The sequence below is a fragment of the Pseudomonas sp. UBA6323 genome, assembly GCF_002439135.1.
GTDB lineage: Bacteria > Pseudomonadota > Gammaproteobacteria > Pseudomonadales > Pseudomonadaceae > Aquipseudomonas.
In genome coordinates this window covers 1-55,576 of sequence record NZ_DJSX01000019.1, presented here as the reverse complement: position 1 = coordinate 55,576, position 55,576 = coordinate 1, and the positions used below count along the sequence as shown (strand labels likewise).

Sequence of the window (55,576 nt, the reverse complement as noted above, 5' to 3'; positions counted from 1 at the left end):
CAGTTCCTGACGAAAGTGCTCTGCCAGGTCCCATGCCTGAGCCAGGGTGGTGCCGGGCAGTAATACACCGAATTCCTCGCCGCCAAGGCGCAGCAGTGCGTCGGCATCGCGACGGAACACCTTACGCATGCGCTCGGCGAACGCGCTCAGGCAGGCATCGCCGCCGGCATGGCCATGCTCATCGTTCACTTTCTTGAAGAAGTCGATGTCCATCAGAACCAGCGATAACTGTTCGCCCTGGCGCACGGCATTGGCCACCAGGCTGGGGAACAGGTTGTTGAACTGATAGCGATTGCCCAGCTGCGTCAGGCTATCGGTGCGGCTGAGTAGGTCGAGCTGGTTTTGCTGCTCGAGCAGCTTCAATTCCAAATCGAGCGTGGCTCGGTATTCGCGGTGATTGCGGCCGAGTACCAGCGCCAGATAACCTAGGTAAAAGGTCAGCGTGATCAGCATCGCATGCTGTTGCTGCCAGTTCAGCGCCATCACCAGCAGGCCTGGCAGGTAGAGCAGCCCCAGCGCCAGCAGCGCGCGGCCACGGCGCATGGCGAAGTTGAAGGTCATCGCCGTGCTGAAGGCCACCGTGGCCAGGGTGGCGACCATTTCCGAATCGTTATAGGCATCGTCGTACAGCGCCAGGGCGTGAGCCTGGCCCCAGCACAGCGCGGTCAAGAGGATCAGTCCCCAGTGACGATCCAGCCAGCGCTGCAATTGCTCGGGCTTGTGCAGGCCATCGGGCCGGTGCAGCAGACGTGCCGCCAGGAGTGCGCCGAACAGCGCGCAACCTAGCACTCCGCCAAGAATCAGTTCGCCCGGCGCAGCGCTGAAGACCCAGGTCAGAAGCCAGGCGAGCAGATAAAAGATACCCCCCAGGCGCGTGCGAATTCGGGTGTCATCCACTTCACGCCACAGGGCGAAGGTATTGGGCTGGAGCGGTACTTCGGCATTGGTCATTTTTGTGATCACAGAAGCTGCTCGCCGGAGCATAGCGCGTTTGACGAGGCAAATCATGTCGCAATGCCAGTATCCGCCGTGCGGTAAGACGCTGGCGAGAGTGCTAATCACGCTTGGTTACCTTTGTTCCGCTTGGCGGGCTGAACCGCTCTAACATCAGGCTGTCCCAAATGTGCCTGGGAGTCGACCAACTGCAACATCGGTCCGGCACACTGCGGCGTATCCACTACTTAATGCGAGAGCTTTCGATGCTGTCCGCCATTATGGGGAGGCTAGGAAGGCTACCTGTCGTGAGTCCATGGAAATGGGCGCTGTTATTGTTCTCGCTGCTGGCCATTCATCAGGTGCGCGATCTGCATTTGGATGATCGCCTGTATTTCTGGGCCAAGACCAGCTGGTACGAAGACACCTGGGAGCCGCGCAGTTTGTGGCTACCCGAATACCGCGTGAGCATCGATGCCAAAGCTGTTGGCGGCGTGACCGACAATTTTTCCGGCTTGAGCTACGACGACGATCGTCAGCAGATCTGGGCGGTGGTGAACAATCCGGAGCAGTTGTTGCTGCTCGATCGTGAGGGCGAGCTGCTGGGCCGCTACCCCCTGAGCGGTTTTTCCGACGTCGAGGGTGTGACCTATCTCGGCGACGGCCTGTTGTTGCTGGCCGAGGAGCGCAACCACGCGCTGGTCATGGTGCGGGTGCCGGAGAAGCCGGGGCCGCTGTTTCGCGAGGACTATCGTGCGCTGACGCTGGGCATCGGCCTGGGAGGCAATGAGGGCTTCGAGGGGCTGGGCTACGACCGTGCGGGTGACCGCCTGTTCGTGGTCAAGGAACACTCGCCGCGCAAGCTCTACGAGATTCGCGGACTCAAGCGCAGCATGGCTGGCGACTTCGACCTGGAGATCATAGATCGGCAGGAGTGGGTCGAGCAGATGCCGGTCACCGACCTGGCATCGGTGCACTTCGATGACCGCACCGGCCATCTGGTGGCGCTGAGCGACGAATCCAAGCTGTTGGTCGAACTGGATCGGGACGGCCGCCTGGTCAGCTTCCGCTCGTTGCTCGGCGGCTTCGCCGGCCTGCAGGACAGCGTGCCGCAGGGCGAAGGGGTGACCTTCGATGACCAGGGCACCCTGTACCTCGCCAGCGAGCCCAACCTGTTCTACCGCTTCGAGCGCAAGTGATTCAGCCGCGCCGGATCATCCAGATTCCGGCGACGATCAATGCCAGCCCCGCCACCTTGCCCAGGGTGACGGGGGATTCGCGAAAGCCGGCCCAGCCGAAATGGTCGAGGGTGATGGCCATGGCCAGTTGGCCGGCGATCACCAGCACCATGAACAGCAGCGCGCCAACACGCGGCCCGGCGAAGGCTGCGGTGGCGATGAAGAAAGCGCCGAGCAGGCCGCCGCTCCAGTGCCACCAGGTCAGCTCCTTGAGCGCGCCAAGGCCGGGCAGTTCGCGCTGGCTCAGGGTCATCAGCAGCAACGCCAGGCTGCCAACTGCGAAGGAAATCAGCGCAGCGGCGAAGACACTGGAAAGGTGACGGGCAAGTTGGCCATTGATACCGGCCTGCAGAGGCAACACTGCGCCAGCGAGAAAGGGCAGGGCCAGCAACCAGCCGCTGAGATGGTTCATGGGTAACTCCAGGGAGGACAATCGGGTTTTGCGGCGAGGGCGTTAAAGCAGGGCTTTTTCCAGCTGCACCAACGCCACGCGGCTGCCGTCCGGCGCGCGGCGTTCGACGATGCCGGCGGCGCGGTAGCCGAGGCGGGTGTAGAGCAGCAGGCCGCCGGCGTTGGCGTTGAAGCAGGACACCTTCATCAGCGGCGCCTTATAGCGTTCCCGCGCGAAAGTTTCCATCACTTCCACCAGGTACTGGGCCACGCCCTGGCTGCGGGCCCAGGGCGCCACCATCAGGTTACCCAGCGCGCAGAATTCGCCGAGCTGCCATTGGTAGAAATTGGCGAAGCCGGCGACTCTGCCGGCAAGTTCGGCCACGGTGCTTTCGCGCCGCTCGGCGACGGCGGCGGCAAGCTGGTCGACGCCCAGCGGCCAGGTGGCCCTGGGGTAGCAGAAGAACAGCTCATCGAGGTTCTGCGGGAAACCGGCCACGACGCCGAGGTCGGAGGACGTGGCCGGGCGGTGTTGCAGGTTCGCCTTCAAACCGGTTGGCCCTGTCAGCGCGGTGGATATTGCGAGAGCACCTGGGCCACGATTTCGCGGATCGCCCGTTCGCGTTCGGCGGGTGTCGGCGGCTGGCTGCGCATGATCTGCTCGCCGCTGCCGCGCCATACCAGCTTGCCGTCCCTGGCGTCGTACAGATCGATCTGCAGGGTGGCGACCTTGTAGTCCACGCGGCGCGTTTCGGTGAAGGCCGGGCCACCCCAGTAACCGCCCCAATAGCCACCCCAGCCACCGCCGTTCTGGGTGGTGATCTGGTCCTGGCGCTGGTCGACGATCAGCACGCTCTGCACCTTGAGGTCGCCCTTGCCATCGGTGGCCTGACGCAGGCCGCGCTGGTCGAGTTGTTCGGCCACGGCCTGGCTGATGCGCGCCTCGGTGATGTCACTCTTCAGGCGGGCGTCATCGGGTTGATAGGCGAGCTTGTCGTCCATCCAGCTCCAGGTGCGGTAGGCGGCGAAATCACGACTGGGGTCGAAGTCGCGCTCCAGGCTGACGCTGGCGCAACCACTCAGCAGCAAGGCGAGAAGCAGGTAGGGCAGGGTACGCATGTCGTTCTCCAGAACGCTCGATCAATAAGGGGGATAACCGTCCAGCGCCGCGCGGATGGCCACGCGCATGGCATCGGTCTGGGCCGCCTGATCCTTGCCGGCCACGGCTTCACCGCTACCGGACCAGACCACCTGACGGTCGCGTGGGTCGATCAGTTCGATGCGTACCACGGCCACTTTCTGCTCGTAGGTGCGCACGATGGGTACGCTGCCGTAGGCGCCGTAGCGGCGATCCCAGTCGCTGCCGGTGCCATAGTAGCCGCCGACGTTGTCCTGATACTGGCGCAGTCGGGTTTCCTGGCTGATGCGGGCGCTAACCAGCACATCGCCGGGGCCATTGAGCGCCGGGCGCAGGCCGTATTGATCGAGGCCAGCGCTGACGCTGTCGGCCAGTTCACTGCTGGGCACGCGGCCGTCCAGCCAGCTCCAGTTGCGGTAGCGTCCGTAATCGCGCGGCGCTGCCGGGTAGGCGCTGCGGTCGAAAGTCGTGGCCGCTTCGGGTGGTGCCGGTGGCATGGGTAGCGACTCGGCCTGGTAGGGGTTCTGGCCCTGGCAGGCGGCCAGCAGCGGCAGGATGAGTATGGCTATGGCAGTGCGCATGGTCGTCTCCGTGGTCGCGCGCGACATCCCCGATGGCTTCAGGCTACGCCGGGCTGTCGGCTTCGTCCAATGTGCTCAGGTCCGCCGACAGATCCAGTGCAGGTAGCGGCCCAGGCCGGCGAAAGTGGGGTGGCGCCGATGGGCCAGCTCCATTTCCAGCAGGTCGATCAGCTCGGCCTTGGCCTGGAATTCCTGCGGCATGTAGTCGTGGAAAACGCGCACGCCGCTACGGCTTTCGACCTGCCAGTACTCGCTGAGTTGCGTGTCCAGCTCGCGTGGGTCGAGCGGGCGCTGCGGGGTCAGGCTCTGACCTTCGCCAGCGAAGCGTTCCTTGCGCAGTTTGCGGAAGTGCCCCTTGAGCAGGTTGCGATAGATCAGCGCGTCCTTGTTGTAGAAGGCTAGCGACAGCCATCCATCCTTGGCTGTCAGCTGGTGCAGCACCGGCAGGATGGCCGCCGGCTCGGCCAGCCATTCCAGCACGGCATGGCACAGCACCAGATCGAAGGGTCCCTGCAGCTGGCCGAGCAGCTCCTGCCAGGGCGCCTGGATGAAGGCGGCGCTCTGTCCGGCTTCGGCGAAGCGTTGGCGTGCCCCGGTGAGCATGGGTTCGGCAGGTTCGGCCAGGGTGACCTGATGGCCGCGCTGGGCCAGCCACAGGCTCATGTGGCCAAGCCCTGCGCCGACATCCAGCACGCGCAACGGGCGGTCCGGCAGCGCTTCGGCCAGGTCGGCCTGCAGCACGGCGAGTCGGATGGCACCCTTGGCGCCGCCGTAGATCTTCTCGGCGAAGCGGGTGGCGAGTTCGTCGAAGTGGCGGTCGCTCATTTGAGAAAGCGCCGTTCGTTGTCGGCGAGCTTGTCGAGCACGGCCTGATTCATATCCAGACCCAGCTCGCTGCACAGTTGCAGCAGGTAGAGCACCACGTCGGCCACTTCCTGGCCGGCGTGGGCGAGCTGCTCTGGGGGCAACTGGCGGGACTGCTCCTCGCTCAGCCACTGGAAGATTTCCACCAGCTCGGCCATTTCCACGCTGGCGGCCATGACCAGGTTCTTCGGGCTCTGGTAACGGCGCCAGTCGTTGTGATCGCGAATGGCGTGCATGCGCGCGGTGAGTGCAGCGATGTTCATGGGGCGGCTCCTTTCGAGCCGCATAGCTTCGGCTCGAACGCTACGCGCTGCAAGGTGTGGTGCGCGAAAGGCGGGGCTTGCATGGTGTAGGAGCGGCTTCAGCCGCGATCAATCCAGCCAGCGGCGGGCAGCCCCCGGATTTCATCCAGGCTAGAACGGCGCGCGGGTTGTCTCCCCTCTCCCGCTTGCGGGAGAGGGTTACCCGGAAATACTGGCGCCGCTTGAATCACCTCTCTCCCCAGCATGGCCCGTAGCCCGGATGCAATCCGGGGGCGCGTGTCGAGAATATCCACCCCGGATTGCATCCGGGCTACGTCAGGCAATCAACGGCTGCCAGCTTCCGGCCATATGCGGCGTATCGTCTTCACCAATCAGGCGGAACTGGCCGCTTGCAGCCGGTTCGCTGGCCTGCAGGGCCAGGTGGGTGGGCAGCAGCACCGGTTTCTGGAAGCGCACCTGCACTTCGTAGCTGGCCTGCGGCAGGTGTGCCTGCAGTGCCCCCAGGCTGCGCGCCTTGTTCCACAGACCGTGGGCGATGGCGCGGGGGAAGCCGAACAGTCGCGCCGTCAGTGCATGCAGGTGGATCGGGTTGTAGTCACCAGCCACGCGGGCGTAACGCCGGCCGGTATCGGCGGGCGCGGCCCAGTCGGTCAGCGGCGCCAGCGGCAGGGGCTCCTGTTCGGCTCGGGGCTGCGGCTGTGCGTCGAGGCGCAGGGCGCGGCAGAGGATGCGGCTGTCGCCTTCCCTGAGCAGGCCGAGCTGGTCTTCCAGGCGGGTAATCACGCTGAACGTGGCGCCCTTGTCGTGCGGCTGCAGGTCGGTCGCCTGCACGCTGACCTGGAACGGGCCCAACCCACCCAGCGGGCGCAGCACGCGGATGCGGTTTTCCAGATGCACCAGACCCAGCAGCGGGAAGGGGAAGCGGCGGTCGGTGAGCAGCTGCATCTGCAGTGGGAAGGCGAGGATGTGCGGGTAGACCGGCGGCAGATAGGCGCTCTCGGCAAGGCCGCAGACCTGGCGATAGCGCGCCAGGTGCTTCGGGTCCACGATCACTGGGCAGCGCAGGCCAATATCGGGTAATTGACGGCCTGTCACCTTGCGCCGCAGCGCGGCACGCAGAAACAGGCCGGGCAGGGCCGGTGGGGTATCGAGATCGAGCCAGTCGATGGCCATTGGCGAACTCCTTGGCAAATGGATGACAGCAGCTTAACCCTCAGACCTGCGCTGTCATTGGCTGTTCTGCCTGGCGTCTGTGCAGGGCAGTCAATCGGTCTGCTGCGTGTTTGCGCGCGGTGGTCCGCAGCCCTAAGATGGCGCGGCTCACGAATAATGCTCACGAATAAGAACAACAGCAGAAATCATGCGTGATCTGACCGACGATGTGGCGCTGATGCGCCCGGTAATCGATGCCCTGCGCGCCAGCGGAAACGATGCTGACCGCGTGCTGGTGCATGTCGGCCTGCCTCCTGGCGGGCTGCCCGCTGGCCGTTTCCCTCATGCCGCCCAGGCCGTGTTCTGGAAGGCCGCCAGCGAAGAGTGCGGCGAGGAGCATGTCGGCCTGTACCTGGCCCAGCACCTGCCGGCCTTTCACGGCCTGCTGCTGGAATACCTGTTCCTCTCCAGCGAAACCTTCGGCGCCGGACTGCGCCATGCGCTGCGCTACGTGCGCCTGCTCTCCGATACCCTCAATGCGCGGCTGGACGTAGACGGCGAGATAGCCGTGCTGACCCTGGGCGTGGAGGCCGATACGCCGCGGCACTTCCCGGAGATGCTCGCCGGCGCGGTGATCCGCCTGTTCGCCGCGCTGACCGAAAACGATTTCCGCCCGCGTGAAGTGGGCTTCATACATGCCGCGGGCGCGCCCGCCGAGCGCTACCAGGCGATCTACGGCTGCCCGGTGCGCCTGGGCGCCGAGGACTGCGCGCTGCTGTTCGACGCCGCGGTGCTGGACAAGGCCCCGCGCCCTGCGGCGCCGGTGCTGCTGCGCATGCCTGAGTCGCTGGCCCGGCGACAACTGGCAGAGATGGAAAGGCTGGATCTGGTGCGCCAGGTGCGTGAGCTGATCGCCGAACTGCTGGTCGACGGCGGCGCGACGCTGGAGCAGGTGGCCGCTCGCCTGAACATGCCGGCGCGGCGCCTGCGCGAGAGGCTGGCCATGGCCGGCGTGCGCTTCAACGACCTGATCACCGACTACCGCTGCCGCCTGGCCAAGGAGCTGCTGCTCAAGACCGACGAGCGTATCGAGGTGATCGTCGAGCGCACCGGTTTTTCCGAGCCGAGCACCTTTTACCGCGCATTCAAGCGCTGGGTCGGCGAAACCCCGGTGGAGTTTCGCAAGCGCGGCAAGGTGTGATGCCATCCTGTGGGTGGGGCTTTAGCCGCGACCGTCGCCGCTGAAGCGCCTCCCACCACAGTAAATCGCCTGGGCGGCGATCCGCTTCAGCCCCTCGCCACGGTCTCAGGCGCCCAGCAGGCTCTGCCCACACACGCGCAGCACCTGCGCGCTCACCGCCCCCGAACCGGGCTGGGCGAACCAGGCCACGGCTTCGGCAACATCCTGCGGCAGGCCGCCCTGGCTCATGGAGTTCATCCGTCGCCCGGCTTCGCGGATACCCAGCGGAATGGCGGCGGTCATCTGGGTTTCGATAAAGCCGGGGGCCACGGCATTGATGCTGATGCCTTTCTTCGCCAGGGCCGGCGCCCAGGCCTGGGCCAGGCCTATCACGCCGGCCTTGCTCACTGCGTAATTGGTCTGGCCCATGTTGCCGGCAATGCCACTGATCGAGGCGATCAGTACCACGCGGCCGTTGTCATGCAGCTTGTCGGCGTCCAGCAGCGCCTGGGTCAGCACCTGCGGGGCCTTGAGATTGACGTCAATCACCGAGTTCCAGAAGGCATCGCTCATCTTCGCCAAGGTCTTGTCGCGAGTGATGCCGGCGTTGTGCACGACGATATCCAGGCCCTCGGGTAGCGCCTCGACCAGGCGCTGCGGCGCGTCTTCGGCGCAGATATCCAGGGTCACCGCCTGCCCACCCAGGCGCGCTGCCAGAGCCTGCAGTGCGTCGGCAGCCTGGGGTACGTCGAGCAGCACCACGTCGGCGCCATCACGGGCGAGCACTTCGGCGATGGAGGCGCCGATGCCGCGCGAGGCGCCGGTGACCAGCGCCTTCTTGCCGGCCAGCGGGCGAGTCCAGTCCCTGACCTGTTCGGTGCAGGCGCCCAGGCGCAGCACCTGGCCTGAGACATAGGCGCTCTTCGGCGAGAGGAAGAAGCGCAGCGCACCTTCCAGCTGCTGATCGCCACCCTTGCCGACATACAGCAGCTGCACGCTGCCGCCGCGGCGAATCTCCTTGCCCAGCGAGCGGGTGAAGCCCTCCAGCGAACGCTGCACGCTGGCGGCGACGGGATCCTTGAGCGACTCGGGGGCGCGGCCCAGCACCACCACGCGCGGGCTGTTGGCCAGGCCCTTGAAGGTTGGCTGGAAGAAGTCGCGCAGGTCGATCAGTTGCTCGAAGCGGGTCAGGTGGCTGGCGTCGAATACCAGCGCCTTGAGCTTCGGACCGTGCTCGGCGGTCCAGCGTGGCAATTGCAGTTGGCCCTCGCGAGCGCTGAACAACTGATCGGTGAGCTTGTTGGCGAAAGGCAGCACGGCCGTCAGCAGTTCGCCGTCACCGCCCAGCAGCAGCGCGCCGTCCACCGGTCTCACGCGGCCGGCCATCCAGCGTTCCAGGCGCACTGGCGCCGGCAGGCCAAGGGCACCAACCAGGCGGCGGCCGGTGGAAGAGTTGGCGAAGGAGAGATAACGATCGGACATGAAAGACTCCTGCGGGCGAATCGAAAGTCGTGTCACTGTACGCGGCGACAGGCAAAGCGCAATTGACTCTGTTGCCTCATGCACCGGCAAGGCGGCCAATGTTCGTGCCTGCCTGAGGTTTAGCCTGTTGGACCAAAAGATGTGGGCGCGAATTCATTCGCGAAAAATTCGCTCCTACAAGGTGTCACAGGTGTTTGCTCGGCCACATTGGCCTTCCGGTCAGGCGATTGCCCTGCCTGTGCGGCCGGCAGGCTAAAGTGTATGCCTGATTTCATTCAGCTCTTCGACCAGCAAGGAGTCCTTATGGCCCAGTTGCGCCGGGTCGCCATCGTAGGCGGCAACCGTATTCCGTTCGCCCGTTCCAACACCGTCTACGCCAGGGCGAGCAACCAGCAGATGCTGACCAGCGCCCTCGAAGGGCTGGTGGAGCGCTTCAACCTGCACGGCGAACGCCTCGGTGAGGTGGTAGCCGGTGCAGTGCTCAAGCATTCGCGAGATTTCAACCTGACTCGCGAATGCGTGCTGGGCTCGCGCCTGGCGCCGGAAACCCCGGCCTACGACCTGCAGCAGGCCTGCGGTACGGGCGTGGAAGCGGCGATCCTGGTGGCCAACAAGATTGCCCTCGGGCAGATCGACTGCGGCATCGCCGGCGGCGTCGACACCACCTCCGACGCGCCTATCGGGGTCAACGAGGGGCTGCGGCAGATTCTGCTGGAAGCCAACCGGGCCAAGAGCACCGGTGACAAGGTCAAGAGCCTGCTGAAGATTCGCCCGCGCCACCTGGCGCCGCACATCCCGCGCAACGGCGAGCCGCGCACCGGGCTGTCGATGGGCGAGCACTGCGAACTGATGGCGCAGCGCTGGGCCATCCCGCGCGACGAGCAGGATCAGCTGGCGCTGGCCAGCCACCAGAAGCTGGCCGCGGCCTATGCCGAAGGCTGGCAGGACGACCTGATGACGCCGTTTCTCGGCCTGACTCGCGACCAGAACCTGCGCCCGGACATCAGCGCCGAAAAGCTCGCCTCTCTCAAGCCCTGCTTCGAGCGCGGCCCGCGCGGTACCCTGACCCCGGCCAATTCCACGCCGCTGACCGATGGCGCCTCAGTAGTGCTGCTGGCGAGCGAGGAGTGGGCCCAGGCCCGCGGCCTGCCGGTGCTGGCCTACCTGCGCGATGGAGAGGCGGCGGCGGTGGATTTCGTCCAGGGCAAGGAAGGTCTGCTGATGGCGCCGGTCTACGCGGTGCCGCGTCTGCTGGCGCGCAACGGCCTGAGCCTGCAGGACTTCGACTACTACGAGATTCACGAAGCCTTCGCGGCCCAGGTGCTGTGCACGCTCAAGGCCTGGGAGGACGCCGACTACTGCAGGGATCGCCTGGGCCTGAACGCGCCGCTGGGTTCCATCGACCGCAGCAAGATGAACGTCAAGGGCAGTTCGCTGGCCGCCGGTCACCCGTTCGCGGCTACCGGCGGGCGCATCGTCGCCAACCTGGCCAAGCTGCTGTCGGTGGCCGGTGAGGGGCGCGGCCTGATTTCCATTTGCGCAGCCGGCGGTCAGGGTGTGACCGCGATCCTCGAACGGTAATCCAATACGGGTGAGCGCAAGTCATCGCGTTCACTCGATGTAGAACCTGCTCACGCCCTGCTGCGCGTCGGCCCTACTGCGTTAAAAACAGGCTCGGAAAGCCGCTTGCGGCTAACGCACTTCAGTGCGGCCCCGAAGGGGCGAGCGAAGTGAGTCATGCTCATTTACCGCTCGTAAAGTCGAGCGCGACTCCGAGCGCTCCTCGCCTGTTTTTGCCTTGTATGGCTCTAGCTCGCAAGGCCGTGACCAGGCTCTAAGCAACTCCGTGATTCGGGCGGCCCGCGTAGCGCGTGGCCGCCCTTTTTTTTGCGCGCAGGTTCGCGGTGGGGCGCCGCTCCTACAGGTAGGGGCCACCGCTTTTCGAAGGAGCCCCGCCCCGGGGCGAAGCTTTTTTGGTGAACGCTGCGGTGGCCTGTCGCGCGGCAAATCACCACAGCGCTTGCAGTGTCTTTAGCGGCTAGTCTTTTAGTGCGCATTGATCCAGGTCAATGCGCCATTTCGCGTTTTGCTCAGTGGCCTTTTGGGCTGCAGTTCACTTCAATAAGAACAATTTCAGCTCGTTTGACTCCAAGACTGGAGTCTATGGATCGGCTTTGCGTGCTGGGGCCGAAATAACCCTGAATGAGGATGTGACATGTTCGGCCTAGAGGCACTCGATCTCGCCCGAGTCCAGTTTGCCTTCACCATTTCCTTCCACATCGTCTTCCCGGCCATCACCATCGGCCTGGCCAGCTACCTGGCGGTGCTCGAAGGTCTGTGGTTGAAGACCAGCAATACGCTGTACCGCGATCTCTACCACTTCTGGTCGAAGATCTTCGCAGTCAACTTCGGCATGGGCGTGGTCTCCGGCTTGGTCATGGCCTATCAGTTCGGCACCAACTGGAGCGCCTTCTCCGACTTCGCCGGTGCGGTGACCGGGCCGCTGCTGACCTACGAGGTGCTGACCGCGTTCTTCCTCGAGGCGGGCTTCCTCGGCGTCATGCTGTTCGGCTGGAATCGCGTCGGGCCGGGCCTGCACTTCTTCTCCACGGTGATGGTGGCCATCGGCACGCTGATTTCCACCTTCTGGATCCTCGCTTCCAACAGCTGGATGCACACCCCGCAGGGCTTCGAGATCGTCGACGGCCGGGTGATTCCGGTGGACTGGTTTGCCGTGGTGTTCAACCCGTCGTTTCCGTATCGCCTGACCCACATGGCCACCGCGGCTTTCCTCGCCACCGCCTTCTTCGTCGGTGCCTCGGCGGCCTGGCACCTGCTGCGCGGCCGTGACAACCCGGCGATCCGCAAGATGCTCTCGATGGCGCTGTGGATGGCGTTGCTGGTGGCGCCGGTGCAAGCCGTCATCGGTGACCTGCACGGCCTCAACACGCTCAAGTACCAGCCTGCGAAGATCGCCGCCATCGAGGGCCACTGGGAGAACGTCGGCGACGAGCCGACCCCGCTGATCCTCTTCGGTTGGCCGGACATGGAGCGCGAGGAAACCCGCTTCAAGGTGGAGATTCCCGCGCTCGGCAGCCTGATCCTCACCCACAGCCTGGACAAGCAGGTGCCGGCGCTCAAGGACTTCCCGCCGGAGGACCGCGCCAACTCCACCATCGTCTTCTGGACCTTCCGCATCATGGTCGCCATGGGCCTGATGATGATCTTCACCGGCCTGTGGGGCACCTGGCTGCGTCGTGGTGATCGGCTGTACACCTGCCGGCCGTTCCTGCACCTGGCGGTGTGGATGGGCCCGAGCGGTGTGATTGCCATTCTCGCCGGCTGGTACACCACCGAGATCGGTCGTCAGCCGTGGGTCGTCCATGGCCTGATGCGCACCGCCGACGCCTCCTCCGGCCATAGCGCGACCCAATTGGGCTTTACCCTAGCGTTGTTCGTGGTGGTCTATTTCGCCCTGTTCGGTGCCGGCATCAGCTACGTGATGCGCCTGGTGCGCAAGGGACCGCAGCTCGACGAGGGGGATGAAGCCCCTCAAGAAGGCGGGCCTGGCAAGCCTCGTACTCCGGCGCGGCCGTTGTCGGCAGCCGATGAGGGTACGCAAGACGGTGAGTCCGACACGCTGCCGGAAAGGAGTTGAACATGGGTATCGATCTTTCGCTGATCTGGGCAGTGATCATCGCCTTCGGGGTGATGATGTACGTGGTGATGGACGGCTTCGATCTGGGCATCGGCATCCTCTTTCCCTTCGTCAGGAACGAGGGCGAGCGCGATGTGATGATGAACACCGTGGCACCGGTATGGGATGGCAACGAAACCTGGCTGGTGCTCGGTGGCGCCGGCCTGTTCGGCGCCTTCCCACTGGCCTACTCGGTGGTGCTGAGCGCCCTCTACCTGCCACTGATCCTGATGCTGCTGGGGCTGATCTTCCGCGGCGTGGCCTTCGAGTTCCGCTTCAAGGCCAAGGCCGAGAAACGCCATCTGTGGGACAAGGCCTTCATCGGCGGCTCGCTGACCGCCACCTTCTGCCAGGGCGTGGCGTTGGGGGCCTACATCGACGGCTTCGAGGTGGTCGACCGGACCTTTGCCGGTGGCGCCTTCGACTGGCTGACTCCGTTCTCGGTGTTCTGCGGCCTGGCGCTGATCGTGGCCTACGCGCTGCTTGGCTGCACCTGGCTGATCATGAAGACCGAAGGCCGCCTGCAGCAGCAGATGCACGACATGGCGCGACCGCTGGTGTTTGTGGTGCTGGCGGTGACCGGCATCGTCAGCCTGTGGACGCCGCTGGAGCATCCGGCGATCGCCGAGCGCTGGTTCAGCCTGCCCAACCTGTTCTGGTTCATGCCGGTGCCGGTGCTGGTGCTGCTGTGCACCTACGCGCTGCTGCGGGCGGTGGCCGACAACCGCAACTACTCGCCGTTCCTGCTCACCCTGGTGCTGATCTTCCTCGGCTACAGCGGCCTGGGCATCAGCCTGTGGCCGAACGTGATCCCGCCATCGATCAGCATCTGGGAGGCTGCCGCACCGCCGCAGAGCCAGGGCTTCATGCTGGTCGGCGCGTTGCTCATCATCCCCTTCATCCTGATGTACACCGCGTGGAGCTATTACGTGTTCCGCGGCAAGGTGACCCAGGACGACGGCTATCATTGAGAGCCTGCCCAAAGCCTGCTGCGCGTCGCCCCTGCGGCGTAAAGCAGGCTCGGCCAGCTCATTTACAGCTCGTCAAATCGAGCGCGACTCCGGCCGATCCTCGCCTGCTCTGATTAGCCGGAGGTCGTTACTTAGGTTCTGCCTCGCATGGCTCTAGCGCGAGGCGTTGAATCCGTTCGAAGGAGGCGATATGACCAAGGTCGAGCAAGAGAAGAAACCCTTGTTGCAGCGTCTGGGCTGGCTGGTGCTGATCTGGACGGCCAGCGTGCTGACTCTGGGCGCGGTGGCCTGGCTGCTGCGCCAGTTCATGAGCGCAGCGGGGCTCGGTACGCCGGGTTGAACACTGGCAAGGCTGGCGCCCCCATGAGTCGAGGTGCGATCGCCTGTCGGATATGTTTGAAAATCATTTTCCAACTGTAATATTTTCTCGGCCTTTCCCGGCACCGAGTAGCGTTCGTGTCCCTGCCTGTCGATCCCCAGCCGCCCGAAGAGCTGTTCCGGCGCCATTCCTCGGAGCTGTTGCGTTTCTTCACCCGGCAGACACGCTGCAGCGAACTCGCCGCCGACCTGCGCCAGGAAACCTGGCTGCGCATGCAAGGGCGCCGGACCGAGGAGATCGGCAACGTGCGCGCCTTTCTCTACCGTATCGCCCGCAACCTGCTCATCGACCACCACCGCCAGCAGCAGGCTCGCCCGCAACTGGCGCCGCTCGACGAGGCGCTGGAAAGCGAACTCCCCGAACCCGAACGCGCCACCGAGGACAGCCGTCGCCTGGCTCGTCTGCAGACGCTGATGCACGAGCTACCCGAGCATCTGCGCCAAGCGTTGTTGTGGAATCGCCTGGACGGCCTCACGCAGCGTGAGATCGGCGAGCGCCTTGGCGTCTCGGAAAGTATGGCCGGACGCTATATCCTCAAGGCCCTCGAATATTGCCAGGAACGCATGGATGACAACTGAGGCGGATTTGCGCAGCCAGGCCCGGGAGTGGCTGGTGCTGCTGAACTCCGGGCGGGCCAGCGCGGCTGATCGCGCGGCAGCCGAGCGCTGGCGCCATGCCAATGCCGAGCACGCCAGCGCCCTGGCAGAAGTGGAACGCCTGTGGACGCTGCTCGGCCAGGTCGAGCGTCCTGCAGCCGCGGTGCAGGCCATGCCGCGTCGTGTACGGCGCTGGCCGCTGCCCCTGGCCACTGCGGCCTGCCTGCTGCTGGCGTTGTGGCTGGCGCCGCCCGGCTGGCATGCCGACGTGCGTACCGAGGCCGGCGAGGTCCGTGAGGTGACGCTGGACGATGGCTCGCAGCTGCAGCTCAACGGCGCCACCGCCCTGGACTGGGACGCCAACGCCGACGGCCTGCGCCGCGTGCGCCTGTACCGCGGCCAGGTGGATTTCCAAGTGACCGCCGATGCGGCGCATCCCTTCGTGATTGAGGTCGGCGAGGCGCGCATTCGCGTCACCGGCACTCGTTTCGACGTCAACCTGCTGGGCGATCAGGTGCTGCTCGCCGTCACCGAGGGGCACGTGCAGGTCAGCGATGCCGGCGGCAGCGAGCGGGCCGTGCAGGCCGGCGAGCAGATCGCCTGGCAGGGCGGGCGCCTGCAGTCCCTGGAGCCGCTGGACCGCGCTCGGGCATTGGCTTGGCAGCGTGGCCGCCTGGTGTTCCGCGATCGCCCGCTGCCCGAAGTGTTCGAGGAGCTGCAGCGCCAGCAGTCGCAGCAGGTGCTGTTCCTCGACGCGCAGGCGCGTGGGCTGAAGGTGACCGGGGTGTTCGCCCTGGACGATCCGCAGGCGGTTCTGCACGCCATCGAGACCGCCCTGCCGGTCAAGCTGACCCGGCTGCCGGGGGTGCTGCTGGTGTCGTCGCGCAGCTGATGAGCTGGGCGTAGGATCGGACCGTTCGGGCTGCAGCAGAAAAACTCGCGGACAAGTCCGCTCCCACAGGAGAAGCGGCGCTGCTGAATTCGTGGGAGCGGACTTGTCCGCGAACTGAGCGCAAGCGAACGGCTATCACCAGGTAAATCCGTAGCCCGGATGCAATCCGGGGAATAATTCGCGCAACCGCCCCGGATTTCATCCGGGGACCTCTCTTCGCAAAAAATATCGAGCTCCAGGTTCAGGAATGCGAATCGCCTTCGTCTTCTGTTTCTGCAAATGCGACTTCTTCGCATGAATAGCCAGCAGAGCACAGGACACCCGCATGCGTTCGTTTCCCTTCCTCCCGACGTTGATCGCGCTTTCCCTTGGTCTTGCCGCCGCGCAGGTACAGGCCGTCGAACTCGATATTCCGGCCCAGCCCCTGGACTCGGCGCTCACCGACTTCGCCGAGCAGGCCGGCATCCGCCTGCTGTACGACGCCAGCCTGACCCGTGGCGTTGGCGGCAGCAGCGCGTTGAAGGGCGACTACTCCGTCAGTGACGGGTTGCAGCAGTTGCTGCAGGGCAGCGGCCTGACCTTCAGCATCGGCGCCGATGGCACCGTCACGCTGATCCCGCGCCCCGCGGATGACGACGTGTTGGAGCTGAGTGCCACCACCGTCAGTGGCCAGGCCGACGGCCGCCGTGACCTGCCGAGTGAGTACGCCGGCGGCCAGGTGGCGCGCGGCGCCAATATCGGTCTGCTGGGCAACCAGGACATGCAGGACGTGCCCTTCGCCTTTTCCAGCTACACCAGCGAACTGATCGAGACGCGCCAGGCGCAGACCCTGGCCGACGTGCTGGCCAGCGATCCGGGTGTGCGCCAGTCCTACGGTTTCGGCAACTTTTCCCAGGTCTTCGTCGTGCGCGGCTTCCAGCTGTTCAGCGACGATATCGCCTTCAATGGCCTGTATGGCATCCTGCCCCGGCAGATCATCTCCACCGAGTCGGTCGAGCGGGTCGAGGTGTTCAAGGGCGCCAATGCCTTTCTCAATGGCGTGTCGCCCAGTGGCAGCGGCGTCGGCGGGGCGATCAATGTGGTGTCCAAACGCGCCGAGGATACCCCGACGCGCAGTTTCAGCCTGGATTACGCCAACGACAGCCGGGTAGGCGGCCACCTGGATCTCGGCCAGCGCTTTGGCGAGGACAACCGCTTCGGTGTACGGGTTAACCTGGCGCAGCGTGAGGGCGAGACGGGCATCGATGACGAGCACTCGCGCTTCGGCCTGGCGAGCGTGGCGCTGGACTACCGTGGTGATCGCCTGCGCCTGGCGGCGGACCTCGGCTACCAGAAGCAGCGTGTGAACGAAGGCCGGTCCGTGGTGTACCTGACCACCACTGGCGCGACTTCTACCCTCAACGGCAAGGTGCCCTCGGCGCCGGACTCCAGTCACAACTACGCGCAGCCCTGGAGCTGGTCGCAGCTGGAAGATACCTACGGCATGTTCAGCGCCGAGTATGACCTGTCGCCGTCCTGGACGGCCTACCTCATCGGTGGCGGCAAGTACACGCGGGAGAATGGTGTATACGCCTCCAGCTACGTGTACGGTGCCGATGGCGCGGCGCGCATCGGCCGCCTGTATTCGCCGCTGGATCAGGAAACCCTGAGCGTAGCCACCGGCCTACGTGGCGAGCTGCTGACCGGGCCGGTCAGCCACAAGCTCAACCTGGCAGCCAACGGTATCTGGCAGGAAAAGCGCAATGCCTTCGAGTCCACTGCCGTTGGCAATCGTGGTTACGGCAACCTTTACGAGGGCCTGCCCGTACCGGTGCCGGCGGCCAGCCCGCCTTCCGGCGACCTGCACGATCCGGATACCACCGCCAAGGTGCAGAACAAGAGCCTGGCCGTGTCCGATACCCTGGGCTTCTACGATGATCGTGTGCTGCTGACCCTGGGCGTCCGGCGCCAGACCATCGGCGCCGATGCCTGGAGCGCGGCCAATGGCAGCCGCACCTCCAACTACCAGGAGAGCATCACCACACCGGCCTACGGCCTGGTGATCAAGCCCACCGAGTACCTGTCGCTCTATGCCAACCGCGTGGAATCTCTGCAGCAGGGCCCAACCGCGCCCAATGCCGCGAACAACCGCGGGACGATGTTCGCGCCGTATCGCTCCAAGCAGACCGAACTGGGGATGAAGCTGGACTGGGGGCGCTTCGGCGGCAACCTGAGCGTCTTTCGCATCGAGCAGCCGCAGGGCGTGATCGATGGCAACGGCAACTACGGCGTGGATGCCGAGCAGCGCAACCGCGGCGTCGAGCTGAGCCTGTTCGGTGAGCCGCTCAGCGGCCTGCGTCTGCTGGGTGGGGCAACCTGGACGGAGGCGGAGCTGCGCGGCACCGCAGGCGGTGCCAACGATGGCAACCAGGCCGTCGGGGTGCCGGAGTTTCAGTTCAACGTCGCGGCCGACTGGGACGTGCCGAGCGTGCCCGGTCTGAGCCTCAATGGCCTGTTACTGCGCACCGGTGGCCAGTTCGTCGACGCCGGCAACGACTACAGCATTCCCGCCTGGACCCGCCTCGACCTGGGCGCCCGCTACAAGACCCGACTGGACGAGCGCGCGGTGACATTCAACGCGGTACTGGAAAACGTCGCCGACGAGAACTACTGGGCGTCGGCCAACGGCGGTTACCTGACCCAGGGCGCGCCGCGCACCTTCAAGGTGTCGGCGACCGTCGATTTCTGAGGCGCCAGGCGCTGCCCCTCGAAAGCTGTGTTCTGGCGCCAGTGGCGGCCGGCGCTTGATTCGTCCGCCATTGATTGTTCTTACGCTTTGTGTGGAGGGGCAGCTAGTCGCATGCCTAACTTAGTGAGTAATGTGTGGCCGCAGTTGTGGGGGCGTATTACTCGAAGGAAGAATCCATCACATTGAACCGATAAAGCCGTTTGAGGTGAGTGATGGATTACGCTTCGCTATTCTGCATACTCCCTAGTGCAGTGGGGTGAGCTATCTACAGTGCATCATCCTCAGATGCAGCTATTTCAGCCTCGGCTTGAGATGAATTTTCAAAAGAATACTCTATGAATATGAAGCCACACTCAGTGTCTACAGCGGTGGCGCCGAGATAAATAGAGCTAAGTGAGTCTTTCAAGTTGGCGCCGGTGCTGTTGTCCCAAGTTACCCCGAGAAATCTCTCCCTAAGTTGCAGAGCTTGCATCCAGTCTTGAGGTTCATTCCAAATGCTGCCATCCATCAAGAAATCAGTACGTATCTTTCCTCCATATGCGGCAGATAATTTTTCCTCCATGGAGTTGAAGGCAGTCAGGAGGGTTAGTCCAAACCGATTGGTGGAAATCGTATGGCCAAGTGACTTGACCCATGACAAACCTGCATTCGGAGTTATTTGGACTATGTATCGTTCGAATGCCGAATGAGGTTTTGGAACGATATTGGTGATGTATTTGAAAGGGGCAATCTCTTCCATGTTACCCGGTATCTCATTTATGTGCATTCCTTGCCACAAGCCAAACGGGCCTCGTTTTTCCATTTTAAATCTCACTTATAGGGGGGCGTGGTTTTGTTAGTTGTGATGAATGAATTTATTGTATGTACTTGTAGCGTATCTTGGCGAAATAGTTTGATAGTAAATATGCAGGGGCAATATTAGTGCTGACGCTACGCTATCATGATGCAGGCTGTCTACGGCTTGCAAGCGCGCCCTATGTTGCTCCTTATGGCAGTTTTTCCCATACTTTTTTCCTAGCCATCATCCAGAGAGCTCCATGTTTGACCTCAGCGACACCCTGGAGCGGCGCTTTGCCGCGCTGAGAACCACCGCCGATTTCCACTCGCTGCGCCATGTGCAGGAGAGCCGGGAGTCCTACTGGGTGCGCCGGCGGGTCGCGCAGGCGCCGTCCTTCATCGATGACGCCGGCGCCATGCTCACCGTGCGCATCGCCGGCGTTGAGGCCTATTCGGCCACCAGTGACATCAGCCAGGCCGGCCTGCAGGCCGCGCTGGAGCGAGCCGAGTGGATGGCCCGAGCCCTGGCCGGACATAACCTGCTGGATCTCGCCAGCCTGGCGCAACCGGCCGAGCAGAGCGATGACGTGATGCCCGGTTACGACCAGCCGGTGGCTGGTGCCGCACACTGGTTCGAGTTGCTGATGGCCGAGTCGGCGCTGATTCCCCGCGATGCGCGTCTGGTCGACAGCCATGTCGGGCTGACCTTCACCTGTCACGAACAGATCTACCTCAACAGTGCTGGCGCCCGTCTGCGCCGAGCCCAGCGTTATGTCTTTCCACAAGTCGGCGTGACCGCCAGCGACGAACACGACAGCCAGAGCCGCAGCTTCGGCGGCAGCCACCTGGCGCGCCAGGGCGGCGCCGAGGTGCTCGATCAACTGGGTGTGCCGGGCAGTGCCGCGCGCATCGCCGATGAGGCGTTGCAGTTGCTGCTGGCACCGAACACGCCGAACGACTCGCGCGACCTGCTGCTGATGCCCGACCAGATGATCCTGCAGATTCACGAATCGATCGGCCACCCGCTGGAGCTCGATCGCATACTCGGTGACGAGCGCAACTTCGCCGGCACCAGCTTCATCCGTCAGGAAGACTTCGGTCACTACCGCTACGGTTCGCCGCTACTCAATGTCAGTTTCGATCCGGGCGTGCCGGGAGAGCTGTCCAGCTATCGTCATGACGACGATGGCACGCCGGCCGAGCGCCAGTTGCTGATCCGTGACGGCATTCTCCAGCGACCGCTGGGCGGCGCGCTGTCGCAGTGGCGCAGCGGCCTGCCGGGAGTCGCCAACAGCCGCGCGTGCAGCTGGAACCGGCCGCCCATCGACCGCATGGCCAATCTCAACCTGGAGCCGGGCGACAAGAGCCTGGCCGAGCTGGTCGGCGGGATCGAACGCGGCATCCTGATGAGCAACAACCGCTCCTGGTCGATCGATGACGCGCGCAACAAATTCCAGTTCGGCTGCGAGTGGGGCCAGTTGATCGACAACGGCGAGCTCAAGGGCGTTGTGAAGAACCCCAACTACCGCGGCATCAGTTCGCGCTTCTGGCGCAACCTGCGCGCGGTGGGCGATGCCAGTACCTTCGAAGTGCTCGGCACGCCCTACTGCGGCAAGGGCGAACCCAATCAGGTGATCTGCGTCGGGCATGCCTCGCCCGCCTGCGTGTTTGCCGATATCGATGTATTCGGAGGGGCTACCTGATGGACGCACGGCAACATTTCAGCGCCTTGCTGGCTCGACTGCAGGCGCAGGTCGGCGGCGAGGAGGGCTTCACCCTGGCCTATGCCGCCGAGGACTCCAGCTTCATTCGTTTCAATCACGGGCAGGTGCGCCAGGCGGGGCAGGTGCAGCAGGTGTACGTCACGCTGTCGCTGTATCAGGGGCAGCGTCACGCCGAGCACAAGCTGGCGCTCAGCGGTGTGCTCGACGAGGACGCGTCGCGCCTGCAGCAGGCCTTGCAGCAACTGCGCACCGTGCTGCCGACCCTGCATGATGACCCTTATCTGCGCTTGAACCGCGAAGCCTGGCGCAGTGAACTGGCGGCCGTGGGCGAACCGCTGGACAGTGCGGCCATGGCGCAGCAGGTGGTTGCCGCGGCGCGCGGCCTGGACCTGATCGGATTCCTCGCTGTCGGCCCTCAGTACCAGGGTTTCGCCAGCTCCTGGGGGGCGTTCGGCTGGTACGCGGCGAGCAGTTTCAACCTCGAATTCAGCCTGTTCCACGAAAATGGCCAGGCGGCCGCGGGTGACCATGGAAGAGCGCATCGAAGGCGGCCTGGCTCCAGCCTTCACCGCCGAAGGACCTCGTCAGCCGTTGCGCCTGATCAGCCGGGGGCGATCCGGCGAGCGCCTGGTCAGCTCGCGTAGCGCCGCCGAGTACGGGCTGATCGCCAATGGCGCCTGCCGTGGCGAGTACCCGTTGTCGTTGCGCATGCAAGGGGGTGAGCTGGACGAGCAGGAGGTGCTGCAACGGCTCGGCACCGGCCTGTACATCGGCAACCTGTGGTACGGCAACTTCTCCGACCTGCCGGCCGGACGCCTGACCGGCATGACCCGCTTCGCCACCTTCTGGGTCGAGGACGGGCAGATCCAGGCGCCGGTCGACACCATGCGCTTCGACGACTCGCTGTTCGATTTCCTTAGCCCGCAACTGGAGGCGCTGACCCGCGAACCGGAACTGCTGCTGCCCGGTGGCACCTATGGCGCTAGGCAGACGGGTTCCATGGCATTGCCGGGGGCGCTGCTTTCGCGCTTTACCCTGACGTTGTGAGTTTCAACCGAGCATGTGAGCGCGCAGCATGCGCTCCTCTCGCATGATGTGGATGATGAAAACTTTTTCCTCGCTGTGCCGATAGAAGATGCGGCAAGGGGGCACCACGACTTCGCGATAGACGGAGCCAGGAAGCTCCTCCGGTACACGGCCGGAGAGAGGAAACTGAGCTAGCCGCGACACGGTGTCCACGACCCTGCCTACCAGGGCCCTGGCGGCATCGGGGTTATCGAGGGCTATGTATTCGGCGAGATCGTTGAGCTGCTCCAGGGCGGGGCTTGTCCAGACTATTTCAGCCACTTGCCCAGCCGCTCCCTGGCCTGATCGTGATTGAGGGTATTGCCTTCCAAGATGGCCCGTTCGCCGCGTGCCAGGGCATCCAGCAGCGCGAGGCGTTTCTGCATGAATTCATAGTCCTGAACATCCACCAGATAGGCCGAGGGTTGCCCATGCTCGGTAATTAGCACGGCTTCCTTGGTCTGTTGCAGGTCCGCGAGGATCTTGGTGGCATGTCGCTTCAGGTTGGTTACCAACTCGACTTTCATGATGGCTGACCGGCGTTCGATTGAGAGTGCTACTTTAGTGATACTCTGTCATCGTTACAATTCGTCTATCACTTGCTTGCCTTGAGCACCACGAATTTGGGGTTGGCCGCTACCTGCTCAACGCCGCGGAACAGGCGCGCCAGCTTGGCGTGATAGCCGAGGTGGCGATTACCGACGATCCACAGCTCGCCACCGCTGACCAGTGCCGCGCGGGCCTGCTGGAACATGCGCCAGGCGAGAAAGTCGCCGACCACCTGCTGCTGGTGGAAGGGTGGGTTGCACAGCACCAGGTCCAGCGAGTCGGCCGGCTGCTCTGCCAGGCCGTCGCCGGCGCGTATCTCCACCGCGCGCTCGCCGAGCGCCGCGCGCCAGTTCTCCTGGGCTGACTGCACGGCCATGTACGACTCATCCACCAGGGTCAACTGCGCCTGCGGGCTGCTCAGGGCGTAGGCGATGCCGAGCACGCCGTTGCCGCAGCCAAGGTCGGCGACGCGGATGCGGCCGAGGTGCTTCGGCAGGTGTGGCAGGAAGGCGCGCGTGCCGATGTCCAGGCCTTCGCGGCAGAACACATTGGCGTGGTTGAGCAGTTCGATGGCCGGTTTGTCGAGACGGTAACGCGTGGGGTAGGGCGAGCTTGGAGCTGCCTTTACTTCTGGCGTGGCCGTCAGCAGGCGCGCCTTCTTCACCGCCAGCGAGGCCTGGACCGGGCCGACGTATTTTTCCAGCAGATCACCCGCCGCACGCGGTAGGTGCTTGACCATCGCCCCGGCCACCACGCGGGCGTTCGGCGCGAGTTGGCCATGCAGGCGAATCAGTTGCTCCTCCAGCAGCGCCAGGGTCTTGGGTACGCGGATCAGCACCCAGTCGAACGGTCCCTGCGGTGTTTCGCTGCTCGGCACACAGGACACTGCATCGCTGCCCAAACCATTGGCCGCGAGGTTCTTCTGCAGGGCGAGGAACCCCAGGTGGGAATCGCTGCTGCTGGTCACCCGGCAACGCCCGGCCAGCGAACAGGCGAGGGCGCCAAAGCTGTCGTTGAGCAGCAGCACCGAGTCCTCGGCTCGCAGGCCCTGCTCGTGCAGATGGTTGAGCAGATACTCGTCCGCGGCGTCGAAAGCTTGCAGAGGCTCGTTCGCCTGATGCGGTTGTCGCAGCAGCTCGAGGCTGGCGAAGGGAGTCGTGAAAATAGGCATGGAAACCGTCGGTGTTTGCCAGCCGCACAATGCGCGACACTGGCAGCAGATTCGAACAAGGGGGCGATTATGACCGTCAGCGAAGACAAGTTCACCCGTCAGACGCTACTCGAGGTACACAGCCTGACGCCGAGCCTGTTTACCTTACGCACTACCCGCGATGCCGGTTTTCGTTTTCGCGCCGGGCAGTTCGTCCGCCTGGGGGCGGAAAAGGCCGACGGCAGTCTGGTCTGGCGCGCCTATTCGCTGGTCTCCGCGCCGCATGACGAGTTTCTCGAGTTCTTCTCCATCGTGGTACCGGGTGGCGAGTTCACCAGTGAGCTGAGCCGCTTGCGTGTCGGTGACAGCCTGCTGGTGGAGAAAATGGCCACCGGCTACCTGACCCTGGACCGCTTTGTCGATGGCCGCGACCTGTGGCTGCTGGGCAGTGGTACGGGTATCGCGCCGTTCCTGTCGATCCTGCAGGATTTCGAGGTATGGCAGCGCTTCGAGCGCATCGTACTGGTGTACAGCGCCCGGACCTGCGCCGAGCTGGCTTACCAGCCGCTGATCAGGGGGCTCGCTGAGCTGGAGCATCTGGCCGAATTCGCCGACAAACTCACCTACCTGCCGGTGGTCACCCGCGAGCAGGCGCCGGATTGCCTGAGCGTGCGCGTTACCGAACTGCTCGACAGTGGCGAGCTGGAGCAGGCCGCCGGGCTTGAGCTGACGCCTGAGCATTCGCGGGTGATGATTTGCGGCAACCCGCAGATGATTGACGATATTCGTCAGCGTCTGAAGGCGCGGGGGCTGAATCTGAGCCTGACCCGGCGGCCGGGTCAGGTGGCAGTCGAAAACTACCGGTGATCAATCTTCGCGGATCGATTTGATCCGGTGCTCCCAGCGGCGCTTGGCGAAGCGGCGCATGTTGGGAATGTCGTCGGTTTCGTCGAGAATCGGCTTGCCGATGATGGTTTCCATGATGTCTTCCAGCGTCACCAGGCCGCGCCAGCTGCCGAACTCGTCGTATACCAGGCACATGTGCTGACGTTCCTGCATCAACAGGGTCATCAGGCTTTCCACGTTCATGCTTTCCGGCACGACTTTGAGCGGCTTCATGATGCGGGTGATGGGCTCGGCATCGTTCTCGGCAGCCAGGGCGTCGTAGCGAAACACCACGCCCAGCGGCGCTTCGTCTTCGCCAATGACCGGGTAGCGGGAGAACTGGCTTTCCCGGGCACGTGCCTTGAACGCGGCGATCGACTCATCCGGTGCGGCCGACTCGCAGACGATGCGCGGAGTCATGATGTCGCGCAGACGAATCTCGTGCAGGTCGAGGATATTGCCGATCACCCGCTGCTCGTCTTCGTCGAGCTTGCCTACCTCACGGCCGAGCAGGGTCAGCGCCTTGATTTCCTGGCGAATGTCATGCTCCGGCTCCTTGCCGCCGAACAGGCGCATGATCAGGTCCGACAGCACGATGAACGGCTTGAGCAGCAGGATCATCGTCCGCAGCAGGCTCGGCAGGAAGGGCGCCAGGGTGCGCCAATAACGGGCGCCGATGGTCTTCGGCAGAATCTCCGAAAGCACCAGAATCAGCAGGGTCATGACCGCCGAGGCGATACCCAGGTAACCGTCACCGAAGACGATTGCCACCTGCGCGCCGACACCGGTTGCACCCACGGTATGTGCCACGGTATTGAGGGTCAGGATGGCCACCAGCGGCTGGTCGATCTTGTCTTTGAGCTCTTTAAGCCTTTCGTACAGCTGAGGCTTTGCGACCTTCTGCTGAGCGATGTAACTGGGCGTGAGGGAGAGCAGGGCGGCTTCGAGGATGGAGCAGATGAACGAAACCAGAATGGAAAGGACAGCGAACGCTATCAGGAGTGTCATGTAGGGGGATAAGTGACCAAGGGCCGATCAATTTAGCGGAAATGCAGAGAGATATGCAGGAAAGCTGCAACATTTCATTTCGTGATGTTGTCGGCCCGTTGCGCCTGGCATCGCTCGTCACCGCTCGATAGCTGCACTCGGCTCAGCTTCGACTAGGCTAAGGGGACCATTTACGGGGAGGTACCTTCATGCCGCTTGAACATCACCCGCTCAATCGAGAGTTCCCGCAGCACCACGATGCGCTGCGCAAACTGATGCAGGACGATGCGCGCTTCGCCAGCCTGGCCGCGGAGTACGAGGCGCTGGACAAGCGTATCTACGAGATAGAGGACGGCCGCTCGGCTGCCGATGACCTGACGTTGCAGGGGCTCAAACTGCAGCGCGTGGGCCTCAAGGACGAGATAGCCGGCCTGCTGGACGGCGCTACCTGAGTCGGGTTTGATCGGGATCAAGGGAGAGGCATCGGAGACGGGCTAGCCTGCGTGCAACACCTTAATCAGGAGCTGCGCCATGCACGTCGATCACCACCCGCTTATCCATGATTTCTCCGAAGATCGCGAAGCACTGCAACGCCTGCGTCAGGAAGATGCGCTTTTCGCCCGCCAGGCCGAGGAATACGAGGCACTGGACAAGCGTATCTGCCGTATCGAAGACGGTATCGAGCTACTCGACGATGTTTCGCTGCAGGCGCTCAAGCTCAACCGCGTCGCCCTCAAGGACGAACTGGCGCGGCAACTCAAGCGCGCAGGTGGGCAGTGCTGCGGTTGCGGCAACGGCTGCAGCGGCTGACGGCAAACCTCCCGTAGGAGCGGCTTTAGCCGCGAATCTCGCTGCACAGCTGTTCGTGGCTGAAGCTACTCCTACCGCCATTGCGGGGTGACCCGCTTCAATGCACGGGCGGGTTGATCAGGTAGGTGAGCAGCCCGTCAGCCTCTTCTTCCATCCACACCGTGCTCGCCGGTCTCGGCCACTCGCCCAGAAGCTGCTGCCAGAAGGCGCACGCCAGCTCGTCCTGGCGGTAGTAACGCAGCAGCCACGGGCTGGCATCGCCCATTACCTGTTGTACCAGCGCACGGCCGATGCCGCGACGACGATACTTTTTCAGGATGAACAGGTCGGCGAACTCCGGTGCCTCGATACCCGGCAATTCGCTGCGCTCGATCAACAGAAAACCGGCGATGAATCCATCAGCGAGGATCAGTTGCGCGCTCCAGCCCGGCTCCTGCCAGTAGCGCTGCAAATGTGGCTGATGGATGTAGAAACGACCGTCCGTTTCCACGTCTTCCTGCTCCCAGTCGGAGCTTTCATAGGCATAGAACTGGTACAGATTGGCCAGCAGCGGCAGCTGTTCGGCAGTGGTTGGCAGCAGTTGAATCTGCATGGAAGCGTTCCGGGTAAAGTGGGCGCGGTCTGTAAATTTATCCAGTTGTTCGGTATCGTTCCAGCCTTCGTTCAGCGGCAGGATCGATCGCAATGGCCAAGGCAAAACGCATGTACGGCTGCACCGAGTGCGGCGCCACCTTTCCCAAGTGGGCGGGGCAGTGTGGTGAGTGCGGCGCCTGGAACACCCTGGTGGAAACCGTGGTCGAGGGCGCCACGCCCAGTGGGCGCACCGGTTGGGCCGGGGACAAGGCCAATATCAAGACCCTGGCCGAGGTCAGCGTCGAGGAAATTCCGCGTTTCTCTACCGCCTCCAGCGAGCTCGACCGGGTACTCGGTGGTGGCCTGGTCGATGGTTCGGTGGTGTTGATCGGCGGCGACCCCGGCATCGGCAAGTCGACCATCCTGTTGCAGACCCTGTGCAATGTCGCTCAGCGTTTCCCGGCGTTGTACGTTACCGGCGAGGAGTCGCAGCAGCAGGTGGCCATGCGCGCGCGGCGCCTGGACCTGCCACAGGACAAGCTGAAGGTGATGACCGAGACCTGCATCGAGTCGATCATCGCCACCGCGCGTCAGGAAAAGCCCAAGGTGATGGTGATCGACTCGATCCAGACCATCTTCACCGAGCAGCTGCAGTCGGCACCCGGCGGCGTGGCCCAGGTGCGCGAGAGTGCGGCGCTGCTGGTGCGCTTCGCCAAACAGAGCGGCACGGCGATCTTCCTGGTCGGCCACGTCACCAAGGAGGGCGCGCTGGCCGGCCCGCGCGTGCTGGAGCATATGGTCGATACCGTGCTGTATTTCGAGGGCGAGTCCGACGGTCGCCTGCGCCTGCTGCGGGCGGTGAAGAATCGTTTCGGCGCGGTCAACGAACTGGGCGTGTTCGGCATGACCGACAAGGGCCTCAAGGAAGTGTCCAACCCCTCGGCGATCTTTCTCACACGCGCGCAGGAGGCAGTGCCCGGCAGCGTCGTGATGGCCACCTGGGAAGGCTCGCGGCCGATGCTGGTGGAGGTGCAGGCGCTGGTCGACACCAGCCACCTGGGCAACCCGCGCCGCGTCACCCTGGGCCTGGATCAGAACCGCCTGGCCATGCTGCTGGCGGTGCTGCACCGCCACGGTGGCATCCCGACCTACGATCAGGACGTATTCCTCAACGTGGTCGGCGGGGTCAAGGTGCTGGAAACCGCCTCCGATCTGGCGCTGATGGCAGCCGTGATTTCCAGCCTGCGCAACCGGCCGCTGCAGCATGACCTGCTGGTGTTCGGCGAGATCGGCCTGTCCGGCGAGATCCGCCCGGTGCCGAGTGGTCAGGAGCGCCTCAAGGAGGCGGCCAAGCACGGCTTCAAGCGCGCCATCGTGCCCAAGGGGAATGCGCCGAAAGAAGCGCCGCCGGGCTTGCAGATCGTCGCCGTGACTCGCCTGGAGCAGGCGCTGGATGCGCTGTTCGAGTAATTAAAGTCGCGGCTAAAGCCCCTCCCACAGGTGCCAGGAGTCCGCTGTGGGAGGGGCTTTAGCCGCGATTCTGGACTGCGGCGTTCTGTCGCCAACGGGGCCTGGCGAAAACTGACGCAGATCAATAGGTAGCAGGCTATCGGCGAGCAGCATGAAGGCGTATCCACTTGAAGGAGACGCCATCATGTTTTTGTTCTTCGATTTCTTTTCCCGCGCTTTCAACTTCGACGCCAAGGCCGCGCAGTCGCACGAGGCGCATGGTGAGGCGCTGCGCATCCAGGCGCTGCGTCAACAGCGCCAGCAGCGTAAGGACGAGGCGGCGCGCAAGCGCCATTGAAGCGACTCAGTCGTCTTCGCCGAGCGCCGCCAGTTCGCGTTCCAGCAACTGCTCATCGCCCAGGTTGAGTTCGACCAGGCGGCGCAGATGGCTGATGGAGTCCAGATCGATATGACGGCAGACGAAACCCAAAGACTTCGGCTGGGTGCGTGTCAGCACCACCTCCATCTTCACCCTGGCTTCGCCACCCAGTTCGATCACGGCCTCGAAGGGCTGATTCGGATCCCCGCTCCAGTCGCGCGGTGTGGTGATCAGCAGGCCCTTGAGTGAAATATCGTGCAGAGCCGCCGACCATTGCCGCTCGCCCTGTGCGATTACGGTGGGGGCGTCGAAGGCGATGCGCTGAAAGCGCCGACGCTCGTTGGCTGATTCGCTCATGCCGATACTCCTGAAGGGTTTACATCACTATAGCCAAGGCTGCTGGCCACGTACTCTAACCCCTGTGCCGTGGCGCACAACTGATGCACATCAGTTTGACAGGTAGCCAAGTCTCGCCGAAGCTCCTTATGCGGTTTTTATTACTCGATATTGCGGAGCGATAGATATGAGCAAGCGACTGCTGGGCAAGGGTTTGGTATTTGGTCTGTTGAGCATGGCCAGTGTCGGCGCGTTTGCCGATGCAGCGGGCGGCAATGGCTGCGGCTGGGGCAACATGCTGTTCGAAGGGCAACGCGGCATGGCTCCGCACTTCCTCGCCACCACCACCAACGGTACTTCGGGTAACGCCACCTTCGGTATGACTTCCGGTACCAACGGTTGCGATACCAGCGCCGTGTTGGGTTACGGTGGTCGCTCCATGCTGGCGATGAACGGCATGCTCGATTCCATCGCCGAAGACATGGCCATGGGCCAGGGCGAAGCGCTGGATGCCTACGCCACTTTGCTGGGTGTCGAAGCCGAGGACCGCGCGCATTTCGCCAAGGTCACTCAAGACAACTTCGGGACCATCTTCAGCAAGGCCGATGCCACCAGCGAGCAGGTACTGGCCGCCACTCTCGACGTGATGAGCCGTGACGCGCAGCTGGCGCGTTATGTGAAACAGCCGGCCTGAGGCAAACCCCAGGCAAAAAGAAGCCCGCCAATCGGCGGGCTTCTTCGTTTCAGGTGTCGCCTCAGTTGGCGTACACCGGGAACTTGGCGCACAGCGCCTTGACCTGCTCGCGCACGCGGCCTTCGACTTCATCGTTGCCGATGTTGGCCAGCACTTCGCAGATCCAGCCCGCCAGTTGACGGCACTCGTCTTCCTTGAAGCCACGAGTGGTCACGGCCGGGGTGCCGATACGCAGGCCGGAGGTGACGAACGGCGAACGCGGGTCATTCGGTACGCTGTTCTTGTTCACGGTGATGAAGGCGCGGCCCAGGGCAGCGTCGGCATCCTTACCGGTGATGTCCTGCTTGATCAGCGAGAGCAGGAACAGGTGGTTCTCGGTACCGCCGGAAACCACGTCGTAGCCGTTGTCGATGAACACCTGGGCCATGGTCTGGGCATTCTTGATCACCTGGGCCTGGTAGGCCTTGAACTCAGGCTGCAGGGCTTCCTTGAAGCACACGGCCTTGGCGGCGATAACGTGCTCCAGCGGGCCACCCTGGCCGCCCGGGAAAACCGCGGAGTTGAACTTCTTCTCCAGCTCTTCGTTCTTGCGCGCCAGGATCAGGCCGCCGCGCGGGCCGCGCAGGGTCTTGTGGGTGGTGGTGGTGACCACGTCGGCGAACGGCACCGGGTTCGGGTACAGGCCGGCCGCGACCAGACCTGCCACGTGCGCCATGTCGACGAACAGGTAGGCACCGACCTTGTCGGCAATGGCGCGGAAACGCGGGAAGTCCAGCACCTGCGAATAGGCGCTGAAGCCGGCAATGATCATCTTCGGCTTGTGCTCGACGGCCAGGCGCTCGACTTCGTCATAGTCGATCAGGCCGGCGTCGGTGATGCCGTACTGCACGGCGTTGTAGATCTTGCCGGAGAAGCTGACGCTGGCGCCGTGGGTCAGGTGGCCGCCGTGGGCCAGGCTCATGCCCAGCACGGTGTCGCCGGCGTTGAGCAGGGCCATGTACACGGCGCTGTTGGCCTGGCTGCCGGAGTGCGGCTGGACGTTGGCGTAGTCGGCGCCGAACAGCTCCTTGGCGCGGTCGATGGCGAGCTGCTCGACCACGTCGACGTACTCGCAACCGCCGTAGTAACGCTTGCCCGGGTAGCCTTCTGCATACTTGTTGGTGAGCACGCTGCCCTGAGCTTCCATCACCGCCGGGCTGGTGTAGTTTTCCGAGGCGATCAGCTCGATGTGCTCTTCCTGGCGCTGGGCTTCCTGCTCCATAGCGGCAAAGAGTTCGGCGTCAAAACGAGCGAGGGTCAAATCACGGCTGAACATGGCGGTCCCCTGAAATCAGCTGGGCGGTGGAAAGAGGGGGCGGATTCTACCGCAAAGGTCGCATTCAGGCATATGAAGGTCGGTCATGAGCCTGACAAAAGGCCTTCATGCTGGAACCTGGCCGCAGCTGGCAGCGCGCCAGCCCAGTCTGCGCGGCCTGTTCAGCTGAACAGGAACAGCGCTGCGTCGCCGAACTCTGCGCTGAACTGGCGAGCGTGCATCGGCCTGCCGAGCAGGTAGCCCTGGACTTCGTCGCAGCCATGTTCGCGCAGGAACTCCAGTTGGGCATGACTTTCCACGCCTTCGGCGATCACCATCATGTTCAGGCTGTGCGCCATGGCGATGATGGCCCGGGCGATCTGCGCGTCCTGTTCGCCATCGGGCAGGCCATCGACGAAGCTGCGGTCGATCTTCAACACATCGATGGGGAATTGCTTTAGGTAGTTCAGCGACGAGTAGCCGGTGCCGAAATCGTCCACCGCGATGCACAGGCCGAGGCGCTTGAGCTCGTTGAGGGTCTGCATCGCGCTGGATACGTCGCGCATCAGGATACTTTCGGTCAGCTCCACCTCCAGGCACGCCGGGGCGACGCCGGTTCTTTCCAGAATGGTGGCGATGCGCGCGGTCAGGTCGCCCTCGCCGAACTGGCGGGCTGACAGGTTGACCGAAATCTTGGGGATGCGGATCTTCTCTTCGTGCCAGGCCTTGAGCTGCCTGCACGACTCTTCCAGAACCCACTCGCCGACCTGCACCACCAGGCCAAGCTCCTCCAGCACCGGGATGAAGTCATCCGGCGGCACCAGGCCGCGGCTCGGGTGATTCCAGCGCAGCAGCGCTTCGACGCCGGTGAGGCGGCGGCCATCGCCGGAGAACTGCGGCTGGTAGTGCAGCACGAACTGGCCCTGTTCCTGGGCGTGGCGCAGGTCGCTTTCCAGCTCCAGACGTTCCAGGGCGCTGGCATTCATGTCGGCCTGGTAGAACTGGAAGTTGTTCTTGCCGCGCTCCTTGGCGTGGTACATGGCGGTGTCGGCGTTCTTCATCAACTGGCTCAGTTCGTTGCCGTCCTGCGGGGCGAGGGCGATACCGATACTGGCGGTGACGAAGAACTCGCGACCTTCGAGGACGAAGGGGCGGGCCAGGCTGGAGAGAATCTGCTCGGCGACATGAATGGCGCGGTTGAGCGCGCCCTCGCGGGTCGCGCGCGGCTGCAGCAGCAGGGTGAACTCGTCGCCGCCCATGCGCGCCACGGTGTCGTCGCCGTCGACGCAGGCGGACAGGCGCACGGCCACGTCCTTGAGCATGCGGTCGCCGGCGGCATGGCCGAGCGAGTCGTTGATCGGCTTGAAGCGGTCAAGGTCGAGGAACATCAGCACCACCCATTCGCTGTGCCGCTCGGCGTGCTGCAGGGCGCTGTGCAGGCGATCCTGGAACAGGGTGCGGTTGGGCAGATGGGTCAGGGCGTCATAGTAGGCCAGGCGGTGGATACGCTGTTCGCTGGCCTTGCGCTCGCTGATATCGCTGAAAAAGCACACGTAGCTGACCAGGTCGCCTTCCTCGTCATGCACCGCGGTGATGCCGACCCAGGCCGGGAAGTTCTCGCCGCCCTTGCGCTTGAGCCACACCTCGCCCTCCCAACTGCCGCGCTGGTTGAGCTGGCCGAGGATGTACTGCATGTGGGTGGCCTGCTGGCGGTCGGCGGTCAGCATACCGGGCAACTGGTCGAGCACCTGGCCGGCCGAATACCCGCTGACGCGGCTGAACGCCTTGTTGACCTGAACGATATAGCCGGCCGGGTCGGTCACCAGAATCGCTGCGGTGGAGTGTTCGAAGACCGTGGCCGCCATGCGCAGGTCTTTTTCGGCACGGCGTTGCTGGCTGATGTCGCGGCCAACGCCGAGGATGCCTTCGAAGCGACCGTTCTCGTCCCACATCAGCACCAGGCGCAGCTCCACCGGAATCTTGTGGCCATCGGCGCGCAGGCAATCGAAGACGAACAACTGATCCGGCAGTTCGTCGCGCAGGCGATTGAGGCGGTCGCGCTCGCCGAGCGCATCGCGGATGCGATCGAGCAGCAGGTTGAGGCCGTCCAGTTGCTGCGGATTGGCCGCCAGGCCGTAGAAACTGTTGGCCATCATCCAGTTGACGGTATAACCCAGCACCGGCTCGACCGAGGGGCTGACATAGTTGAGGCTCAGCGCGCTGTCGGTGGAGAAGATCACATCGCTGATGCTTTCGGCCAGCAGGCGATAACGCTGCTCGCTGTCACGCAACGACTGGTTGCGCTCGATCTGTTCGGTGATGTCCTTGGCCACGCCGATCAGACGGCTGACGCGGCCGCGATCGTCGCGTGCCAGGGCCTGTTCGCGGATGCTGAACCAGTGCCACTGGCCATTGCGATGACGCCAGCGCAGCACCGACTCGAGCAGCACGCCGTCGCCGACCACTTTTTGCAAATTGCGGATGCGCCAGTAGTATTCGGCGTCGTCCGGGTGCAGTACCTGCACCCAGAAGTCCTCGCGCATGGCGCGCAGCTCGGCCTTGCTGTAACCCAGCTGCTGGCCCAGGCTGTGGTTGCTGAACAGCACCTGCCGGCTCTGCATGTCATGCACGTAGAGGAGGTCAGGCACCGAGCGCACCACCTCCGACCAGAAGCGCTCACGCTCGATCAGCGACAGCTCGATGCGCTTGCGGCTGGTGATGTCGCTGATGCTCAGGGTGACGGCCTGATAATCCTGGATCATTTCCGGCAGGCGCAGCACCAGCCAGACGTGACGTTGCAGGCCCTGTGCGGTAACCAACTGGGTTTCCAGCTCCACCAGGTTGGGGCCTTCGAGTACGGCCACGGCCAGGCGATAGCGCAGGTCGTCCGGATGAATGGGGCCGTGGTCGATCAGTTGCTGCCAGGCCTGCTCGGTGCTCTTCACCCCGAGCAGGTTGAGTGCAACCTGGTTGGCCTCGGTGATGCGCAACTGCTCGACCAGCAGTTCCTGATGCTCGGCATCGGCGCGCAGCCAACGTTGCAGACCTGCTGCGTCACGCAGTTTGTGTTGCAGCAACAGGCTGCGCACGCCGGAAAGATCGAGCACGCACAGGGCCACGCCGGTGCCTTCGAAAATGTCCTGATAACGCCGGCGGGTTTCCTGCAACACGCGCATGGCCTGCTGCTCGTTGGTCACGTCGCGCAGCACCCAGACGTAGCCGGCCTGGCGACCGATCTCGCTGATATCGCTGCGGGTCACGGCGAACAGTCGTGCGCGGCCCTCGCTTTCGACTCTGACCAGCTCCGGCCCCAGATCATTGGCCGGCTGCGGGCTGTTGAGCAGCAGCGGGTCGAGATCGGGCAGCAGGTCCAGCAAATGCATGTCCCAGGCCGCTTCGCTGCTGATGCCGAACAGCGTCTCGGCCTGTGGGTTGAGGTAGCGCAACTTGCCGTCGGCCTGGGTCACCAGAATGCGCTCTTCGACGGCGCCGAGGGCGCTGGCGGCCTGGCGCAGAGAGCGGCGCGACTCGGTGTTCAGGCGTTGCAGGCGGCGTTGCTCGCGTTGCAGGCCGTACAAGGCCGCCAGGGTCAGCAGGCTGCACAGGGCGAACAGCAGGAATTTGCCGGCCAGGGTCGGCATCAGCTCGTTGCCGGCGCGCTCGGCATCGAACAGGGCGCGCAATTGCCAGTCGCTGCCGGGCAGGGCCACCAGCTCCAGGCTCTGCGCCTGCTCCGCTGCGGTAACCGGGGCGATGATGCTGCCAACTTGTTGCAGGTCGTCGGCGCGGGCGATTACCCGCTGACTTTGCAGGTCTTCGAGCAACCACTGGTATTCGCTCTGATGCTGTTCGCGCAGCCAGTTACGCAGCGCACTGGCGCGCATGCGCAGAACATACTGGCTGCCGTCTGGCTGGCGCAGCAGCAAGTAGAGCGCGCCACCGCCCTGTGCGCTGAAGGCGAAGTGGTAAGGCGCCGAGCCGCTGCGCCGCTGCAGGTCGCGAAGGAAGCTGAGGTCGCGCGATCCGCTGGCGCTGTCGGCTAGCAGCTGCCCGTCGGTATCGAGCCGGGCCATGCTGTCCAGCGTTGGAAAGATACTGCGCAGTGTCGCCACCACTTCGCTACCGCCGCCTTGGTGCGCCGGGGCGTTTTGCAGCATTGCCTGGCCTGCCTGCGCTTTCAGGCGCATGTTCAGGCTCAGATGCTTGGCCAGTTGGCTGGCGTAACCCTGGCTCAGTTGCTTCTGGCTGGCGAGCAACTGGCGATATTCCTGCGTCAACTGCCAGGCCAGTAACCCCAGGATCGCCAACACCAGCACCAACAGCGCGCGTCTCAGCGCTACGCGCTTCGGTGCGCGCGACTCGCCCGGAGTTGATGAAGGCAGGGATGAGGGAGTCGACACGTTTGTGAACCTGCAGCCAGTGCTGAGCTATCTGAGCTTTGAGACATATGAGCCGGCGTATGCTCATGTCAGCCGGGTAGAATGCCTGTAAACGTGGCCAAGTGCCAGCTGCGCCGACGAGCGTAGGTTTGCCCTGTCACGTACATTGCGGTAGCTTTGCGCCGCGCGCGTGAACTGTCCGCGCGGTACTTGGCGTTCGCTCCGGCAGGGGCTAAGGTCTCTGCACATTGCGTACGCGTAGGTGGTGTGAAAACTGATGGCTAGCGCACGTTAACGACCTGGCCTCTCGGTAGGAGCGGCTTCAGCCGCGAATTTCGCGGATAAATCCGCTCCTGCAGGGTGTACAACAGCTAACGCGAACATAGCCCCTCGACGCATTCATCATGTTTTCACGCGACCTGCATGGCGCGCCGTTTCCAGCTCCCAATTCTCATCAGTCAGGTTCTCCATGGCTCAGTACGTCTACAGCATGCATCGGGTCAGCAAGGTCGTCCCGCCGAAGCGTGAAATTCTCAAGGACATCTCCCTGTCGTTCTTCCCAGGCGCCAAGATCGGCGTGCTGGGCCTCAACGGTGCCGGTAAGTCGACCCTGCTGCGCATCATGGCCGGTGTCGATACCGAGATCGACGGCGAAGCCCGTCCGATGCCGGGGATCAAGGTCGGCTATCTGCCGCAGGAGCCGCAGCTCGACCCGAGCAAGACCGTGCGTGACATCGTCGAAGAAGCCGTAGGCGAGATCAAGCAGGCCCAGGCGCGTCTCGACGAGGTGTACGCCGCCTATGCCGAGCCGGATGCCGATTTCGACGCGCTGGCCGCCGAGCAGGCCAAACTCGAAGCCATTCTGCAGGCCTCCGATGGCCACAACCTGGAGCGCCAGCTGGAAGTCGCGGCCGACGCCCTGCGCCTGCCGCCATGGGACGCCAAGATCGAGCACCTGTCCGGTGGCGAGAAGCGCCGCGTGGCGTTGTGCCGTCTGCTGCTGTCGGCCCCCGACATGTTGCTGCTGGATGAACCGACCAACCACCTGGATGCCGACTCGGTAGCCTGGCTCGAGCGCTTTCTGCACGACTTCCCCGGCACCGTGGTGGCCATCACCCACGACCGTTACTTCCTCGATAACGTTGCCGGCTGGATCCTCGAACTCGACCGCGGCCACGGTATCCCGTACGAGGGTAATTACTCCGGCTGGCTGGAGTCGAAGGCCAACCGTCTGGCTCAGGAAGCAAAGGCCGAGGCATCGCACGCCAAGGCGATGAAAGCTGAACTGGAATGGGTACGCCAGGGCGCCAAGGCGCGTCAGTCGAAATCCAAGGCGCGTCTGCAGCGCTTCGAGGAAATGCAGTCGCAGGAATTCCAGAAACGCAGCGAGACCAACGAGATCTACATCCCGGCCGGTCCGCGTCTGGGCGACAAGGTCATCGACTTCGTCAACGTGTCGAAGTCCTTTGGCGACCGCGTGCTGATCGACGATCTGTCGTTCAGCATCCCCAAAGGCGCCATCGTCGGCGTGATCGGTGGTAACGGTGCCGGTAAATCGACCCTGCTGCGCATGATCACTGGCAAGGAACAACCGGACTCCGGCAGCATCGAGATCGGCGAAACCGTACAGATCGCCAGCGTCGAGCAGAGCCGCGAGGCGCTCGAAGGCAACAAGACCGTGTGGGAGCAGGTCTCCGACGGCTTCGACATGATCAAGGTTGGCAACTACGAGGTGCCGTCGCGCGGTTACGTCGGGCGCTTCAACTTCAAGGGCGCCGACCAGCAGAAGTTCGTCAAGGACCTTTCCGGTGGTGAGCGTGGCCGCCTGCACATGGCCAAGACCCTGCTGCAGGGTGGCAACGTGCTGCTGCTCGACGAACCGTCCAACGACCTCGACGTGGAAACCCTGCGTGCTTTGGAAGAGGCGCTGCTGGACTTCCCCGGCGCCGCCATCGTGATTTCCCACGATCGCTGGTTCCTCGACCGTATCGCCACGCACATCCTCTCCTACGAGGACGACGGCAAGGTCAACTTCTTCGAGGGTAACTACACCGAATTCGAAGCCGACCGCAAGAAGCGCCTGGGCGAAGCCGCCGCGCAGCCGCACCGCGTGCGTTACAAGAAGCTGGCGCAGTAAGCCTCAGCCAGATGAAAAAACGGAGCCTTCGGGCTCCGTTTTTTATTTCAGCAGCGCCGCGGACATAAGCTGCGCATGGCCGCGAAAAGCTTCGCTCCGGGGCGGGCTACCGCGAGAGGTACCTCTGGAGGCTTGTTTGAACGGCATTGGCATTTTTTCATCGGTGTTGGCGGACGCCGTTCCGTAGTCGCATTCAAGGCAAAAAGCTTCGCGGACGAGTCCGCTCCCACAAGAAAAACTGTGCCAGCGCTGCGAGCGCTGTTCTCATGTGGGAGCGGATTTGTCCGCGATAACGTAGTGGTCATCCAGGGCAAAAAGCTTTGCGGACGAATCCCCTCCCACCAGAAAAACTGTGCCAGCGCTGCGAGCGCTGTTCACCTGTGGGAGCGGACTTGTCCGCGATAACGTTTTGGTTCGCGAGCAGCACCCGCAACTGCTGATCAAGTGAAAATGCCGCGACGCTGCAAAGCGATCACGGACGTTTTCTTAACTGACTGGCATTAGCCTTCGGGCTCCATTGCTCGCACTGTAGGAGCGGCGCCCCGCCGCGAACACATGCTGCGCTATCTGATGGGTTTGCCGCGCCGTTGTGTTGCCGTAGGGCGCCGCATACCGGCTACGCTGGAGTAGCGTTGCGCACAGCGCACCCTGCCTGCTCAAAGCCTGGCCAGCAGACTCTCCAGCGCCTTGGCCTGGTCCTCGGCCAGGTCGATGATGTGAAAGCCGGCCCAGCAATGCTGACCATCGGCGCCGGGGCGACTCCACAGGCAATCGGCGCCCAGGAGCACCTCCTGCACCACGGCGGCGTTCGAGGTGCAGACCAGGCGGCATTCCAGCACGGCATCGGCGGTATGCGGCGTATCGCTGAACAGCATGAAGCCATCGATGGACAGGTCGACGATGCGGCCAAGGCGCTGGCCGCTGTTCAGGTCGAAGACCTCCAGCTGCATTTCCGTGCCATGGCGGCTGTGTTGGCGACGCTCTTCCATGGAAATTCCTCAGCGGGGTTCGGCTGTGCGTCCAGTGAAACGCTGCAGCACACGGTAGATGGCATTCAATGCGCGATCCATGAGCGGAGTCGTGCGTTCGGGGGTAACGATGCGGGCCAGGCCCTGTTCCATTTCGCTGGCCAGCAGGGTCAGCGGCTTGATCGCCACGCGCTGGCCGCTGTTGTCGACGAACATGTAGTTGTGCGTGGTCGGGCTGAACCAGGAGAGCTTGAGTACGCGGCTCTTGCCGCCCTCGACGAACTCGAACCAGGTGCCGAACTCGACATTGGCCAGTTCCCTGACCAGGCTTTGTGCGCGAGCCGAGAGCGCGCTGGGTGAAGGCGCCTGGCTCGCCAGGTCGGCATCCTCACCGAGCATGGCGCCAAGCGGGCTTTGCGGCAGGTCAGGCTTGAGCTGCGCGGCCAGTTGCGGCTGTCTGGCCTGTACCGCCTGCTGGCAGGCCACCAGGTCCTGCAGCAGGCGGCGGATGCCATCTTCGTGGTAGCCGCCGAGCAGTTCCAGGCCCTTGCGCAGGTCGCTGAGCATGGACGCGCGTATCTCCTGCAGATGCTGCTTGTGCTCGTCACTGAGCGGGGTACCACTCCAGGCCAGTTGCTCGGCCACTTCGCAGGCGCGCTGCCACTCTGCGCTCTGCTCGCCATGGCGCAGCAGCACGAAAACCAGCACATCGGCCCAGGTCAGTTCGAGGAAGTTGCGGATGATCGCCGGCAATTCGCGTTGGCTCACGCAGCGCTGGATCACCTCCAGGGCCTGCTCGCGCGCGCCGAGCAGGCGGTCACGGCCCTTGGCTGCCTCGACTGCGCGGCGTTCGCGCAGCTCGACCTTTTGGCGCAGTGTGAGGACGTACTCGTTGAACTCCTCGATCAGGTTGTCGAACAACCCCAGGTCGCCGCTGAAACCATGAATCACCCGTTCGACCACCCAGTGCATCTTGGCCAGCAGGCCGCGTTCATCGCCTTCATTGCCATACAGCACGCCTGCCTGGGCCATGGTGTTGAGCAGGCGCCTGGCCGGGTGGTGGTGCTGGGTGAACAGGGCCTTGTCCAGCAGTGCGATCTTCAGATAGGGCGTGTGCAGGTGCGAGAGCGCCGTCTTGCAGGCGTCCGGCAGGTTCTCATCATCGAGGATGAAGTCGAACAGCATGCCGACCAGGTCGATCACGTCGGCTTCCCGGCCGGATACCTTGCTGTCGCCCGGCAGGCTGCTGTGCGCTTCCAGCTGCTGCTGCAGGTCAGCCTTGAGACCTTCTACCGCCTGGGGCTTGTGCAGGCGCTGAGCGAGTTCGTGGGCCGACTGCTGCTGCATGCGGTTGAGCGCGGCGAGCAGCTCGCTGGCGCTGTAGGTGCGGTTGGCCTCGCGCGGGGAGAAGCTGACGATGCTGCGTGTGCCACCCAGCAGCGGCTTGTCGGGGTGGCTGTGGCGGCGCTCGTCAAGCAGGCTGGACAGGCCGCTGAACAGCGCGCCCGGGTCACTCGGCGGCGGTGCGCTGAGGTCCAAATCGAGCAGTGCCGGTTCCATAGGCGTGGACACGGTGCCTGGCCTGTCCGCTGCCTGGGTCGTAACCTCTGGCTTGGCGGGAGGGCGGCTGACGCCCGGATTGATCAGCGCGCTGTACTTGAGATTGGGCAGCACACCGGCATCGATCAAGCGCTGGTTGAGCGCGCCGTAGAGTGAGTCGAGGCTGTGCATGACATGCTTATCGAAGAGCATGTAAAGGATGGTCTTGATCTGCAGCGGAAAAGGGCAGGGCGCCAAGGCGTCGCGAAAGGCCTGAGCGATGGCCTGCGGGCCGAAGGGGTTGCTGTCCTCGCCGAGCTTCTGGCCGTTGTTGAGCAGAGCCAGGCGCTGGTCCAGGGCGAACAGCGGCTCGGTACAGCGCGCCTTGACCCGGCTGACCATATTGGTGACCTGCAAGGTCTCCTCGTAATCCTCGTTCTGCACCAGCGCCAGCTGCTCCGGGTCGAACTCGGCGATGGTCGGGTTCTGCAGCTTGCCATCGAGGAAGTCGGAGAAATTGCTGGCGATCTTCTGATGGTAGCTACGCTCGATTTGCGGGCGCTGCCGGCGAATCTCGCGCATGCTGTCGAAGAACAGGGTCTGCACTTTGTTGTTCTCGGCTTTTTCCGCGCACTCGAACAGGGTGTCATCGACCTGGCCGAACACTCCGCCGAGGTGCTCCGCCAGACGGTTCATCACCAGCTTGCGGCAGGCCTGCACCAGATCGCCGAAGCGCGGCTGGATGCCGCGGCTAGCGAGGCTGACCACCTTGGGATGAACGGGGGGCTTGTCCTGCTTGCTCATGGACTGTCCTGGCTGGCGTCATCGGCTGGCGCGTCCTGCACGCTGCCGCAGTTCAATGAAACATATAGTAGTCCATGCTCGCGTCGCAAAGCATTGTCATAAAAGCAGTTTGCAGGGGTTGACAGGGAATTTTTGCTACGTAAAATGGCGCGCCTCTGAAGCGGTAAAGCAAAAGCTGAAACGCAGCAGAGATGGAAGACCGAAGTTCCGCGATAGCTCAGTCGGTAGAGCAAATGACTGTTAATCATTGGGTCCCTGGTTCGAGTCCAGGTCGCGGAGCCAACTTCCTTACGGGGTATAGCGCAGTCCGGTAGCGCGCTTGCTTTGGGAGCAAGATGTCGGGAGTTCGAATCCCCCTACCCCGACCATATTTGGGTCGTTAGCTCAGTTGGTAGAGCAGTTGGCTTTTAACCAATTGGTCGTAGGTTCGAATCCTACACGACCCACCACCACAACGAACAAGCCCGCCTAGTGCGGGCTTTTTCGTTTCTGCGTTGTGGAAACCGTTCAGGTGGTAGCCATGCTGCTTTTGTGGGAGCGGACTTGTCCGCGAATATGAACAGCAAAAGCTCGCGGACAAGTCCGCTCCCACGGGGGCGCATCCCGCATGTCTGCTGACCCTCGCCTATGGATGGCAGTTCGTAGGGTGGGCTGAAGCCCAGCCTACGAGACTTGCTTGTTTCCCCTCTCCCGCTTGCGGGAGAGGGGCCGGGGGAGAGGGTAATCGGGGCACCGAGTCGCCTGTATTGCCCTCTCCCGCCCTTCGGGCACCCTCTCCCATAAATGGGAGAGGGTCATCAGAAGGCCGCTCTGCGGCTGCTTTTAGTGCAGCTTGAGGCGCGGCTCGGTGCTTCGCCCGATGCGATCGCTGAGCATCAGCAGCAGCGTACGCAGGGTGCCGTACAGCGCCATCTGGTGCATGCGGTAGAGCGAAACGTAGAACACCCGCGCCAGCCAGCCTTCGAGCATCACGCTGCCGGTCAGGTTACCCATCAGGTTGCCGACCGCCGAGAAGCTCGACAGCGAGATCAGCGAGCCGTAGTCGCGATAGCGGTATTCCGGCAGCGCCTGGCCGCTGATCTTCAAGCGCAGCGACTTGGCCAGCAGCGATGCCTGCTGATGTGCCGCCTGGGCGCGCGGCGGTACGTTGCGGCCTTCGCTGCCCGGCTGCGGGCAGGCCGCGCAATCGCCGAAGGCGAATACGTCGTCATCCAGCGTCGTCTGCAGGGTCGGGCGCACCTGCAACTGGTTGATGCGGTTGCTTTCCAGGCCGTCGATATCCTTGAGAAAGCCGGGCGCGCGGATGCCAGCCGCCCAGACTTTCAGGCTTGCCGGTATGAAATTGCCATCGGCGGTCTTCAGGCCATCGGCCGTCACTTCGCTGACTGCCGCGCCGGTCAGTACCGTGACGCCGAGCTTCTCCAGGGTCTGGTGCACCGGGCGGGCGATGCGTTCGGGCAACGCCGGCAGCACGCGCGGGCCGGCCTCGATCAGGGTGATGCGCATGTCTTCCGGGCGAATGCGATTGAGACCATAGGCTGCCAGCTGCTTGGCGGCGTGGTGCAGTTCGGCTGCCAGCTCCACCCCCGTGGCGCCCGCGCCAACGATGGCGATGTCGATCTTCGAGCCGTCCTCGCTCTCGTTGGCGTGCGCACGCAGGTAGTGGCTGAGCATGCGCCGGTGGAAGCGCTCGGCCTGTGCCCGCGTGTCGAGGAATATGCAGTGCTCGGCTGCGCCAGGCGTGCCGAAGTCATTGGTGGTGCTGCCCACGGCGATCACCAGGCTGTCGTAGGCGATGCGGCGTTCAGGCATCAGCACCTGGCCGTCGTCATCCAGCGTGGGCGCCAGGGTGATGTTCTTGCCGGCACGGTCGAGGCCGGACATGCGCCCGAGCTGAAACTCGAAATGATTCCACTTGGCCTGGGCCACGTAGTTCAGTTCGTCTTCCGAGGAGTTCAGCGAGCCGGCGGCCACTTCGTGCAGCAGGGGCTTCCAGATGTGGGTGAGGTTGGCGTCGACCAGGATGATCCGCGCGGCGCCGCTCTTGCCGAGTTTTCTACCAAGGCGGGTGGCCAGCTCCAAACCGCCGGCGCCGCCGCCGACAATCACGATGCGATGGGACATGGATAATGCTCACAAGGCTTTGAAAAAGACGGAGTGAGTGCGAGAGGGCGAGCGCGAGGCTGCTCATAGCACCAGTCGACTCAGAAAGCGGCTCAGCAGACCCAGGCCGATGACGACGACCAGCACCACGGTGAGCAGGCGCCAGACGCGAAACGGCTGACGTTCGACCTGATGCTGCGGAGCGCTCAGGTAGTGGTCGACTTTCTGCTGGTCTTCGGGGCTCAGGCGGCTGGTCATGGGGAGGCCTCTGCTTGAATGCGGCTATCTTAGCAGGCTGTTGAAAAACTATCTGCGTTGCCACTGTTGCGTTAAAAACCGGCCCAAAATGCTCACTTAAAGTCGAGCGCGACTCCGACCGTTTTTCGCATGTTTTTTGCGGGGCCGCCATCGGTATTGCATTGGCTGCCTCGGCTCGGGCTTCCTGCTTCGCTCTATCTCCTGCATCCATGCAGTCGTCGCCTACGTTTTTCAACGGCCTGCTAGGCGTGCCCGCCAGCCTTGGCGAGCGTCGTTGTCCTGCGGGTCAGCTATTGGGTCAATGGCTTGCACGCTTACAGCGTCGTCCAGGCGGATAATGCCGCCCTCGATTACACGAGCGGTGATGCCGCCATGGCCGCGCATGGCCTGGAAGGTGCCGGGGCCAAGGCGTTCCTCGAGACGCGCACAGGGCTGGCACCAGCCGGTGGTCTCCAGCAGCGCCTGGCCAATGCGAAAGCGCCTACCTTTCAGGCTGAACAGGTTGATGCCGGCGACCGCAATGTTGCGCCGCAGCTCGCTCGGCTGCATGGGCGCATCGCGGCCGAGCAGGGCGGCGACGACTGCCAGGTGCTCCCATTGAATCAGCGTGACCTGCCGTGCATTGCGCGGCCCCGGGCGGCTGTGATCGCCGGTCAGGCCGTCTTCGCGTCGGGCTTCCACGGCCTCGACTTCGAGCATTGCCTCGCGCGACCTCGGGCGAACGCCTATCCAGCGTACCTGGCCGGCCTGCGGCACCTCAGCGAGCAATTCCTGCAGCGGGCTCACAGGTCAATACCGATGTCGAACAGCAGGCTGCGTCCGAGATTCTGTCGCAGAAAGTCCGGCGCGTCCGGATGGGCGAACAGCACGCGGGCGAAGCGCGGGCCGACCAGCGACAACGAGCGCCAGCCCTGGCGCAGGTATTCGGTCGGAGGCGGGAAATGGCTGTTGCAGTCGAGCACGGCGCGCTTGAGGCTGACGAAGGCGACCAAGTCGAGTTCGCCCAGATCGAGGCCGCGTTCACGGTAGTTGTGTGCCTTCTTGCGCAAGGTCGGCGCCAGGCGCGCCTGCATCTCGCTGGCCGCAATGCGCTTGGGGCGTGCTTCGCGGCGTACCAGCTGGCTCAGGGAAAAAGCGCTGCGGCGCCGTTCCAGCTCGGCACGCCACTCGTCATTGAGACGCCGCCCTTCGTCGAGCACGAAGAACACTTCGAAATTGGCATCGCGAAACAGCACGTCCGGCGGTTCCTGGCCGCTGGGCGTGAAGTCATCGTTATGGTGGCGCACGTTCAATGCTTGCAGCAGGCGCTGACAAACCCAGCGCTCGCGCTCCCACTTCTTCGCGTTGGAGAGAAAGGCATTGGCCTGTTCGGCCTGGTGCGTAAGTAGGCGCAGGTAATCGGAGTCGTCCATGTCCAAAGCTTAGCCGTAGCGCTGACTTGCCTGCCAGTGCCTGCAACAGCTGACATCGTGCGTAGTGCCTGTCTCCGAAACCTTCCTGGTCGGCGGCGGGAATCGGTCCGGGCTGTGATTGTCTGCGGGCAATGAAGATGCAGGCGCATTTCCGCTCGCTCCGTTGTCAAAACCCTTCAGGGGGCCGGTGTAGACTGCCTGCCATGGCAATGAACGAAGAAAAGGGTGCGCGCTATGCCTGTCAGTTGAGATAGACGCCCGTGATGCTTTACAGGATCGCGGCATTTTCATCTGATCAAGCAGCAGCGGATAGCGATAGCGCTCGTGAATCAAAGAACTGTCGCTGACAAGTCCGCTCCCCAGCTGTTCAGTACTCTCAGCGTGACTACGGTGATCCTTGTGGGAGCGGACTTGTCCGCGAAGCCCTTGTGTCCTGGATGACGACTAGATACAGCGGTATCGTCCTGAAAAAACCTTAACTGACAGGCATTAGGGTACGCACGCATGATCGCTTCCAACCTGCTGGCATTTTCCACCTTGTTCGGTGGTTGGCTGATCTACGGGCTGGCGCTGTTCTGGGCCCTGGTGCGGGCGCCCTGGGTCGAGCTGTTCAGCGACCTGCGACGCCAGCATCTGCTGTTCGGCACCATGCTCGGGCTGTTCTTGTTGTGGCTGGTGCGCCGCGATTTCGACTCCGGGCTTTCCTATCACTTCATCGGCATGACCGCTGTCACCCTGCTTCTCGACTGGCCACTTGCCGTACTCGCTGGCCTGGCGGCGCAGCTTGGCCTGCTGGCTATCGGGCGCATGGACCTGGCGTCGCTCGGCATCAATGGCGTGCTGCTGGTGCTGATCCCGGTGCTGGTTACCGAGCTTTGCGCCATCCGGGTCGAGCGCGCGCAGCCGCGCAACCTGTTCGTCTACATCTTCTTCTGCGGGTTCTTCCCGGCCGCGCTGGCGACGCTGATGACCCTGCTCGGCGGCCTCGCCTTGCTGTGGATGGATGGCCTGTTCCCCATGCCGCCCTGGCTGGACGACTTCGCCGGCTACCTGTGGCTGGTGGCGTTCCCCGAGGCCTTCATCAACGGCACCATCGTCACGGCGCTGGTGGTGTTCTATCCGGACTGGCTGGAGACCTTCAACCGCAGCCGCTACCTGCAGGCGCCCTGGAAGGAAAACGATCGCGGCGAATGAATGACGCCGTATTGGCCGATTGAATGCCGCTGGCAGGGTTGATCCCGGTCAATGCTCGGAGCGTGCCTGCCGCCATGCTGTGAAAAAGGCTTTCGAGGGATTCGACATGAGTATTCATAGCTGGGCGAGAAAGGCACTTGAGGGCGATCTGCATGACGCTGAAGCTCAGGGCTACGAGCCTGTGATGGCATTGCGTGCACTATTGGCTGAGGTCGTGCAGCAGAACAAGGCGCTGCGTGATGCCCGGGAGCTGGCCCACGAACTGCAGTTTCTCGCCGACAACCTCGACGATGATCGCGACTACGCCTTTATGCGTCCCTGAGGCATCCACTGCTTCGCTTGTGTGGGAGTCGCGCCTCGCTGCGAATGGTTGCGTCGAGGCTAAAGTCAGAAGCTTTCCTTTGAGGCGTAATGCTGCTCACTTAAGGTTGCACGCATTTGGCTCCCCCTCTCCCATTTATGGGGGAGGGGCTGGGGCAGAGGGCTGGAAACACCGCAGAACTGCCAGTTTCTCCCTCTCCGAACGCGGCCCGCCCTAACCCTCTCCCCAGAGGGCGAGGGGACTGATCGCGGTCGTCCGTTTCTTATGTGAACAGCATTACTCTCATGGCGGGGCTTCTGCATTGGGCCGATCAATGCGGCCGCGTCGGCAGATCCCCGCTGAACATCTCGTCTTCCAGATCGTTGCCAGGGATCGCATGTTCTTCGGCAGCCCAGGCGCCAAGGTCGATCAGCTTGCAACGCTCGCTGCAGAACGGGCGATAGGCGTTCTCGGTTTTCCACTCGACGGGCGCGCCACAGGTGGGGCATTGAACGGTCGTGGTCATGGCTGGCCTCCGCGCAGGGTCAGGTAAAAGTTGTGCAGGCGCTCGACCTCGGCGTCCAGCCAGGCCATATCGCGATCATTGACCAGCACGTCATCGGCATGACGCAGCCGCTCTTCGCGGCTGGCCTGTGCCTGCATGATGGCGCGAACCTGCTCTTCCGAGCTTTGGTCGCGGGCGATGGTGCGCTGGATCTGCAATTCGGCGGGTGTATCGACCACCAGCACGCGCTGGGTCATCTGCCGCTGGCCGGACTCGACCAGCAGCGGCGAAACCAGGATGGCATAAGGTGACTCGGCACGTGCCAGCACCTGAGTGATTTCCGCGCCGATCAGCGGGTGCAGGAGACTTTCCAGCCATCGGCGCTGCTCGGGGTCGGCAAATATCAGCTTACGTAGCGCGGTGCGGTCCAGCTCGCCGGAGGTCTGCAGCACGCTGTCACCGAAGTGCTCGGCGATCTTCGCCAGTGCCGGTCGGCCCGGCTCGACTACCCAGCGCGCCGCGTGGTCAGCATCGACCACATGCACGCCGCGCTCCATAAAGCCTTGCGCCACCGCGCTCTTGCCGCTGCCAATGCCGCCGGCCAGGCCGAGTATCCAGGGTTTCATAACGCCAATGCAGCCTTGCTATCTCTCAAGGCCGAGATTGTAGGGGGGATTGCTTGATGATGCGAACAGCGTGTGCGCCTCGAGCTCATGTAGGAGCCGCGCCCCTCGGCGAATGATTCTGAGGGGCAGCGCTAAATTCAAAAACTTCGCCCCGAGGCGGGGGCTCCTACAAATACGCGACCGCGGATCGAAACCAGCGAACCTCAGGCGGTAGCCCGGATGCAATCCGGGAACATATAGCGTCAGCCCCGGATTTCATCCGGGCTACGGACCGTAGGAGCGGCGCCCCGCCGCGAACCCGCACGAGGCGGCGCGACACGGGTCGTCAGAACCCGGCGAACTTCAGATAACTCCCGGTAATCACATCGCCCCAAAGCAGCGCGATCCACCCGGCAATGGCCAGATAAGGCCCGAAGGGAATTGGTGTGCCGGAGTCGCTGCCGCGCATACGCAGCAGAATCACGCCCAGCACTGCCCCGACCAGCGACGACAGCAAAATGGTCAGCGGCAAAATCTGCCAGCCACCCCAAGCACCGAGCATGGCCAGCAGCTTGAAGTCGCCGTAACCCATGCCTTCCTTTCCGGTAATCAACTTGAACAGCCAGTACACCGACCATAGGCTCAGGTAACCGGCAATCGCGCCCCACAGCGCATCCTCCAGGGTGGTGAACAGTCCGAAGTAATTGACGATCAGCCCTAGCCACAACAGTGGCAGCACCAGCACGTCCGGCAGAATCTGGTGATCGGCATCGATCAGGCTCATAGCCAGCAGCCCCCAGGCCAGCACCAGCATGGCCCCGGCCTGCCAAGTAAAACCGAAATGCCAAGCGACATAGCCGGAAAGCACGCCACAGGCCAATTCGACAATGGGGTAGCGCTTGTTGATTGGCGTTTTGCAGTTCGAGCACTTGCCGCGCAGGAACAGGTAGCTGATCACCGGGATGTTCTCCCAGGGACGAATCTCATGGCCGCATTGTGGGCAGCAGGAGTTGGGCAGGATTAGGTTGAAGGTCTGAGCGTTTGGTGCCGGCGGCAATTCCAGCACCTCGCGCGCCTGACTCTGCCACTCGCGTTGCAGCATCAGCGGCAGGCGATAGATCACTACGTTAAGGAAGCTACCGATCAGCAAACCCAGCAACAAAGCACACAAAACAAAGGCCAGCGCATGACTGACCAGAAAGTCGATCAAGAGCATTTAGACCACTGCACCCAGCTGGAAGATGGGTAGGTACATAGCAATGATCAGGCCGCCGACCAGCACGCCCAGCACCGCCATGATCATCGGCTCCATGAGGGCTGTTAAACCATCGACCATGTTGTCCACTTCCTGTTCATAGAAGGTGGCCACCTTGTCCAGCATTTCATCCAGAGCCCCCGACTCCTCTCCGATGGCGGTCATCTGCACGGCCATGGCGGGAAAGGTTCCAGTGGTGCGCATGGAGAAGTTAAGCTGCATGCCGGTAGATACATCTGCTTTGATCTTGTTCGTTGCGTTCTTGAACACTACGTTACCGGTTGCGCCCGCTACCGAGTCGAGTGCGTCCACCAGAGGTACGCCTGCGGCAAAAGTAGTGGAAAGTGTTCGTGCAAAGCGAGCAACGGCGGATTTATAGAGGATGTCGCCGACAATAGGGAGCTTGAGAACGCCTCGGTCAACGGAGTCACGAAGCTTTTGCGAGCGTTTCATGGCTTCCTTGAAAGCAAAGGCTGCGCCGAAGATAGCGATCAGGACGACGAACCACCATTCTTGCAGGACTTCAGAAATTCCTATCACCATCAGAGTGAAGGCCGGCAGTTCCGCACCGAAGTTAGCGAAGACATCCTGAAATTGCGGTACCACCTTGATCAACAAAATGGCCGAGACAATGATGGCCACCACCACTACGGCGATAGGGTAGTTCATCGCTTTTTTGATCTTGGCTTTGAGCGCCTCGGTCTTTTCCTTGTAAGTGGCGATACGGTCCAGCAGGTTTTCCAGAGCACCGGCCTGTTCGCCGGACTCCACCAGGTTGCAGTACAGTTCATCGAAATACTGCGGCTTCTTGCGCAGGGAGGCTGCAAAGCTGTTGCCAGCGGCTACCTCTTGCTTCACCTCATCGACCAGTTTGCGCATATTGGGGTTGTCGAAGCCCTCGGAGATGATGTCGAACGACTGCAGCAGCGGTACACCCGCTTTCATCATGGTCGCCATCTGTCGGGTGAACAGGGCGATGTCCATGGGCTTGATTTTTTTCCCTGTTCCGCCCAGCGAAAGCCCTGACTTCTTGCGCACCTTGGTCGGGTTGATGCCCTGCTTACGCAGCTGTGCCTTGACCAGTGACGGGTTCTGCCCGCTGATCTCTCCTTTTACGACGGCGCCGCTTTTGTTCTTGCCTTCCCAGGTGAATACACTGGTTTTTAGAGCTCTTTCCGCCATGGTTAATCCTTGGTTACGCGGTTGACTTCCTCAAGGCTGGTAACCCCTTGCATGGCCTTGAGCAAAGCGGAGGTGCGTAAGTCATTAAAGCCGTCTTTGCGCATCTGTGTGGCAATGTCGATGGAGTTGCCTTCCTCCATGATAATCCGCTGCAGGTTGGGCGTGTTTTTAACCACTTCATAAATACCGACACGGCCCTTGTACCCGCCCTTGCAATTGTCGCAGCCGACCGGGCCGTAAATCTTGAAGGTGCCGATCTTGTCTTCGGGGAAGCCCTCCGCCAAGAGAGTCTCGCGTGGTACCGCCACTTCTTTCTTACATGTGTTGCACAGCTTGCGCGCCAGGCGCTGGGCAATGATCAGGTTGACCGAGGTGGCTATGTTGAAGGAAGGCACGCCCATATTGCGCAAGCGCGTTAGGGTTTCCGCAGCGCTATTGGTGTGCAGGGTGGACATCACCATATGGCCTGTCTGGGCGGCCTTGACAGCGATGGAGGCGGTATCCAGGTCACGAATCTCACCCACCATGATGATGTCCGGGTCCTGGCGCAGGAAGGCGCGTAGCGCTTGGGTAAAGTCCATGCCCTGTCTGGGGTTGACGTTGACCTGGTTGATCCCCTCCAAGTTGATCTCTACCGGGTCTTCGGCAGTGGAGATATTCACATCAGGCGTATTGAGGATATTAAGGCCGGTGTAGAGCGATACGGTCTTACCCGAGCCGGTGGGGCCGGTGACCAGAATCATGCCCTGGGGTTGTTTTAGGGCAGACATGTACAGTTCTTTCTGCTCTTCCTCATAACCCAGTGCATCGATGCCCATTTGCGCGCTAGTAGGGTCGAGAATCCGCATCACGATCTTCTCGCCCCATAAGGTGGGTAGGGTGTTGACGCGAAAATCGATGGCCTTGGTCTTGGATATCTTCATCTTGATCCGGCCATCCTGTGGCTTGCGCCGCTCGGAAATATCCAGTGCAGCCATGACCTTGAGGCGGGCGGAAATTCTCGGAGCCAATTGGATCGGCGGGCGAGCCACCTCATGCAGTAAGCCGTCGGTACGAAAGCGTACCCGATAGGCTTTCTCGTAAGGTTCGAAATGCAGGTCCGATGAGCCTCCCTTGATAGCGTCCAGCAGCATCTTGTTGACGAAGCGTACTACCGGCGCATCGTCGGCATCGGCATTGCCATCATTTACCTGCTTGTCATCGTCTACCGCTTCGACATCCAGACCATTGAGGTCGACATCGGCCAGATCTTCCATGCCGCTATTGGCCGAGTCGAAGAACTTGTCGATGGCATCGCCAAGTTTATCGTCCTCGACCAGGATGGCTTCTGTGGTCAGGCCGGTGCTGAACTGCACATCGGTGACAGCCTGATGGTTGGACGGGTCGGAAAGGCCGACGAACAGCTTGTTGCCGCGACGCCATAGCGGCAGCACGCGATGCTGGCGTACCAGTTTCTCGCTGACCAATTCTCTGGGTTGGCCTTCTCGATCGATGGTGTTGAGGTCAAAAAAAGCCACGCCGAATTGCTCGGCAGCTAATTCGGCCAGCGCCCGGCTTTTAACCAGTTTGTTCTGCACTAAATACGTTACTAGTGGTAATTTATTGCGCTGGGCTTGCTGCTGGGCCTCGCGGGCAGCCTTCTCATCCATCAGGCCTGTTTCTGCCAGCTGTCTCGCCAAGCCGGAAAGGGCAATGCTCTCGTTCATCATGCGCTCCACAAACAATGTACGTCTTATAACGTAGTCGCAGATGGCCTGCCAAACTTGACTATTTGGGGTGACAAAAAAAGGCAGTTTGTGCCTGGCCAGGTTTTGGCCTGAATGAGTCGAAGGGCTTGTGGGTGGTCTGAAATAACCGCCATTGCTCGCTGCGCTGACCAGGGATGGATCATCCCCTAGCCCCCGCCGTAGCTAGACCTCCGCTTGCGCGGGAGTGACGATGCGGAGTTTTTCATAGTACCTCATGCGCAAAAATCATGTGCCGGCCATGGTTGGCACGCAGCCTGCATTAGTAAAGGCAGGTCTTGATACCTGTCCATCCTTAGGAGAGAAAACATGAAAGCTCAAATGCAAAAGGGTTTTACCCTGATCGAACTGATGATCGTGGTTGCGATCATCGGCATCCTTGCTGCCGTCGCCCTGCCGGCTTATCAGGATTACACTGCTCGTGCCAAGGTTTCGGAAGTTGCCTTGGCTGCCAGCTCTGCACGTACTTGTGTAACTGAGACCGTACAGTCCGCTGGTCGTGACAGCAACCTGAGTCAGTGTGGCGAAGGGTTCATTGCAACCAAATACGCCACTAACTTAGATGTCGCCGATACTAGCGGCGTTGTAACAGTTGAGAGTCAAGCTGAGATTGCTGGTGTAACTATCACTCTTTCTCCGATCTTTCAGGGTTCTTACCATATCACTGAGTGGAAGTGCAAGGGTTCCACTAGCGGCAGTGCCAAAAACGGCTGGCTGCCGGGTTCTTGCCGCGGCTAATTTGAAAGTTAGGAAAAGCCCCGCTATGCGGGGCTTTTTTGTATAAGGGATTTGGGTGTGATGGTGCATGACAATTAAAAGTACGTGGTTTCGCTGCCTGCTAGTGTTGCTGGCCTTGGCCGCTCTTTTTTTGGTGTATAGGCAGGGTGTGGGAGGCGCTCTTTTTTATGATGACTACGGTAATCTTGAGGGCTTGGCGGGCATCTCTGATTGGAGCAGTGTCAAGAGCTTTATCTTCAACGGAATTTCCGGGCCGCTGGGTAGGCCTATCGCGCTTGCCTCATTTGTTCCCCAGGCTCAAGGTTGGCCAAGTAATAGTGCTGAAATCCTGTTGGTGAATATTTTCATTCACTTGGTTAACGCAGTGCTAATTGGCGCTCTTGGCTATCTTTGTGTTCGCGCTCTGTCTGCTACCACCACATGTCATAAGGCTTTTAGAATAGCTTTTCTCTCTGCGTTCTTATGGGCCTGTCTGCCACTCTTGGCTTCCACGACGCTGATTGCCATACAGCGAATGACTGGGTTGGCGGCCATGTTCAGTCTGATTGGTCTAGTGGGATATACGTGGTCTTACCGACTCTATGTGCGAACGCCCATATGCGCCTTTTTTGTGCAAATGACGATATTGGGATTGGGCACATTGCTTGCTATGTTTACCAAGGAGAATGGCCTGTTGACTCCGCTTTATGCTTTGGTGATCGAGTTGTCCCTGCGCGGAAGGGGAGGTCAAGCGACACCGCACTGGCTCGATAAGGTTCGGCTCTCCATTTTGGTAATGGCGCTGATAATCGTCCTTGTATATCTTTCGCCTGTTTTTCATGACTACTTTGTTATATCTGAAGTGCGGGGGTATAGTGTTTGGGAGCGACTGCAGGTTCAGGTCGTCATTCTGTGGGAGTACATGCGTGCCTTTGTTGCGCCACTGCCCTCTCTTTTTGGTCCATTTCATGATGACTATGCGCATACGCTAAGTGGCTTTTCTTCTAGTGTGGCTGCTCTGGCTTGGTTGGCAGTACTAGGAGTGGCTGTATGGCTATTTTTGGCAGGTCGTACAAAATGGGTGTTTTTTGCTGTTTTATGGTTTGCTTTTGGGCATCTGCTTGAGTCAACCAGTATCATGCTTGAGCTGTATTTTGAGCACCGCAATTATTTGCCTGTTTACGGCTTCTGTCTTGCGTTAGCGGTTGGGGTTCAGAATGTTCCTGACCGTTACCGTGGGGCTGCAATACTGGTGTTTGCGGCATTTTGTTGCCTGCAGTTGCTTGTGTTGTGGTCGGTTGTATCTGTTTGGGGGGAGCCGCGTAAAGCCGCAGAGCTATGGGCCTCTGAACGACCGGCCTCGTCTAGGGCTGTTACTCATGCCGTCCTTCTGGAGTTGTCTTCTACATCCGAGCAGGCGGCAGAGTTGAATGTTCGATTCATTTCCAGGCAACGTTATGAACACGTATTGTCTTTGCTGGATAGAACTATAAAGAGCTGTTCTGGGTGCGTCAGTGCGCGCTTGCAAAGCGTTTCATATGCTTGCAAGCTACAGAAGTATGACGAGGCAGAGGCCCGCCTTCAGGAGGCAAGACATTTTGCCTTGACAGCCAAAGAGCCGCGGGCTGTCGTTGATGGTTTGTTTAATATAAGAGAGTTGATTCAACAGGGGGAATGCGGTTCTTTATCAAACGAAGACCTTTTAGATTTGGTTGAGGCGTTGTCAGGTAGTCGACTATTTCAGATCGATCACATCAGTACGCGCCTCTATTTCCTGATGGGCGCTATTGCGGAAGATAAGGGAGATAACAAGGTGCGTGATGAATACCTTGCCAAGGCTGAAGACGCGTCTCCTGTTGCGCTTCCTGTCTTGGAGTATCAGGTATATGCCGCTCTTGCTTCTGGCCAGCATCAGCGAGCACTAGATGCAATTGATCGGCGTTATGCTGCTATAAAATCGGATGGAGGAATAATGACCAGGCAGATTTTAGATGCAATGCGGGAAGATGTCATGAGTAAGGTGCAGCAAGTCCAAATTGGAGTTGAAAAGGAGAGGCTGGAATGACAGATAGTTTGCAATCTGTTGTTTCCATCATACTCCCTGCCAAAAACGAATCCGCCGCCATTGCCGCAACAGTTGCCGGTATTCGCCAGTGCTATCCAGATGCCGAAGTGTTAGTGGTTAACGATGGTTCTACCGACAATACAGCTGCGGTTGCCGAGGACGTAGGTGCCAAGGTTGTTCATCACCCTTACAGCAAGGGTAATGGTGCGGCTATCAAAACTGGTGCGCGTGCGGCCAGTGGCGAGATACTCGTGTTTATGGATGCCGATGGCCAGCATGACCCGGCGGATATACCCCGCTTGGTGAAGTTGATTGAGCAGGGGCATGACATGGTGGTGGGGGCGCGGCAAAAAGGTTCTCAGGCCAGCATGGGGCGCGGACTAGCCAACGGCTTGTACAACCGCCTAGCGAGCTGGATGACAGGCCATCGGGTTGAGGATTTGACTTCGGGGTTTCGCGCCGTGCGCGCCGATAAGTTGCGCGAATTCCTCTATTTGTTACCCAATGGTTTCTCCTACCCCACTACCAGTACCATGGCTTTTTTTCGCGCGGGCTATTCGGTGGCTTATGTGCCGATTCATGCCGCCCGCCGTATCGGCAAAAGCCATATCCGCCTGCTGCGTGACGGTGCTCGTTTTCTGTTGATTATCTTCAAAATTGGCACACTGTTTTCACCTGTGAAAATCTTCGCTCCTGTAGCATTAGTCATGTTTCTACTGGCCTCGGGCTGGTATGGTTATACTTTGTATAGCTTCGGCCGCTTCACCAATATGAGTGCGCTGTTGTATAGCGGGGCAGCGATGGTGTTTCTAATGGGGCTTATCTCGGAGCAAATCACAGCGTTGATGTACAAGGGCAGGGATTGAGCCGGGCCATGCAGGCCGAGAGCCAGGGGGTGGAGTTCAAGGAGCTTTGGCGCGATTGCTACTTGAAAATATTATATGTCTTCGCCGATGTCGGATTAAAAGAGCTTCTGGAGTTTATCCTGGAGAATCATCCGGCTAATATCAACACTATAACGACTCAGCGCCCACTCATCACTCAAAGATCTATCGAATGTTGGCTTAAATTGTTGCGAGAAAAAGGGCTGGCCGAGTTCAAGGGTGCCCAGAGCGGGCGGCTCTGCGTGATAGGCGATTGAATATGCTGAAAGGACCGATTGCTCTCGCGACTATCCGTACCAGTTTTGTCTTGGGACTACGCTTTGTTGTGCAAGCCGGCAGCTTGTTGCTGGTCGCTCGGATGCTGGGA

Annotated in this window: 52 protein-coding genes, 3 tRNA genes and 1 pseudogene (1 of these 56 cut by a window edge); 27 read left to right on the top strand and 29 right to left on the bottom strand. The window is 62.2% G+C overall.

Translation table 11 applies throughout. The features are described 5' to 3' along the window. A protein-coding gene (locus B3P22_RS05265) for a GGDEF domain-containing protein (RefSeq protein WP_296270214.1) crosses the window boundary here: on the bottom strand, positions 1–951 show its 5' portion. 177 nt of this gene lie to the left of the window's left edge; 951 of the gene's 1,128 nt are visible here — the first part of the coding sequence; its start codon is at positions 949–951; its stop codon lies beyond the left edge, outside the window. Between the two features lie 248 nt (positions 952–1,199). Between B3P22_RS05265 and B3P22_RS05260 the strand changes: the two genes are divergently transcribed. Further along, complete coding sequence (locus B3P22_RS05260; protein ID WP_296270213.1) at positions 1,200–2,132, top strand: SdiA-regulated domain-containing protein; 933 nt, start codon at positions 1,200–1,202, stop codon at positions 2,130–2,132. 1 nt (position 2,133) lies between these two features. Here the strand turns inward: B3P22_RS05260 and B3P22_RS05255 are convergent, their stop codons facing one another. The 7 genes from B3P22_RS05255 to B3P22_RS05225 all read right to left on the bottom strand — a co-directional run bounded on the left by B3P22_RS05255 (position 2,134) and on the right by B3P22_RS05225 (position 6,580). Beyond that, positions 2,134–2,583 carry a DMT family transporter gene (locus tag B3P22_RS05255; protein ID WP_197859145.1) on the bottom strand — a complete coding sequence of 150 codons (450 nt, stop codon included), beginning with the start codon at positions 2,581–2,583 and terminating at the stop codon, positions 2,134–2,136. A 42-nt stretch (positions 2,584–2,625) separates the two neighbouring features. After that, on the bottom strand, positions 2,626–3,111 hold the full coding sequence (locus B3P22_RS05250; protein ID WP_296270212.1) for a GNAT family N-acetyltransferase: 486 nt from the start codon (positions 3,109–3,111) through the stop codon (positions 2,626–2,628). Positions 3,112–3,125: 14 nt separating this feature from the next. After that, positions 3,126–3,680, bottom strand: coding sequence for a DUF4136 domain-containing protein (locus tag B3P22_RS05245; protein ID WP_296270211.1), 555 nt, complete (start codon positions 3,678–3,680; stop codon positions 3,126–3,128). 21 nt (positions 3,681–3,701) lie between these two features. Then, positions 3,702–4,280, bottom strand: coding sequence for a DUF4136 domain-containing protein (locus tag B3P22_RS05240; protein ID WP_296270210.1), 579 nt, complete (start codon positions 4,278–4,280; stop codon positions 3,702–3,704). A gap of 75 nt (positions 4,281–4,355) precedes the next feature. Next, the gene (locus B3P22_RS05235; protein WP_296270209.1) at positions 4,356–5,105 is read right to left on the bottom strand and encodes a methyltransferase domain-containing protein; all 750 of its coding nucleotides are present in this window, start codon (positions 5,103–5,105) and stop codon (positions 4,356–4,358) included. Further along, a complete protein-coding gene (locus B3P22_RS05230) occupies positions 5,102–5,407 on the bottom strand; it encodes a nucleotide pyrophosphohydrolase (protein WP_013713988.1) in 306 nt (101 codons plus the stop codon). Before B3P22_RS05230 ends, B3P22_RS05235 begins: the two co-directional genes overlap by 4 nt. A gap of 315 nt (positions 5,408–5,722) precedes the next feature. Beyond that, positions 5,723–6,580 (bottom strand): MaoC/PaaZ C-terminal domain-containing protein, encoded by an 858-nt coding sequence (locus tag B3P22_RS05225; protein ID WP_296270208.1) that lies wholly within the window; start codon positions 6,578–6,580, stop codon positions 5,723–5,725. A 187-nt stretch (positions 6,581–6,767) separates the two neighbouring features. Here B3P22_RS05225 and B3P22_RS05220 point away from each other — a divergent pair, with 187 nt between their 5' ends. Beyond that, entirely contained in the window at positions 6,768–7,760 is a 993-nt protein-coding gene (locus B3P22_RS05220) for an AraC family transcriptional regulator (protein ID WP_296270207.1), read from the top strand. Between the two features lie 105 nt (positions 7,761–7,865). On the opposite strand, the gene B3P22_RS05215 is transcribed toward B3P22_RS05220, so the two are convergent. Then, the gene (locus B3P22_RS05215; protein WP_296270206.1) at positions 7,866–9,221 is read right to left on the bottom strand and encodes a 3-oxoacyl-ACP reductase; all 1,356 of its coding nucleotides are present in this window, start codon (positions 9,219–9,221) and stop codon (positions 7,866–7,868) included. A 303-nt stretch (positions 9,222–9,524) separates the two neighbouring features. Here B3P22_RS05215 and B3P22_RS05210 point away from each other — a divergent pair, with 303 nt between their 5' ends. The 7 genes from B3P22_RS05210 to B3P22_RS05180 all read left to right on the top strand — a co-directional run bounded on the left by B3P22_RS05210 (position 9,525) and on the right by B3P22_RS05180 (position 18,484). Continuing rightward, positions 9,525–10,802, top strand: a complete 1,278-nt coding sequence (locus B3P22_RS05210) for an acetyl-CoA C-acetyltransferase (protein ID WP_296270205.1) — start codon at positions 9,525–9,527, stop codon at positions 10,800–10,802. A 634-nt stretch (positions 10,803–11,436) separates the two neighbouring features. After that, positions 11,437–12,879: a cytochrome ubiquinol oxidase subunit I gene (locus B3P22_RS05205; protein WP_197859155.1), complete on the top strand. Its 1,443-nt coding sequence runs from the start codon at positions 11,437–11,439 to the stop codon at positions 12,877–12,879. Between the two features lie 2 nt (positions 12,880–12,881). Beyond that, positions 12,882–13,889: a cytochrome d ubiquinol oxidase subunit II gene (cydB, locus tag B3P22_RS05200; RefSeq protein WP_275547235.1), complete on the top strand. Its 1,008-nt coding sequence runs from the start codon at positions 12,882–12,884 to the stop codon at positions 13,887–13,889. Between the two features lie 190 nt (positions 13,890–14,079). Continuing rightward, the gene (locus B3P22_RS05195) at positions 14,080–14,229 is read left to right on the top strand and encodes a DUF2474 domain-containing protein (protein WP_197859157.1); all 150 of its coding nucleotides are present in this window, start codon (positions 14,080–14,082) and stop codon (positions 14,227–14,229) included. A 116-nt stretch (positions 14,230–14,345) separates the two neighbouring features. Beyond that, positions 14,346–14,846 carry an RNA polymerase sigma factor gene (locus B3P22_RS05190; protein WP_296270203.1) on the top strand — a complete coding sequence of 167 codons (501 nt, stop codon included), beginning with the start codon at positions 14,346–14,348 and terminating at the stop codon, positions 14,844–14,846. Further along, positions 14,836–15,756, top strand: a complete 921-nt coding sequence (locus tag B3P22_RS05185; protein ID WP_296270201.1) for a FecR family protein — start codon at positions 14,836–14,838, stop codon at positions 15,754–15,756. Before B3P22_RS05190 ends, B3P22_RS05185 begins: the two co-directional genes overlap by 11 nt. A 325-nt stretch (positions 15,757–16,081) precedes the next feature. Next, positions 16,082–18,484: a TonB-dependent receptor gene (locus tag B3P22_RS05180; protein ID WP_296270199.1), complete on the top strand. Its 2,403-nt coding sequence runs from the start codon at positions 16,082–16,084 to the stop codon at positions 18,482–18,484. 265 nt (positions 18,485–18,749) lie between these two features. On the opposite strand, the gene B3P22_RS05175 is transcribed toward B3P22_RS05180, so the two are convergent. Next, positions 18,750–19,223 carry a hypothetical protein gene (locus B3P22_RS05175; protein WP_296270197.1) on the bottom strand — a complete coding sequence of 158 codons (474 nt, stop codon included), beginning with the start codon at positions 19,221–19,223 and terminating at the stop codon, positions 18,750–18,752. Positions 19,224–19,521: 298 nt separating this feature from the next. On the opposite strand from B3P22_RS05175, the gene B3P22_RS05170 reads away from it, so the two are divergent. Together B3P22_RS05170 and B3P22_RS05165 are read left to right on the top strand one after the other, a co-directional pair. Continuing rightward, positions 19,522–20,964, top strand: coding sequence for a TldD/PmbA family protein (locus tag B3P22_RS05170; protein ID WP_296270195.1), 1,443 nt, complete (start codon positions 19,522–19,524; stop codon positions 20,962–20,964). Continuing rightward, positions 20,964–22,032, top strand: a pseudogene (locus B3P22_RS05165) (metallopeptidase TldD-related protein). The gene B3P22_RS05170 and the pseudogene B3P22_RS05165 overlap by 1 nt, the downstream one beginning before the upstream one ends. Positions 22,033–22,035: 3 nt before the next feature. Here the strand turns inward: B3P22_RS05165 and B3P22_RS05160 are convergent. The 3 genes from B3P22_RS05160 to B3P22_RS05150 form a co-directional block, all read right to left on the bottom strand. Beyond that, positions 22,036–22,332 (bottom strand): type II toxin-antitoxin system RelE/ParE family toxin, encoded by a 297-nt coding sequence (locus B3P22_RS05160; protein WP_296270193.1) that lies wholly within the window; start codon positions 22,330–22,332, stop codon positions 22,036–22,038. Beyond that, positions 22,320–22,577 (bottom strand): type II toxin-antitoxin system Phd/YefM family antitoxin, encoded by a 258-nt coding sequence (locus tag B3P22_RS05155; protein ID WP_296270192.1) that lies wholly within the window; start codon positions 22,575–22,577, stop codon positions 22,320–22,322. Before B3P22_RS05155 ends, B3P22_RS05160 begins: the two co-directional genes overlap by 13 nt. Before the next feature lie 68 nt (positions 22,578–22,645). Then, complete coding sequence (locus B3P22_RS05150; protein ID WP_296270190.1) at positions 22,646–23,770, bottom strand: class I SAM-dependent methyltransferase; 1,125 nt, start codon at positions 23,768–23,770, stop codon at positions 22,646–22,648. A 69-nt stretch (positions 23,771–23,839) separates the two neighbouring features. Here B3P22_RS05150 and B3P22_RS05145 point away from each other — a divergent pair, with 69 nt between their 5' ends. Next, positions 23,840–24,616 carry a ferredoxin--NADP reductase gene (locus B3P22_RS05145; protein WP_296270189.1) on the top strand — a complete coding sequence of 259 codons (777 nt, stop codon included), beginning with the start codon at positions 23,840–23,842 and terminating at the stop codon, positions 24,614–24,616. On the opposite strand, the gene B3P22_RS05140 is transcribed toward B3P22_RS05145, so the two are convergent. Beyond that, positions 24,617–25,642, bottom strand: a complete 1,026-nt coding sequence (locus B3P22_RS05140; RefSeq protein WP_296270187.1) for a CNNM domain-containing protein — start codon at positions 25,640–25,642, stop codon at positions 24,617–24,619. A 188-nt stretch (positions 25,643–25,830) separates the two neighbouring features. Here B3P22_RS05140 and B3P22_RS05135 point away from each other — a divergent pair, with 188 nt between their 5' ends. Then, entirely contained in the window at positions 25,831–26,073 is a 243-nt protein-coding gene (locus B3P22_RS05135; RefSeq protein WP_197859168.1) for a YdcH family protein, read from the top strand. 79 nt (positions 26,074–26,152) lie between these two features. Beyond that, positions 26,153–26,431, top strand: coding sequence for a YdcH family protein (locus B3P22_RS05130; RefSeq protein WP_296270184.1), 279 nt, complete (start codon positions 26,153–26,155; stop codon positions 26,429–26,431). Between the two features lie 97 nt (positions 26,432–26,528). On the opposite strand, the gene B3P22_RS05125 is transcribed toward B3P22_RS05130, so the two are convergent. Next, positions 26,529–27,023 carry a GNAT family N-acetyltransferase gene (locus tag B3P22_RS05125; RefSeq protein ID WP_296270183.1) on the bottom strand — a complete coding sequence of 165 codons (495 nt, stop codon included), beginning with the start codon at positions 27,021–27,023 and terminating at the stop codon, positions 26,529–26,531. Positions 27,024–27,115: 92 nt separating this feature from the next. Between B3P22_RS05125 and radA the strand changes: the two genes are divergently transcribed. Together radA and B3P22_RS05115 are read left to right on the top strand one after the other, a co-directional pair. Further along, positions 27,116–28,474, top strand: a complete 1,359-nt coding sequence (radA, locus tag B3P22_RS05120; RefSeq protein WP_296270182.1) for a DNA repair protein RadA — start codon at positions 27,116–27,118, stop codon at positions 28,472–28,474. A 184-nt stretch (positions 28,475–28,658) separates the two neighbouring features. Next, positions 28,659–28,811: a hypothetical protein gene (locus tag B3P22_RS05115; RefSeq protein WP_197859172.1), complete on the top strand. Its 153-nt coding sequence runs from the start codon at positions 28,659–28,661 to the stop codon at positions 28,809–28,811. A gap of 6 nt (positions 28,812–28,817) precedes the next feature. Here B3P22_RS05115 and B3P22_RS05110 read toward each other — a convergent pair whose 3' ends face one another. Further along, positions 28,818–29,189 carry a PilZ domain-containing protein gene (locus tag B3P22_RS05110; protein ID WP_197859173.1) on the bottom strand — a complete coding sequence of 124 codons (372 nt, stop codon included), beginning with the start codon at positions 29,187–29,189 and terminating at the stop codon, positions 28,818–28,820. Positions 29,190–29,355: 166 nt separating this feature from the next. On the opposite strand from B3P22_RS05110, the gene B3P22_RS05105 reads away from it, so the two are divergent. After that, on the top strand, positions 29,356–29,862 hold the full coding sequence (locus B3P22_RS05105; RefSeq protein ID WP_197859174.1) for a DUF3015 domain-containing protein: 507 nt from the start codon (positions 29,356–29,358) through the stop codon (positions 29,860–29,862). 61 nt (positions 29,863–29,923) lie between these two features. Here the strand turns inward: B3P22_RS05105 and glyA are convergent, their stop codons facing one another. Then, positions 29,924–31,177 (bottom strand): serine hydroxymethyltransferase, encoded by a 1,254-nt coding sequence (gene glyA, locus B3P22_RS05100; protein WP_013714014.1) that lies wholly within the window; start codon positions 31,175–31,177, stop codon positions 29,924–29,926. A gap of 161 nt (positions 31,178–31,338) precedes the next feature. Further along, positions 31,339–35,472 (bottom strand): EAL domain-containing protein, encoded by a 4,134-nt coding sequence (locus B3P22_RS05095; RefSeq protein ID WP_296270217.1) that lies wholly within the window; start codon positions 35,470–35,472, stop codon positions 31,339–31,341. 532 nt (positions 35,473–36,004) lie between these two features. Between B3P22_RS05095 and ettA the strand changes: the two genes are divergently transcribed. Further along, positions 36,005–37,672 (top strand): energy-dependent translational throttle protein EttA, encoded by a 1,668-nt coding sequence (ettA, locus tag B3P22_RS05090; RefSeq protein WP_296270177.1) that lies wholly within the window; start codon positions 36,005–36,007, stop codon positions 37,670–37,672. A gap of 656 nt (positions 37,673–38,328) precedes the next feature. Here ettA and B3P22_RS05085 read toward each other — a convergent pair. Further along, entirely contained in the window at positions 38,329–38,661 is a 333-nt protein-coding gene (locus tag B3P22_RS05085; protein ID WP_197859177.1) for a PilZ domain-containing protein, read from the bottom strand. Positions 38,662–38,670: 9 nt separating this feature from the next. Then, on the bottom strand, positions 38,671–40,983 hold the full coding sequence (locus B3P22_RS05080; RefSeq protein ID WP_296270173.1) for a DUF1631 domain-containing protein: 2,313 nt from the start codon (positions 40,981–40,983) through the stop codon (positions 38,671–38,673). A 206-nt stretch (positions 40,984–41,189) separates the two neighbouring features. Here B3P22_RS05080 and B3P22_RS05075 point away from each other — a divergent pair. The 3 genes from B3P22_RS05075 to B3P22_RS05065 all read left to right on the top strand — a co-directional run bounded on the left by B3P22_RS05075 (position 41,190) and on the right by B3P22_RS05065 (position 41,432). Then, positions 41,190–41,265 (top strand) — tRNA-Asn (locus B3P22_RS05075). Positions 41,266–41,274: 9 nt separating this feature from the next. Beyond that, positions 41,275–41,351, top strand: a tRNA-Pro gene (locus B3P22_RS05070). Positions 41,352–41,356: 5 nt separating this feature from the next. Continuing rightward, positions 41,357–41,432: transfer RNA gene (locus B3P22_RS05065), tRNA-Lys, on the top strand. Positions 41,433–41,805: 373 nt separating this feature from the next. Here the strand turns inward: B3P22_RS05065 and B3P22_RS05060 are convergent. The 4 genes from B3P22_RS05060 to B3P22_RS05045 form a co-directional block, all read right to left on the bottom strand. Then, positions 41,806–43,107 carry an NAD(P)/FAD-dependent oxidoreductase gene (locus B3P22_RS05060; RefSeq protein ID WP_296270171.1) on the bottom strand — a complete coding sequence of 434 codons (1,302 nt, stop codon included), beginning with the start codon at positions 43,105–43,107 and terminating at the stop codon, positions 41,806–41,808. Between the two features lie 63 nt (positions 43,108–43,170). Further along, positions 43,171–43,344 (bottom strand): DUF3094 family protein, encoded by a 174-nt coding sequence (locus B3P22_RS05055; protein WP_161864860.1) that lies wholly within the window; start codon positions 43,342–43,344, stop codon positions 43,171–43,173. A gap of 231 nt (positions 43,345–43,575) precedes the next feature. After that, positions 43,576–44,130, bottom strand: coding sequence for an MOSC domain-containing protein (locus B3P22_RS05050; RefSeq protein WP_296270167.1), 555 nt, complete (start codon positions 44,128–44,130; stop codon positions 43,576–43,578). After that, positions 44,127–44,756, bottom strand: a complete 630-nt coding sequence (locus B3P22_RS05045; RefSeq protein WP_296270166.1) for a DUF1780 domain-containing protein — start codon at positions 44,754–44,756, stop codon at positions 44,127–44,129. The genes B3P22_RS05050 and B3P22_RS05045 overlap by 4 nt, the downstream gene beginning before the upstream one ends. 504 nt (positions 44,757–45,260) lie before the next feature. Between B3P22_RS05045 and B3P22_RS05040 the strand changes: the two genes are divergently transcribed. Continuing rightward, entirely contained in the window at positions 45,261–45,950 is a 690-nt protein-coding gene (locus B3P22_RS05040; RefSeq protein ID WP_296270164.1) for an energy-coupling factor ABC transporter permease, read from the top strand. 106 nt (positions 45,951–46,056) lie between these two features. After that, on the top strand, positions 46,057–46,272 hold the full coding sequence (locus B3P22_RS05035; RefSeq protein WP_197859183.1) for a hypothetical protein: 216 nt from the start codon (positions 46,057–46,059) through the stop codon (positions 46,270–46,272). 310 nt (positions 46,273–46,582) lie between these two features. Here the strand turns inward: B3P22_RS05035 and yacG are convergent, their stop codons facing one another. The 5 genes from yacG to pilB form a co-directional block, all read right to left on the bottom strand. Continuing rightward, complete coding sequence (yacG, locus tag B3P22_RS05030; RefSeq protein ID WP_296270160.1) at positions 46,583–46,777, bottom strand: DNA gyrase inhibitor YacG; 195 nt, start codon at positions 46,775–46,777, stop codon at positions 46,583–46,585. Further along, positions 46,774–47,382, bottom strand: coding sequence for a dephospho-CoA kinase (coaE, locus tag B3P22_RS05025; RefSeq protein WP_296270159.1), 609 nt, complete (start codon positions 47,380–47,382; stop codon positions 46,774–46,776). The genes yacG and coaE overlap by 4 nt, the downstream gene beginning before the upstream one ends. Positions 47,383–47,707: 325 nt before the next feature. Next, positions 47,708–48,577, bottom strand: a complete 870-nt coding sequence (locus B3P22_RS05020) for a prepilin peptidase (protein ID WP_296270158.1) — start codon at positions 48,575–48,577, stop codon at positions 47,708–47,710. Then, the gene (locus B3P22_RS05015) at positions 48,578–49,798 is read right to left on the bottom strand and encodes a type II secretion system F family protein (RefSeq protein ID WP_296270157.1); all 1,221 of its coding nucleotides are present in this window, start codon (positions 49,796–49,798) and stop codon (positions 48,578–48,580) included. It abuts the gene before it with no gap. A 2-nt stretch (positions 49,799–49,800) separates the two neighbouring features. Continuing rightward, positions 49,801–51,504, bottom strand: coding sequence for a type IV-A pilus assembly ATPase PilB (gene pilB, locus B3P22_RS05010; protein ID WP_296270156.1), 1,704 nt, complete (start codon positions 51,502–51,504; stop codon positions 49,801–49,803). Between the two features lie 348 nt (positions 51,505–51,852). On the opposite strand from pilB, the gene B3P22_RS05005 reads away from it, so the two are divergent. From B3P22_RS05005 to B3P22_RS04990, 4 genes are all read left to right on the top strand, one after another. Beyond that, positions 51,853–52,281, top strand: a complete 429-nt coding sequence (locus B3P22_RS05005; RefSeq protein ID WP_296270154.1) for a pilin — start codon at positions 51,853–51,855, stop codon at positions 52,279–52,281. A 67-nt stretch (positions 52,282–52,348) separates the two neighbouring features. Then, positions 52,349–54,325, top strand: a complete 1,977-nt coding sequence (locus B3P22_RS05000; RefSeq protein WP_296270153.1) for a hypothetical protein — start codon at positions 52,349–52,351, stop codon at positions 54,323–54,325. Beyond that, positions 54,322–55,191 (top strand): glycosyltransferase family 2 protein, encoded by an 870-nt coding sequence (locus B3P22_RS04995; protein WP_296270152.1) that lies wholly within the window; start codon positions 54,322–54,324, stop codon positions 55,189–55,191. Before B3P22_RS05000 ends, B3P22_RS04995 begins: the two co-directional genes overlap by 4 nt. A gap of 8 nt (positions 55,192–55,199) precedes the next feature. Further along, positions 55,200–55,466 (top strand): hypothetical protein, encoded by a 267-nt coding sequence (locus tag B3P22_RS04990; protein ID WP_296270151.1) that lies wholly within the window; start codon positions 55,200–55,202, stop codon positions 55,464–55,466. The last annotated feature ends 110 nt before the right edge of the window (positions 55,467–55,576 follow it).

What these genes read in the sequence shown, in the direction of transcription:
- B3P22_RS05130 (WP_296270184.1), top strand. Translation starts at nt 26,153, where the DNA reads ATGCACGTCGATCACCACCCGCTTATCCATGATTTCTCCGAAGATCGC.
- B3P22_RS05260 (WP_296270213.1), top strand. Translation starts at nt 1,200, where the DNA reads ATGCTGTCCGCCATTATGGGGAGGCTAGGAAGGCTACCTGTCGTGAGT.
- B3P22_RS05040 (WP_296270164.1), top strand. Translation starts at nt 45,261, where the DNA reads ATGATCGCTTCCAACCTGCTGGCATTTTCCACCTTGTTCGGTGGTTGG.
- B3P22_RS05230 (WP_013713988.1), bottom strand. Translation starts at nt 5,407, where the DNA reads ATGAACATCGCTGCACTCACCGCGCGCATGCACGCCATTCGCGATCAC.
- B3P22_RS05080 (WP_296270173.1), bottom strand. Translation starts at nt 40,983, where the DNA reads ATGAGCAAGCAGGACAAGCCCCCCGTTCATCCCAAGGTGGTCAGCCTC.
- yacG (WP_296270160.1), bottom strand. Translation starts at nt 46,777, where the DNA reads ATGACCACGACCGTTCAATGCCCCACCTGTGGCGCGCCCGTCGAGTGG.
- B3P22_RS05000 (WP_296270153.1), top strand. Translation starts at nt 52,349, where the DNA reads ATGACAATTAAAAGTACGTGGTTTCGCTGCCTGCTAGTGTTGCTGGCC.
- B3P22_RS05055 (WP_161864860.1), bottom strand. Translation starts at nt 43,344, where the DNA reads ATGACCAGCCGCCTGAGCCCCGAAGACCAGCAGAAAGTCGACCACTAC.
- B3P22_RS05205 (WP_197859155.1), top strand. Translation starts at nt 11,437, where the DNA reads ATGTTCGGCCTAGAGGCACTCGATCTCGCCCGAGTCCAGTTTGCCTTC.
- B3P22_RS05145 (WP_296270189.1), top strand. Translation starts at nt 23,840, where the DNA reads ATGACCGTCAGCGAAGACAAGTTCACCCGTCAGACGCTACTCGAGGTA.
- pilB (WP_296270156.1), bottom strand. Translation starts at nt 51,504, where the DNA reads ATGAACGAGAGCATTGCCCTTTCCGGCTTGGCGAGACAGCTGGCAGAA.
- B3P22_RS05255 (WP_197859145.1), bottom strand. Translation starts at nt 2,583, where the DNA reads ATGAACCATCTCAGCGGCTGGTTGCTGGCCCTGCCCTTTCTCGCTGGC.
- B3P22_RS05105 (WP_197859174.1), top strand. Translation starts at nt 29,356, where the DNA reads ATGAGCAAGCGACTGCTGGGCAAGGGTTTGGTATTTGGTCTGTTGAGC.
- radA (WP_296270182.1), top strand. Translation starts at nt 27,116, where the DNA reads ATGGCCAAGGCAAAACGCATGTACGGCTGCACCGAGTGCGGCGCCACC.
- B3P22_RS05115 (WP_197859172.1), top strand. Translation starts at nt 28,659, where the DNA reads ATGTTTTTGTTCTTCGATTTCTTTTCCCGCGCTTTCAACTTCGACGCC.
- B3P22_RS05035 (WP_197859183.1), top strand. Translation starts at nt 46,057, where the DNA reads ATGAGTATTCATAGCTGGGCGAGAAAGGCACTTGAGGGCGATCTGCAT.
- B3P22_RS05085 (WP_197859177.1), bottom strand. Translation starts at nt 38,661, where the DNA reads ATGGAAGAGCGTCGCCAACACAGCCGCCATGGCACGGAAATGCAGCTG.
- B3P22_RS05180 (WP_296270199.1), top strand. Translation starts at nt 16,082, where the DNA reads ATGCGTTCGTTTCCCTTCCTCCCGACGTTGATCGCGCTTTCCCTTGGT.
- B3P22_RS05245 (WP_296270211.1), bottom strand. Translation starts at nt 3,680, where the DNA reads ATGCGTACCCTGCCCTACCTGCTTCTCGCCTTGCTGCTGAGTGGTTGC.
- B3P22_RS05185 (WP_296270201.1), top strand. Translation starts at nt 14,836, where the DNA reads ATGACAACTGAGGCGGATTTGCGCAGCCAGGCCCGGGAGTGGCTGGTG.
- B3P22_RS05045 (WP_296270166.1), bottom strand. Translation starts at nt 44,756, where the DNA reads ATGGACGACTCCGATTACCTGCGCCTACTTACGCACCAGGCCGAACAG.
- B3P22_RS05195 (WP_197859157.1), top strand. Translation starts at nt 14,080, where the DNA reads ATGACCAAGGTCGAGCAAGAGAAGAAACCCTTGTTGCAGCGTCTGGGC.
- B3P22_RS05210 (WP_296270205.1), top strand. Translation starts at nt 9,525, where the DNA reads ATGGCCCAGTTGCGCCGGGTCGCCATCGTAGGCGGCAACCGTATTCCG.
- B3P22_RS05020 (WP_296270158.1), bottom strand. Translation starts at nt 48,577, where the DNA reads ATGCTCTTGATCGACTTTCTGGTCAGTCATGCGCTGGCCTTTGTTTTG.
- B3P22_RS05155 (WP_296270192.1), bottom strand. Translation starts at nt 22,577, where the DNA reads ATGAAAGTCGAGTTGGTAACCAACCTGAAGCGACATGCCACCAAGATC.
- B3P22_RS05125 (WP_296270183.1), bottom strand. Translation starts at nt 27,023, where the DNA reads ATGCAGATTCAACTGCTGCCAACCACTGCCGAACAGCTGCCGCTGCTG.
- cydB (WP_275547235.1), top strand. Translation starts at nt 12,882, where the DNA reads ATGGGTATCGATCTTTCGCTGATCTGGGCAGTGATCATCGCCTTCGGG.
- B3P22_RS05140 (WP_296270187.1), bottom strand. Translation starts at nt 25,642, where the DNA reads ATGACACTCCTGATAGCGTTCGCTGTCCTTTCCATTCTGGTTTCGTTC.
- B3P22_RS05220 (WP_296270207.1), top strand. Translation starts at nt 6,768, where the DNA reads ATGCGTGATCTGACCGACGATGTGGCGCTGATGCGCCCGGTAATCGAT.
- B3P22_RS05215 (WP_296270206.1), bottom strand. Translation starts at nt 9,221, where the DNA reads ATGTCCGATCGTTATCTCTCCTTCGCCAACTCTTCCACCGGCCGCCGC.
- B3P22_RS05225 (WP_296270208.1), bottom strand. Translation starts at nt 6,580, where the DNA reads ATGGCCATCGACTGGCTCGATCTCGATACCCCACCGGCCCTGCCCGGC.
- glyA (WP_013714014.1), bottom strand. Translation starts at nt 31,177, where the DNA reads ATGTTCAGCCGTGATTTGACCCTCGCTCGTTTTGACGCCGAACTCTTT.
- B3P22_RS05135 (WP_197859168.1), top strand. Translation starts at nt 25,831, where the DNA reads ATGCCGCTTGAACATCACCCGCTCAATCGAGAGTTCCCGCAGCACCAC.
- B3P22_RS04995 (WP_296270152.1), top strand. Translation starts at nt 54,322, where the DNA reads ATGACAGATAGTTTGCAATCTGTTGTTTCCATCATACTCCCTGCCAAA.
- B3P22_RS05005 (WP_296270154.1), top strand. Translation starts at nt 51,853, where the DNA reads ATGAAAGCTCAAATGCAAAAGGGTTTTACCCTGATCGAACTGATGATC.
- B3P22_RS05240 (WP_296270210.1), bottom strand. Translation starts at nt 4,280, where the DNA reads ATGCGCACTGCCATAGCCATACTCATCCTGCCGCTGCTGGCCGCCTGC.
- B3P22_RS05170 (WP_296270195.1), top strand. Translation starts at nt 19,522, where the DNA reads ATGTTTGACCTCAGCGACACCCTGGAGCGGCGCTTTGCCGCGCTGAGA.
- B3P22_RS05015 (WP_296270157.1), bottom strand. Translation starts at nt 49,798, where the DNA reads ATGGCGGAAAGAGCTCTAAAAACCAGTGTATTCACCTGGGAAGGCAAG.
- B3P22_RS05150 (WP_296270190.1), bottom strand. Translation starts at nt 23,770, where the DNA reads ATGCCTATTTTCACGACTCCCTTCGCCAGCCTCGAGCTGCTGCGACAA.
- B3P22_RS04990 (WP_296270151.1), top strand. Translation starts at nt 55,200, where the DNA reads ATGCAGGCCGAGAGCCAGGGGGTGGAGTTCAAGGAGCTTTGGCGCGAT.
- B3P22_RS05235 (WP_296270209.1), bottom strand. Translation starts at nt 5,105, where the DNA reads ATGAGCGACCGCCACTTCGACGAACTCGCCACCCGCTTCGCCGAGAAG.
- B3P22_RS05175 (WP_296270197.1), bottom strand. Translation starts at nt 19,223, where the DNA reads ATGGAAGAGATTGCCCCTTTCAAATACATCACCAATATCGTTCCAAAA.
- B3P22_RS05060 (WP_296270171.1), bottom strand. Translation starts at nt 43,107, where the DNA reads ATGTCCCATCGCATCGTGATTGTCGGCGGCGGCGCCGGCGGTTTGGAG.
- coaE (WP_296270159.1), bottom strand. Translation starts at nt 47,382, where the DNA reads ATGAAACCCTGGATACTCGGCCTGGCCGGCGGCATTGGCAGCGGCAAG.
- B3P22_RS05110 (WP_197859173.1), bottom strand. Translation starts at nt 29,189, where the DNA reads ATGAGCGAATCAGCCAACGAGCGTCGGCGCTTTCAGCGCATCGCCTTC.
- ettA (WP_296270177.1), top strand. Translation starts at nt 36,005, where the DNA reads ATGGCTCAGTACGTCTACAGCATGCATCGGGTCAGCAAGGTCGTCCCG.